Genomic DNA, 55367 nt, shown 5'->3' with positions numbered 1-55367 from the left:
TAGCCGAGGCCGGGCGACGGAGATGGGCCAGCTCTTCGGCGACCTGTTGGCGCCTCGCTACCTCGTCTGGCTGATCCAAGGCTTCGAACTCACCCTGGCTCTCTCGGTGGCCGTGTGTCTCGCCGGCACCGGGGTGGGTCTCGCGGCGTGCTGCCTGCGGGAAGCGGGCGGCGCCGCGGCCGGGCGGGCAGTGGCCGGCTTCGTCGGGATCGTCCGGAACACGCCGCTGCTGGTGCAGCTCTTCGTCTGGTACTTCGTGGGCGCAGCCCTGTTGCCGAGCGGCGCGACAACCTGGCTGAACACGCCGCACGCCCTCGATCTGGGATTCGGCGCCGTGCATTGGCCGGCCTACGAGACCCTGGCCGGGTTCTTCGGCCTCACCGTCTATGCGGGCGCCTACATCGCCGAGGAGGGCCGGGCAGGCGTCAACGGTGTCCGCCCCGGCCAGCGGGAGGCGGCCATCGCCCTTGGCCTGACGCCGGTCCAGACCTTCCGCCACATCGTCCTGCCACAGGCCCTGCGCGTCGCCTGGCTGCCGATCGTCGGCCAGTACCTCAACACGATCAAGAACACCGCCCTCACCATGACGATCGGCCTCGCGGAGCTGTCCTACGCGTCCCGGCAGGTGGAGACCGAGACGTTCAAGACCTTCCAGGCCTTCGGCATCGCGACGCTGCTCTATGTGGGCGCGGTCGCCCTGGTCGAGGCGGCGGGGCAGGCGGTGGCCCGCCGCGCCGCGGCTCCGGGACCGCGCCGATGAACCCTGCGATCATCACCGACAATCTCGGCTACCTGCTGCTCGGCGCCTGGCCCAGGGGCCCGGTCGGCGGGCTGGCGCTGACGCTGATCCTCTCCGGCCTGTCCGGCCTCGCCTCGGCCCTGCTGGGTCTCGTCCTGGGCATCGCCCTGGCGATGAGCGCGGGGCCGTCCCGCGTCGCTCTGACCATCGGGCTCGGCGTCTTACGCGCCGTGCCGATCGTGATGCTGATCTTCTGGAGCTACTTCCTGCTGCCGATCCTGTTCGGCGTGTCGATTCCGGAGATCGGCACCGTGGCGGCGACCCTGGCGCTCGTCGGCGGGGCCTATCTCTCGTACGGGGTGGCGGCCGGGATCGAGAGCATCGGCCACGGCCAGTGGGAGGCCGGCCTCGCCCTCGGCTTCGGCCGCTGGCCGGTGCTGCGCTTCATCATCCTGCCACAGGCGCTCAGGGCCATGGCGCCGTCCTTCGTCAATCAATGGACCACGCTCATCAAGGACACCTCGCTCGCCTACGTGATCGGCGTGCCCGAGCTGTCCTTCGTGGCCACCCAGGTGAACAACCGCACCATGGTCTACCCGGCCGAGATCTTCCTGTTCGTCGGCGCCCTCTACGCGGGCCTGTGCGTCGCCCTCGACAGGCTCGCCGCGCGGCTCGTGCGGCGCCGCTCGCGACCGACGGCACATCTCGGCTGAGGCCATCCTGACCGGAGCAGGCCCCTGGGTCGCCCGTCATGCCGGATCGAACGATGGCCGCGACCTCGGATTCGGCCGGCGATGAAACGGTCTCCCGCCGAAACCGTCGCGCGATGCGTCCCACTCCGCCTTGGGGGGGAGAGGCAGCCCAGAGGGGCCGAAGCCATCCGGCGGAGATGAGAGGAGGCCCGTTGACGGCCGGTGCGGCCGCCGTGAGGACCCCGCCCCGGACGCGGGCAAGCCGGCAAATCCTGCCGGGTTGCCGGAGGGGACGTACCGGATCGGGGCAGGGGGGCGCCGGCAGGGTCTACGGAGAATTAAAGCGATCCGTCGAATTGTCGCGATCAACGGGCGGCCCGTGTGCCGCCGCGGGTCTGCGTCAAGGGTTTTGCGTATGGGTTGCGTCGCGGTCAGCAACGTCGTTCCGTTCCGGCGGGCCATTCCCGCCCAGGCACCGGGCGAGTGGGAGGCACGCAGCCGCCGGCGCAGCGAGCAGCGGTCCCTGCTCGATGCCGTCTACGCCACCGGCAGCATGGTCGTCGCCGCCGAGGATCGCGGGACGAAACTGACGGCCTCCCGGCTTCAGGTCTACGGATTCCTGGCGATCGAGGAGGTCGGCGAGGACGGTCTCATGCGGCGGCTCCGCCCCTCCGAAGCGATCCGCGCCCGCTCGGAGCGGCCCTGGCGCCTGTCGAAGCCTGCGAGCGGCGCGTCGGTGACAATCCCGAGCCTCGACGGCTTCCTGTTCGAATCAGGCGGCCAGCCCGCCTGAGTCCCGCCCGAGCGCTCAGCGACCGGTGCGCCGAGAGGCGCGCCGGTCGTCGCGTTTTGAGAGGCACGCCGGCCCGCACGACAGATCCGCAGCGAGTCGTGCGCGCGAGGCCGAAACGGGGCGCGACGTCGATCGCCATGCGACGCGGCCTCCTGACGGGCGCCGGCTGGAACCAGGCCGTGCATCGGGTCAATCCAGCCATGCGCCGCCGACGATTTCGCGCCGCTCCGCTTGCCATCCGGGGCGGCCCGTAGTATCCGCCCGGCCTTCGCGACATTCCGATGGGTGCTCGCACCCTGTGAACGCGGTGACCGCGCCGGTGTCCTTGCGACACCGCCAGCGCGGTCGAACACATGAGCCGGGGACATCAGGTCCCCATCAGGCGTCGTCCGCCGGGCAATACCGTCCGTGTGCGGAAACCCGCCTGAAACAAGGAGTCACGCACGTGATCCAGATGCAGACGAATCTGGACGTCGCCGACAACTCGGGTGCACGCCGTGTGATGTGCATCAAGGTTCTCGGCGGGTCGAAGCGCAAGTATGCCGGCGTGGGCGACGTGATCGTCGTCTCCGTCAAGGAGGCGATCCCGCGCGGTCGCGTCAAGAAGGGCGACGTCATGAAGGCGGTCGTCGTCCGCACCGCCAAGGACGTGAAGCGTGCCGACGGTTCGGTCATCCGCTTCGACAAGAACGCCGCGGTCCTGATCAACAATCAGAAGGAGCCGATCGGCACCCGTATCTTCGGACCGGTTCCGCGCGAGCTCCGCGCCCGCAACCACATGAAGATCATCTCCCTGGCTCCGGAGGTGCTGTAATGGCTGCCAAGATCAAGAAGGGCGACAAGGTCGTCGTGCTCACCGGCCGCGATTCGGGCCGGTCGGGCGAGGTGATCCAGGTTCTGCCGAAGGAAGGCCGGGCCTTCGTGCGCGGCATCAACCTGGTCAAGAAGCACCAGAAGCAGACACAGAACCAGGAAGGCGGCATCATCTCCAAGGAGGCCGCCATCCAGCTCTCGAACATCGCGGTCGCGGATGCCAACGGCAAGCCGACCCGCGTGGGTTTCCGCATCCTCGAAGACGGGCGCAAGGTCCGGTTCGCCAAGACCACGGGGGATCAGATCGATGGCTGAGGCCGACAAGAACGCCTACACCCCGCGCCTGCGCAAGCACTACGACGAGGTGGTTCGCCAGAAGCTGATCGAGGAGTTCGGCTACAAGAACCCCATGGAAGTGCCGCAGATCACCAAGATCGTGATCAACATGGGCGTCGGCGAGTCCACCGCGGACTCGAAGAAGGCCTCGGTGGCGGCGGGCGACCTCGCCCTGATCGCCGGCCAGAAGCCGGTCATCACCCGGGCCCGCAAGGCCATCGCGACCTTCAAGGTCCGCGAAGGCATGCCGATCGGCTGCAAGGTGACCCTGCGCAAGCAGCGCATGTACGAGTTCATGGACCGGCTGATCACCATCGCGCTGCCGCGCGTGCGTGACTTCCGCGGCCTGAACCCGCGCTCGTTCGACGGCCGCGGCAACTACGCCCTCGGTCTCAAGGAGCACCTCGTGTTCCCGGAGATCTCCTACGACAAGGCCGAGCAGACCTGGGGCATGGACATCGTCGTGGCGACCACCGCCAAGACCGATGCCGAGGCCAAGGCCCTGCTCGCCGCCTTCAAGTTCCCGTTCCGGCAGTGAAGCTCTCGGGCTTCAGACGCGGACACCGGAGATAGACCACATGTCGAAGAAAAGCTCAGTCGAGAAGAATGAGGCTCGCAAGGCGCTGGTGAAGCGCTTCGCGGCCAAGCGGAAGGCGCTCCTCGAGATCGCCAACAACGAAGCCCTCGAGATGGAGGAGCGCTTCGAGGCGCGCCTCAAGCTCGCGGAACTGCCGCGCAACTCGTCGGCCACCCGCATCCGCAATCGCTGCGGCATGACCGGCCGCCCGCGCGCCTATTACCGCAAGATGGGCATCTCGCGCGTTGCGCTGCGCGAGCTTGGCAACCGGGGCCTGATCCCCGGCCTGGTCAAGTCGAGCTGGTAAGGAGGTCCCCATGGTCAACGATCCCGTGGGCGACATGCTCACCCGCATCCGCAACGGCCAGCTGCGCCGTCGCAACGTCGTCCAGACGCCCGGCTCGCGCCTGCGCGCCAGCGTCCTCGACGTCCTGAAGGCCGAGGGCTACATCCGCGATTACGCGGCGACGGACCTCGGCAACGGCCGCACCGAGTTCGCCATCGAGCTCAAGTACTACGACGGGCGCCCGGTGATCCGCGAGATCAAGCGCGTCTCGAAGCCCGGCCGCCGGGTCTACTCGTCCGTCGGCGAGCTGCCGCACGTGGCCGACGGCCTCGGCGTCACCATCGTCTCCACCCCGCAGGGCGTCATGGCCGATCACGAGGCGCGCGAGCGCAACGTCGGCGGTGAAGTGCTCTGCACCGTGTTCTGATCGGGACATAAGGAGGTTATCCCATGTCTCGCGTAGGCAAGAAGCCGGTCCCCGTGCCGGCGGGCGTTACCGCCACGGTCACCGGTCAGACGGTGAAGATGAAGGGTTCGAAGGGCGAACTGTCCTACGACGTCCCGTCGCTCGTCGCCGTGGCGATGAAGGACGGCGCCATCGAGGTGCAGCCCGTCAACCAGTCCAAGCCGGCGCGCTCCCTGTGGGGCACGTCGCGGGCGCAGATCGCCAACATCGCCGAGGGCGTGTCGAAGGGCTTCGAGAAGAAGCTCGAGATCACCGGCGTCGGCTATCGCGCCGCGATGGCCGGCAAGGCCCTCAAGCTGTCGCTCGGCTACAGCCACGACATCGAATACGCGATCCCCACGGGGATCACGATCGCTACCCCGAAGCCCACCGAGATCACGATCTCCGGGATCAACCGCCAGCAGGTCGGTCAGGTCGCCGCCGAGATCCGCGATTACCGCGGACCCGAGCCCTACAAGGGCAAGGGCGTGAAGTACGCGGGCGAGTTCATCTTCCGCAAGGAAGGCAAGAAGAAGTAAGGAGGGCATCATGTCTCGCAAGCTCGAAGCCCTCGATCGCCGCAAGGCGCGCGTCCGCCGCGCGCTGCGGGCCGCCGCCAACGGCCGCCCGCGGCTCTCGGTGTTCCGCTCGTCGAAGCAGATCTACGTCCAGGTCATCGACGACGTCGCCGGCAAGACGCTGGCCGCGGCCTCGTCGATCGACAAGGCCCTCAAGGGCGAACTCAAGACCGGCGCCGACGTCGCCGCCGCCAAGGCGGTTGGCAAGCTGGTCGCCGAGCGCGCCAAGGCCGCGGGCGTCACGAAGGTGATCTTCGACCGCTCCGGCTACATCTACCATGGCCGTGTCGCGGCCGTGGCCGAGGCCGCCCGCGAGGGTGGCCTGGAGTTCTGATCTTAGGGACCTCGCCGGCGGCGCATCCGCCGCCGGCGGCCCCGATCGGGATCGTTGAACGACGGCGGGCCGGACGTGCCGTGCATGTCCGGCATTCGAAGCAATCGAGCGAGCAGGCCCGCCGCCTGCGCCAGTGAGATGAACGGGTAAAGCAATGGCACGTGAACGGGAAGGCGGGGGCCGCGGCCGCCGCGATGATCGCGAGGAGCGCGACAGCGAGTTCGTGGACAAGCTCGTCCACATCAACCGCGTCGCCAAGGTGGTGAAGGGCGGCCGTCGCTTCGGCTTCGCGGCCCTCGTCGTCGTCGGCGACCAGAAGGGCCGCGTCGGCTTCGGCCACGGCAAGGCCCGTGAGGTGCCGGAGGCCATCCGCAAGGCGACCGAGGCCGCCAAGCGCGGCCTGATCCGCGTCTCGCTCCGCGAGGGCCGGACCCTGCACCACGACGTCAACGGCCGCCACGGCGCCGGCAAGGTGATCCTCCGCGCGGCTCCGCAGGGTACCGGCATCATCGCCGGCGGCCCGATGCGCGCCGTGTTCGAGACCCTCGGCATGCAGGACGTCGTCGCCAAGTCGCTGGGGTCCTCGAACCCCTACAACCTCGTGCGCGCCACCTTCGAGGCGCTCAAGAACGAGGACAGCCCGCGCTCCGTGGCGGCCCGCCGCGGCATCAAGGTGTCGACCCTCCAGTCGCGCCGCCGCGATGCCGATCCGGCCGACCAGTCCGAAGCCGCGGTCGCGTAAGGGGAGGGTCCGATGGCACAGAAGACTCTCCGCATCGAGCAGATCGGTTCGCCGATCCGCCGCGAGGCCAGCCAGCGCGCGACGCTGATCGGCCTGAAGCTCAACAAGCTCCACCGCGTGTCCGAGCTGGAGGATACCCCCTCCGTGCGCGGCATGATCCGCAAGGTTGCGCACCTCGTGCGCGTCCACGGCGACGTGGCGTGAGGAGGTCCCGATGAAGCTCAACCAGATCAGCGACAATCCCGGCGCCACCAAGGACCGGATGCGCGTCGGCCGGGGCATCGGCTCCGGCAAGGGCAAGACCGCGGGCCGCGGCGTGAAGGGTCAGAAGGCCCGGACCGGCGTGTCCATCAAGGGCTTCGAGGGCGGTCAGATGCCGCTGCATCGGCGCCTGCCGAAGCGCGGCTTCAACAACCTCTACGCCCAGGACCTGAACGAGGTGAACCTCGGCCGGATCCAGGAGGCTGTCGACGCGGGCAAGCTCGACAAGGCCGCCACCGTGACGGTGGAGAGCCTGGTCGCCGCCGGCCTCATCGCCCGTCCCCGCGACGGCGTGAAGCTGCTCGGCGTCGGCGAGCTCACCGCGAAGCTCAGCTTCGAGGTCACCCGCGCCTCCAAGTCCGCCGTCGAGGCGGTCGAGAAGGCCGGCGGCTCGGTCACCGTCGTCTACGCCCAGGGTGCTTCCACCCGCGGCGGCAGCGAGGCGGCGACGGCCTGACGGGAGCGACGCCGGGACCCGTTGCACGGTTTCCGCGCACCCTTTAAGCCGAACCTTCGAGCGGCGGCCCTGCGACCACGCGGGCCGCCGTTTTTCGTTTCATCCGGGCTCCACCGCCCGGCGACATGTCCAGGACGCGACGCTTATGGCCTCAGCCGCCGAGCAGCTTGCCGCCAACCTCAATTTCGGTGCGATCGCCAAGGCCGATGAGCTGAAGAAGCGCATCTGGTTCACGCTCGGCGCCCTCGTGGTGTTCCGGCTGGGCACGTACATCCCGATCCCCGGCATCGACCCGGAGCAGTTCGCCCGGAACTTCCAGCAGCAATCGGGCGGCGTGCTGGGCCTGTTCAACATGTTCTCGGGCGGCGCGGTCGAGCGCATGGCGATCTTCGCCCTGAACATCATGCCCTACATCTCGGCCTCGATCATCGTGCAGCTCCTGACCTCGGTGATCCCGAGCCTGGAGGCGCTGAAGAAGGAGGGTGAGTCCGGCCGCAAGGTCATCAACCAGTACACCCGCTACCTGACGGTGGTGCTGGCTTTGGTGCAGTCCTGGGGCATCGCCATCGGCCTGCAGGGCTCCTCGGCCGCGATCGATCCGGGGCCGTTCTTCCTGGCCTCGACGGTGATCACGCTCACCGGCGGCACCCTGTTCCTGATGTGGCTCGGCGAGCAGATCACCTCGCGCGGCATCGGCAACGGCTCGTCGCTGATCATCTTCGCGGGCATCGTCGCCCACCTGCCGGTGGCGATCGCGGGCGCACTGGAACTCGGACGCACCGGTGCCCTGTCCCCGGCGATCATCCTGGGCGTCGGCGTCGCCGCCGTGGCGCTCGTCTACTTCATCGTGTTCATGGAGCGCGCCCAGCGCCGCCTCCTGATCAACTACCCGAAGCGCCAGGTCGGCAACCGCATGTACGAGGGCCAGACCTCGTTCCTGCCGCTCAAGCTCAACACCTCGGGCGTGATCCCGCCGATCTTCGCCTCGTCGCTTCTGCTCCTGCCGGCGACCGCCGCGAGCTTCTCGGCCAATGGCGGCGCCACCGGCTGGCTCGGCACGGTGACGGCCTATCTCGGCCACGGCACCCCGCTGTTCATGGTGCTCTACGCGGCGCTGATCATCTTCTTCACGTTCTTCTACACCGCGGTGGTCTTCAACCCGCAGGAGACGGCCGACAACCTGAAGAAGCATGGCGGCTTCATCCCGGGCATCCGGCCGGGCGAGCGCACCGCGGCGTTCATCGACAAGGTGCTGACCCGCATCACGGTGATCGGCGCCCTGTACCTGACGCTGGTGTGCCTGTGCCCGGAGATCCTGTCGTCCTACGCGGCGGCGAGCCTCGGTTTCGGCGGCACGTCGCTGCTGATCGTGGTCTCGGTCACGATGGACACCGTGGCGCAGATCCACGGGCACCTGATGGCCCATCAGTACGAGGGCCTCGTGAAGAAGGCCAAGCTGCGTGGCGCCTCAACCACGCAACGCCGGCGCTGAGCCTGCTACAGAGGCGGGCCGTCACCAAGGACACGCCCGCCTCTGGCCCAAAGGTCTGGATGCCTGTCGGGCCCTGACCGGCTAGAAGACCCCGAACCCGGCGATGCCAGGGAGGCTTCGCCACCACGGCTTGTGCCCACAGAGAGAGTGGGCCGAACGAGGACAACGCCATGCGTATCATTCTGCTCGGGCCGCCCGGTGCGGGGAAGGGGACGCAATCCGAGCGGATCGTACAGCGCTTCGGCATCCCGCAGCTTTCCACCGGCGACATGCTTCGGGCGGCCGTAGCCGCCGGGACGCCGATCGGCCTCGAGGCCAAGGCCGTGATGGAATCCGGCGGTCTCGTCTCGGATCGGATCGTGGTCGGCATCGTCGCCGAGCGGATCGAGGAGGCGGATGCCCGCCGCGGCTTCATCCTGGACGGCTTCCCGCGCACGGTGGCGCAGGCCGAGGCCCTCGGCACGATGCTGGCCGGCAAGGGGATGGGCCTCTCCGCGGTGGTCGAGCTGAAGGTCGACGAGAACGCCCTGGTCGGCCGCATCGAGAAGCGGGCCGCCGAGACCTTGGCCCGCGGCCAGGCGGTGCGGAAGGACGACACCCCGGAGGTGTTCAAGCAGCGTCTCGAGGCCTATCGCGCCCAGACGGCCCCGCTGTCGGCCTATTACGCCAAGCAGGGCATGCTGGAGACCATCGACGGCATGCAGCCGATCGACAAGGTCACGGCCGACCTGATGGCGGTGCTGGAGCCGCACGAGGAGCGCGTCGCCTCCTGAGTCGATCGCCGCGCGCCGACCGCTCGGTGGCGCGCGGACGTGAACCCGAGGCGTGGTCAGTGGGTTGAGAGGCGCATCCCGGATCGGAATCGCCATGACCCTCCGCCTCTTCGCCACCGCGACGCTCCTCCTCGCGGTCGCACTCCCCCCTCTGCCGGCCTTCGCGCAGAGCCCCGCCCAATCCTTCGTGTACGGGCAGAAGCGCTTCCGCCATGCCTGCCGGCCGCCGCTCAAGTATGTGGCGGGGACCTGCGCCCGCCGCTGCCCCGCGGGCTATCAGGATATGGGCGGCTATTGCCGGCTGCGGAACCAGGGCTTCCGCTGAGACGCGGCTGCCGACTCGCAGCGCCCCGGACGATGCATCAGATCCGCCCTTCGCGACGCAGGCTTCCGAAGAAGTTGGCGATATCCATCTGAAGCGAGCGGTGGCCGAACAGGCGGAACGGGTAGCCTTCGTCGGTGCCGATGCGCAGCTCGATCATCGCCGTCATCGGGTTGTAGCGGAAGACCATGCGGCGCCCGGCGAAGGTCGCCCAGAGCAGGGGCGGCCCGTCATCCGCGCTCTGGAGCGCCACGGAGCCGGGCTCCGCTTCGGCGAGGATGCCGCCGATGACCGCGAGCGTCACCGGCAGGACCTCGTCCAGGGTTTCCTCGGCGGCCCGCAACACCGAATCGGCGAAGGCCCGGAGCGTTGCGCCGTCGCTGGTCAGAACCGCCATCTTGGCTCCTCGATCATCTCGACCCGGGTCCCGCACGCGGCGCATGACGGGACGCGGCCATGCCTGACGGTCGTTGACATCGGGCCGCCCGCGCGCTAGCAGGCCCTCCTTCGTCCAACCGAACGATGGTCCGAGGTGCCCTGTCCAGGGCCGCCCGCGGGCCGCGTCGTCGTTTCACGTGCGCATGGGCCGGCCTCCACCGGACGCGCGCGACACCTGCCCGGATCCCCGGGCCTGACATGGAGAGTGATCGTGGCCCGTATCGCAGGCGTCAACATCCCGACCAACAAGCGCGTCGTCATCGCGCTTCAGTACATCCACGGCATCGGCGCAAAGAAGGCCGAGGAGATCACCCAGAAGGTGAACATCCCCGCCGAACGTCGGGTCAACCAGCTGACCGACGCCGAGGTTCTCTCGATCCGCGAGACGATCGACCGCGACTACCTGGTCGAAGGCGATCTGCGCCGCGAAGTGTCGATGAACATCAAGCGCCTGATGGATCTCGGCGCCTATCGCGGCCTGCGTCACCGCAAGCAGCTGCCGGTCCGCGGCCAGCGCACCCACACCAACGCCCGCACCCGCAAGGGCAAGGCGAAGCCGATCGCCGGCAAGAAGAAGTAATCTTTTGGGATCGGGAGGTCGGGCTTCGCTCGGCCTCCATTCCGTCCCGCTGGGCGTCCCATGAGGCGCCCGGCCCTGGCTCGCCAGCCCTGCACGGGCCAAGCGGCCAAGTCCCAAGAAGAATCCCGAGCGCCTGGTGTTACGGGCGTGCCTGAAGGAAGAGTGAGAACAGATGGCTAAGGAACCGCAACGCGTCCGCCGCCGCGAGCGCAAGAACATCGTGTCGGGCGTCGCCCATGTGAACGCCTCGTTCAACAACACGATGATCACCATCACGGACGCGCAGGGCAACACGATCTCGTGGTCGTCCGCCGGCGCCATGGGCTTCAAGGGCTCGCGGAAGTCGACCCCGTACGCCGCCCAGGTTGCCGCCGAGGATGCCGGCCGCAAGGCCGCCGAGCACGGCATGCGCACCCTCGAGGTCGAGGTGTCGGGTCCCGGTTCGGGCCGCGAGTCGGCGCTGCGCGCCCTCCAGGCCGCGGGCTTCACGGTGACGTCGATCCGCGACGTCACCTCGATCCCGCACAACGGCTGCCGGCCGCGCAAGCGTCGTCGCGTCTGATCCGCGCCGGAGAAGCCTTTTGACGGAGAAGCTCATGACGGGATCGAAGCCGCTTCCGGGCGTGCTGCGTTGGAACCTCGGCGACCTCACGGTCACCGCGCTCAACGACGGCTGGTTTCAGGCCAGCCTCGATCTCGTCACGGGGATCTCCCAGGAGGAGGCCGGGCGGCTACAGGTGGCGGGCTTCCGCACCGAGCAGCCCAAGATCACGCTGAACGCCTTCCTGATCACCGGCGCCGGCCGCAAGCCGGTGCTGATCGATACGGGCTATGGCGATCTGGCTCCGGCCGAGACCCTTGGCCGGGCCGGCGCGGCGCTGGCGCTCACGGGCGTCAAGCCGGAGGAGATCGAAACCATTCTCGTCACCCACCTGCATCCCGACCATGTGGGCGGGCTCGTGAAGGACGGTGCGGCCCGATACCCGAACGCCGAGATCGTGGTTCACGCCGACGAGGCGGCCCATTGGCTGCCGGACGAGGCCCTGTCGCGGGCGCCGGATGCGGCCAAGCCGTATTTCGAGGGCGCCCGGAAGGCCGTGGCGCCCTATGCCAAGCGGATGCGGGAGCATCGGGGTGGCGAGGTTCTGCCCGGCATCACCGCGCTCCATCTGCCCGGCCATACGCCGGGCCATTGCGGTTTCCGCATCGTCTCCGGTGGACAGTCGCTGCTGATGTGGACGGATGTGGTGCACCTGCCGGCGATCCAGTTCAAGAACCCGCAGGCGGGTGTGGGCTTCGACGTCGACGGAGATCAGGCGCGGGAGACGCGCAAGAAGATCATGGACGCGGTGGCGAGCGAGCGGACCTTCATCGCCGGCTCGCATCTCGAATTCCCGGCGCTCGGCTACGTGGATCGGGACGGGGCGGGATACAGCTTCGTTCCGGCACTCTGGGTCGGCGGCGAGTAACGGCAAACACGGATTCAGGGACCGTTCGGGGCGCCAAGGGGCGGCGCCGAACGGCCGAAGCGCGGGAACGGGCGTCGCGGATCCCGGGCATGGACGAGAGGTAGGATCGTGGTCATTCAGAAGAATTGGCAGGAACTGATCAAGCCGAACAAGCTGCAGGTCACGACCGGCGACGACCCCAAGCGGGTCGCGACCGTCGTCGCCGAGCCGCTCGAGCGCGGCTTCGGCACAACGCTGGGCAACGCCCTGCGCCGGGTGCTCCTGTCGTCGCTCCAGGGCGCGGCCGTGACCTCGGTGCAGATCGACGGTGTGCTGCACGAGTTCTCGTCGATCCCCGGCGTGCGCGAGGACGTCACCGACATCGTCCTCAACATCAAGACCATCGCCATCCGCTCGCAGACGGACGCGCCCAAGCGCATGACCCTGCGCAAGACCGGCCCGGGCCTCGTCACGGCCGGCGACATCGGCACGGTCGGCGACATCCAGATCCTGAACCCCGACCTCGTGATCTGCACGCTGGACGACGGCGCCGAGATCCGGATGGAGTTCACGGTGGCCACCGGCAAGGGCTACGTCCCGGCCGAGCGCAACCGCCCCGAGGACGCCCCGATCGGCCTCATCCCGGTCGATTCGCTGTTCTCGCCGGTCACCAAGGTCAGCTACCGCGTCGAGACGACCCGCGAGGGCCAGGATCTCGACAAGGACAAGCTCACCATGACGGTGGAGACCAACGGCGCGGTCTCGCCGGAGGATGCGCTGGCCTATGCCGCCCGCATCATCCAGGACCAGCTGCAGGTCTTCGTGAACTTCGAGGATCCGCGCAAGGAAGAGGCCGCGCCGCTCGCGCCGCAGCTGCCCTTCAACCCGGCGCTGCTCAAGAAGGTCGACGAGCTGGAGCTGTCGGTCCGTTCGGCGAACTGCCTGAAGAACGACAACATCGTCTATATCGGCGACCTCATCCAGAAGTCCGAGGGCGAGATGCTGCGGACCCCGAACTTCGGCCGCAAGTCGCTCAACGAGATCAAGGAAGTGCTCGCCGGCATGGGCCTGCACCTCGGCATGGACATCCCCGGCTGGCCGCCGGAGAACATCGAGGACCTCGCCAAGCGCTTCGAGGAGCACTACTGAGAGGCGAAGCCGCCTCGGGCTGAACGGGGCGGCGCTGTACGGCGCCGTCGGTTTGGCCGGTCCAGACCCGGGACTTCGCCGAGCCGACGCGAGGTCCCGGAAGAATCCCGCCGCAGGGTCATGCGGAATCAACCGCCCCGATTTCGGGGCACCCGGCCGTACCGTGGCACGGCGGCCGAGACGAAAAGGAAGCCAGCACCATGCGTCACGGTTATCGCGGCCGCCGTTTCAACCGCACCGCCGAGCATCGCAAGGCGATGTTCGCCAACATGTCGGTCGCTCTGCTCAAGCACGAGCAGATCATCACGACCCTGCCGAAGGCCAAGGATCTGCGCCCGGTGGTGGAGAAGCTGATCACGCTCGGCCGCATCGACAGCGTTCACACCCGGCGTCTCGCCATGGCGCAGCTGCGCGATGCCGACATGGTCAAGAAGCTCTTCACCGTGCTCGGCCCGCGCTACAAGGGCCGTCCGGGCGGCTATTGCCGCATCATGAAGGCCGGCTTCCGCCAGGGTGACAACGCCCCGATGGCCGTGATCGAGTTCGTCGATCGCGACGTCGAGGCCCGCGGCAAGGATTCCGGTCCGAGCCAGGTCGCCGAGGCCGCCTGATACCTCGAAGGGCGTTCCGACGCTCCCGATGTCTGAGAAGCCGTCCCGGCTCATCCGGGGCGGCTTCTTGCGTTTCGCGTCCGCGTCCTTGCGAGCGGAGCGAAGCAATCCAAGGCAGCGCGCGGTCTCAGGCTGTCGCGTGTCCCTGGGTCGCTTCGCTCCGCTCGCGATGACGATGCGCAAGTCATAAAAAAACCCGCCGGCTCGCGCCGACGGGTCTGTAGCAGGGTCCACGTCTCGGATGGTCGCGGGAGCTCGCCCTGGCGGCCCGTATCGGACGGACCGGGAACTCGACCGCGCCGCGTTCCGAAAACCCCTATCCCTGCCGGAACTCGTCCGGTGGACCGTCCTGGTCCAGATCGTTGTCACGCCTGCGGCGCGGGAAGATGCCGTGATTGCTCATGGTCCACCTCCTCTTCGTAACCCGGAGCCATCGGGCTCCACGGAGAGAGAATGAGCCGGCAACCGGTTGGTTGCAAGCCCCCCTCAGACGGAGGTCCCGACCGCACCCTCCAGCAGCGTGGCGACTCGGGCCGCGAGATCGGCCGAGCGGAACGGCTTGGCGAGCACCGGCAGGTCATCGGGGATCTGCATCGCATCGGCGTGGCCCGTGAGGATCAGGACCGGCATGTGCGGATCCCGGTCGCGGATCTCGGCGGCCAGCTCGATGCCGCTCATGCCGGGCATGGCCAGATCGGCCACGACGATGTCGTAGCGGTCCCCCTGGAGAAGCCGGAGCGCAGCCTCGCCATCGCCGGCCTCCGTGGTGCTGTGGCCGAATCCGGTCAGGAAGGAGGCCGTCACGTGCCGCACCTGCGGGTCGTCGTCGACGATGAGGACGCGGGCGCGCCGGCCGGCGACCGGGGCGGCACCGGACGCCTCGGCGGCCTGCTCGGGGGCTTGGTCGGCGAAGGGCAGAGCCAGCTCGACACGGGTACCGCGCCCGACCACGCTGTCGATCACCAGCCGGCCCTTGGATTGCTGTGCGAGGCCGAACACCATGGCGAGCCCGAGCCCCGTCCCCTGGCCGACCGCCTTGGTTGTGAAGAACGGCTCGCAGACCCGGCGCAGGATCTCCTCCGGTATGCCGGTGCCCTCGTCGGTGACGCTGATGCCCAGATAGGTGCCGTCGGCGATCTCGGGATCGCCGCCGATGCTGAGTTGCCGGGTCGCCACCGTGATGGCGCCCCCGTCCGGCATGGCGTCCCGGGCGTTGATGCAGAGGTTGAGCACGGCGAGTTCGAGCTGGTCCGGATCGACCTGGACCGCCGCAAGACCCTCCTCGAGGTCGGTCCGGACCGTGACGAGGCCGCCGAGGCTGCGCCCGAACAGGTCGCTCATCCCGGTGATCAGGGTGTTCACGTCGACGGCCCGTGCCTGGAGGTCGTGGGCACGGCTGAAGCTGAGGAGGCGCTTCGTCAGGGACGCGCCGCGTTCGGCGGCTCCGCGGGCGTTCTCGATCAGCCGCTGGACCCGCGGTTGGTCGGCAACCTTCGGGGCGGCGAGTTCGAGGCTGCCGAGGATCGCGGTCAGGAGATTGTTGAAATCGTGCGCGATGCCCCCCGCGAGGGTGCCCAGCGCCTGCATCTTGTCCGACTGCCGCAGCCGGGCCTCCAGGGTCCGCTGCTCGGTCACGTCGCGCTCGATCATCGCGAGGTGGCTGATCGCGCCGCCGGCGTCGCGGATCGGCACGCGCGTCACGTGGCTCCACTGCTCGGCCCCCGTCGGGCCATCGCTGATGAGGCTCTCGGCCACCACCCCGGAGCGGATCGCCGCCTCGTCCGCCGCCGTCACCGGGGCCGCCTTCGGGCCGAGGAGCTCGCCCTCGCGCCGCCCGAGGCAGGCGGCGATGTCGTGGCCGAGGAGGGCGGCCTTGCGGGCGTTCAGCCGCACGAACCGGCCCTGGGCGTCCTTGAAGCTGATCGCGTCCTGGGCGTGGTCGAGGAGGCCGCGCAGGAGCGCCCGCTCGGTGGCGAGGTCCCGGCCGAGGCTATGGCGCTCGAAGGCCTGCCGGACGGTGGAGCGCAGCAGGCCGGCATCCCAGGGCTTGGTGACGTAACCGACGATGCCGCCGCGGTTGAGGGCAGCGATCACCGCGGTGATGTCGGCGTAGCCGGTCAGCAGGATCGCCTGCGCGTCGTGAAAGGTCCGGGCCTCGGCGAGGAGCGCGTCGCCGGTCAGGCCGGGCATGCGCTGGTCGGAGAGCACGACGGCGATGTCGGGCTCGGCGCGCAGGATCTCTAGCGCCTCCGCGGGGCGCGAGGTCGTCAGCACCCGGTAGGACTCCTCGAACAGGTCCTCCAGGGCGATCAGGATATCCGGCTCGTCGTCGACGGCCAGGATCGTCCCTACACCTGCCGTACCGTCACTCATGCACTGGCGCCTGCCGCGGGATCCCGATCACGAAGCAGGCTCCCCCACCCGGGGCCGTCTCCACGGTGAGCGAGCCGCTATGCGCTTGAACGACGCTGTATGCAATCGCAAGACCCAGACCGGTACCGGACCCCACCGGTTTCGTCGTGAAGAACGGCTCGAAGATCTTCTCCCGCAACGTATCCGGGATTCCGGGACCGGTATCGCTGATACGGATCTCGTCGAACTCTGGGCTCGACTGGGTCGTGATCCGGATCGTGCCGCCCTCCGGCATCGCGTCGGCGGCGTTGCCCAGGATGTTCATCACCACCTGATTGAGCAGCGCCGGGGTGCAGTGGATCTCGGCGCGCCCCGCGAAGCTGCGCTCCACGGCGATCCGGTCGCCGAGCTTGTGCTGGATCAGGGCCAGCACCGTCTCGATCGCCTCCGGGACGTTGACCAGGGCACGTTCGCCCTCGTCGAGGCGCGAGAACTTCCGCAGGTTCAGCACGAGATCCTGGATCCGGGTCAGCCCCATCCGCATCGAGCCGACCCGTTGCCGGGCCTTGTCGACGGCGCGGGCGGCCGCGTCCGGCGCGGCATCCGGCAATTCGCCGAGCAGGCGTTCGACCGTGCCCTGATGGGCCAGGATGAAGGCCAGCGGGTTGTTGATCTCGTGGGCGATGCCGGCCACCAGTTCGCCCAGCGAAGCCATCTTGGCGGCCTGGACGAGCTTGGACTGCGCCTCGGTGAGTTGGCGATTGGCGTCGGCGAGGTCGCGGTTGGCGCGCTCCAGGGCGTCGGCGAGGCCGGCCCGCGCCTCGGCCGCCTCGGCCTCGGCGCGGGCGCGCTCCACCGCCCGCTCGCGCTCGCCGAACTGGCCGGCGATGCGCCGGTCATCCTCCTCCAGCAGGCGCCGCCGCACGAAGCCGCGCACCCGCAGCGCCAGGACCTCGGCATCGGTCTTCGAGACCACGTCGTCGGCCCCGGCCGCGTAGGCTTCGACGAGGAAAGTCTTGGCCGGATCGCTGCCGGCGATCCCGACGAGGTGGAAGCCCGCACCCGCCGCCTGGCCGGAGCGCCGCTCGCTGATCACCTGGCACAGGGCGAGGCCGTCATAGGCGTGGCCCAGGAGATCGACCGTCACGCAGTCGAAGGCCTCGGCGCCGGCCGCCGCGTCCAGGGCGGCCAGCGCCGCGTCCGGCCCGTCGGCGCTGACCACGTGATGGCCGTCCTGGCCCATCAGGCCGGCGAGGAAGGTCCGGTACGTCGCGCTCCCGTCGATCACCAGGATCCGCCCGCGTCGGAACGCGGCCGCACCCGGGCCCTCGCCCTCGCTTGCGGGGCGACGCTCGCGCAGCAGGGCGCGGATCCGCAGGATCATCAGGTCGCGATCGGCGGATTTCGGCAGGTAGGCGTCGGCGCCGCTCTCGAGGCCCTGACGCTCGCCCCCGCTGCCGCCGGTCAGCATCAGGACGGGGAGGGCCCGGGTGCGCAGGGACAGGCGCATCTGCCGGATCAGCTCGTCGCCGTTCATGCCCGGCAGGTGATAGTCGGCCACCACGAGATCGGGCTGGCTGCGGTTGAGGTGGTCGAGGGCGGTCTCGGCGGAGGCGCAGCGCTCCACGGCGAATCCGTGCGCCTCCAGGAGCAGACGCAGCTCCAGGGCCTGCGTCTCCGAATCCTCGACGAGCAGGATCCGGGCCGGCACCTCAACCGTGCCGGCCTCGATCACGGCCGAGCCCCCCCGTCCACGAGGCGCAGGACGTGGTCGGCGATTCGGTCGAGGGGGAGAACGGCCCGGGCGGCCCCGAGCCGTACAGCCGCCGCCGGCATGCCGTAGACGACCGCGGTGCTCTCATGCTCGGCGACGGTCTGGGCGCCGGCCTTCTGCATGTCGGCGAGACCGATGGCTCCGTCCTCGCCCATGCCGGTGAGCAGCACGCCGATGCCGGAGGCTCCGGATTGCCGGGCCATGGACCGGAACAGCACGGTCGCGGCGGGGCGCTGGCCCGAGACCGGCGCGGAATCGATCACCCGCAGGATCCGGCCGGAGCCGATCTCCAGGTGGCGGTCGCCCGGGGCCACGTAGACGCGGCCGGCTTCGGCCCGCTCCCCGTCCCGGGCCAGCGCCACCGGCAGGGTCACGACGCTGTCGAGCCAGCTGGCGAACCCGTCCATGAAGGCCGCCCCCATGTGCTGGACCACCAGCACCGGCAGCGGGAAATCCTGGGGCAGGGCGCCGATCACCCGCGCCAGCGCCGGGGGGCCGCCCGTCGAGGCGGCGATGCCCAGGAGGCTCGGGGCCTGCCCGGTCAGCTCGGCCGGCGGCGCGTGGGGCGCGGCGACGGCACGGCCCGCCCATTCGGTGCCGATCGGGCGGCGGCGGATGACCGGAACCTGGGCCATGATCCGCAGCTGCGTGCAGATCTCGCCGGCCACGCCCTCATAGCCGGCATGGGTCGTGGCCACCGGCTTCTCGACCACCGACAGGGCCCCGGCCCGCAGCGCGTTCATGGAGATGCGCAGCGAGGAATCCTCGACCGAATCCGCCACGACGACGATCGGTGTCGGGTGCTCGGCCATGATCCGGCGGGTCGTCTCGAGGCCGTCGATGCCCGGAAGGCGGATATCCATCGAGATCACGTCCGGCCGCACGGTCCGGAGCTTGTCGAGGGCCTCCTCGCCGGACGCGACCGCGGCCACGAGTTCGAGGCGGGGATCGCGGGAGACGATGTGGCGCAGCAGCTCGCGCACCACGAGGCTGTCCTCCACGAGCATCACACGGACGGGGGTCATAGGAGCTGCCCGATCGTATCCAGCAACTGGCGCTGGTCGAACTTCTGCTTGGTGAGGTAGGCGTCGGCGCCGAGATCCAGGCCCCGGGCGACGTCGGCGGCATCCCCGCGGGAGGTCATCAGGATCGTCGGAAGCCGGGCGAAGCGCTCGTCGGCCCGGAGGGCCTTGAGCAGGCCGAACCCGTCGAGCCGTGGCATCTCCACGTCGGCGAGGACCAGGTCCACGGGCTCGATCTCGGCGCGCAGCCGTTCGAGGGCATCCTGCCCGTCGACGCAAACGACCACACGGTAGCCGGCGGCTTCCAAGATGCCCTTCTCCAAGGTCCGGGTGGTGATCGAATCGTCGACGACCAGAATCGTCGCGCGGGCGGAAGCGCGCGGCGACACGGGAGTCGTCGAACGTTGAGCCGGCCCCATCGTTCCGAGCGACCCGCCCGACGCCCCGGCCAGGGCGCGAACCGCGATCCCCTCGGGATCAAGGACCAGGACCGGCACGTCCCCGTGCAGGACCGCCGTGCCGGCGATCAGGCCCGGATCGGCCCCGAAGGCGGGCGCGGGCAGGACCAGGAACGGACGGACGTCGTGCAGACGATCGACCGAAAGGGCCAGACGGCCGCCGCGGGTCCGCAGCACCACGGCGGTCAGCATGCCGGGATCGGCGGGATCGGCCGACTGTCCGAGGATCGCGGCGAGGTCCGTGACCGGGTGGCTCGTCGCCGCATCCCCCTCACCGAGCCGCAGGATCGTCCGTCCCATCGCGACCGGGAGTTCGCCGCGCTTGAGGCGCAGGAGGTGCTCCACGGCGCCCCCCGGCAGCGCGTAGCTGCGCCCGGCCGCCTCGACCAGCAGCAGGCTGCGCCGGGCCGCCGAGAGCGGCAGGCTGAAGATCAGGGCGGTGCCGGCCGGATCGCGCGGCTCCAGGCGGACGCTGCCCATGAGCTGGCGGGCGGCGTCCGCGGCGACCGAGAGGCCGTAGCCGCGCCCCGACAGGGTATCGACCGCCTCGGCGGTGGAGAAGCCGGGCTCGAAGACGAGGCGCAGCAGGGTCTCCGGGTCGGCGGCGGCCGCGGGGCCGAGGAGGCCGCGGGCCCGGGCCGCCGCCTCGATCCGGGCGAGGTCCGGCCCGGGCCCATCGTCGAAGACGGTGACCTGCAGGCGGGAGCCCTGCACTGCGACCGCGAGCCCGAGGCCCAGGGCCTCCGGCTTGCCGGCCGCGCGCCGCACCTCCGGCGCCTCCCAGCCGTGGCTGAGGGCGTTGCGGAGGGCGTGGAGCAGCGGATCCTTCAGGGCCTGCAGCGTGCCGCGCTCCACCGGCAGGTCGAGGCCCCGCAGGTCGATATCGACCTCGCGGCCCTGCTCCCGGGCCGTCTCGCGCAGCGACCGGGCCAGCGGCGCCAGCACGGTTTCGGCCGGCACCAGGGCGAGGCGCTCGGCGGCGGCCCGGACGCGGGTCGCCGCCCCCTCGACCGCGCTGGTCGCGGAAGCTTGGCGCCGCGACAGATCCGCGGCCTCCCGGGCGAAGGCGTCGGCGCGGGCCGCGAAGGCGCGCCATTCGGGCCGCTCCGCGCCGGCCCCGGCGGCGAGGGTCTCCGCGCCGAGGCGCAGGTCGCGGGCGAGGCGGGCGAGGCGGGCGAGGCCGTCGGCTGCGGGCGCTTGGCCCGCCAGGGTGCTGGCCAGATCGTGGCTCGCCCGGGCCAGCGCCTCGACGGCGTCCGCCGGCACCCGCAGGATGGCGGCGGAGGCTTCGGCCGGCTCGGGGGCCGGCTTCGGCGCAGGCGCGGCCGGTGACGGGGTCGGTGACGGGGCCGATGGCGGGGCCGCCGGCATGTCGGGCGGGCTCGGGGCCGGAGCCGACGCCGGGCCGGGCGGCGGCGTTTCCCCGGGCAGATCGAGGAGGCGCCCGAGCGCCGCCAGGGCATCGGGCGGCATCTCCGGGCCGGCCCCGTCCGTGAGGCCGGCGACGTAGGACTCGATCCGGTCGAGGACGAGGTGGACGGCGTTGGCCGCCTCGCGGTCGAGGGCTGTGGCGCCGGTGCGCACGCCCTCGAACAGGGTCTCGAGGCGGTGGGCGACCGCCTCGACCGCGGGGAGGTCGACGGCGCGCGCCGCCCCCTTCAGGCTGTGGGCCCGGCGGAAGACGTCGTTCCAATCCGGCGTGGCGCTGCCGAGCGCCCCGCGGATCGCCGTGACGTGCTCCCGATGCTCCACATCGAAGGCGGCGAGCAGGAGCTTGCGGATGTCCTCGGCCAAGGGGCGCGCCGCCTCAGTTCCGGTAGCGTTCGGCGAGGGCCATGAGGGCCTGGGCGAGTTCGGTGAGGTTGGCGGAGGCGGCCTCGACCTGCCGGGTGCCGGCCGCGGTCTGCTGGCTGGCCTGGCGGATGTTCTGGAGCGCACCCATCACCTGCTCGATGCCGAGCTGCTGCTGGTTGGTCGAGGCGACGATCTGCTGGAAGGTCTGGACGTTCTCCTCCACCCGGGCGGTGATCTCCTCGATGGTCCGCTGCGTCGTGTCCGAGCGCGTCTTGCCGGCGGCGGCGCGCTTGACCGCCTCCTCGGTGAGCATCACCGAGGTGTTGATGCCCCGCTGGATCTCGCCCAGGATCCCCCGCACCTGGCCGGTGGCCGCCTTGGCCTGATCGGCCAGGAGCTTCATCTCGGAAGCGACCACCGCGAAGCTGCGCCCGCTCTCGCCGGCCGCCGCCGCCTCGATGGCGGCGTTGAGCGCCAGCAGGTGCGTGCGCTCCGAGATGTCGTTGACCGTCTCGATGATGTCGCCGATCGTCTGGGTCTTCTCCGACAGGCTGACGATGTTGCCGGCCACCGCCTCCGCCTGCTCGCGGATCGCCTCCATGGCCTTGGCGGTGTCGGACACGGCGCGCAGGCCCTGGCGGGAGGTCTGCGCGGTCGCCTGGGCGGTGGCGATCACCTCGGTGGCCCGCTTGCTGATCTGCGCGCCCGAATGGGTGATCTCGTCGACCGTGGCCGCCGTCTCCTGCACCGCCGCGAATTGCTGCTCCACCGAGGCCGCCTGCTCCTGCGCCGAGGCGCGGATCTCCGCCGCCGCCGCGTTCAGGTCCGCCGTCGCCGCCCGGTTGGTCCGCGCCAGATCCGACAGACCCGCAACCATCGTGTTGAGACGCGCGGAGAGCTGACCGATCTCGTCGCGGCCGCCCGCCGTCAGCTGGCCGGACAGGTCGCCCTCGCCGACGCGGGCGACGAAGGCCATGACCGACTCCAGGGGGCGCACCACCGCACGGCTGATCAGCCACGTGATCAGAAGCGCCAGCAGCACCGAGGCGCCCAGGGTCAGGTAGATCGAGAGGCGCGAGCGCTCGTAGACCGCCTGCGCGGCGCGCTGGCCCAGGGCCATGCTGCCGTCGAGTTGCGACCGGAGGTTCTTGATCCCGTCGAGGAAGGGCGCCTGCAGGCGGCTGATCTCCGCGTTGCGGGCCTCGACCGCCGCGACATCCTGCTGGGCGATGGCGGCGAACTGCGCTTCGCCCTGGGCCTTGACCTCGCGGAAGAAGCCCTGGACCGTGTTCGCCGCGGCGGCGATGCGGTCCCAGGCCGCGATGCGCTCGGCGGAAATGCCCTGCGCCCGGTACTCGCCGGCGAGCTGGATCGTCGTGGCGAGCCGGTTCTCCACCTGGGCCGCGGTCTGGCGCCAGGCCGTGAGGGTCTCGCCGGTCTGGGCCGGGCGGCCCTGAGCCTGCATCAGCATCCCGATCACGGCGGTGCGGCGCAGGAGACCGAGATCGCGCGCCTCGTTCCCGAGATCGTCGAGCTGGCGCAGGACCGTCATGTCCCGCCGGACGATCGCGTCGGTCGTGTCGCGCACCGCTCCGATCTGCTCAAGGGCGTAGAGCCCGAGCGCCACCACCACGGCGGTGATGGCGAAGAAGCCGAGAAGGATGCGTTTTCCGATCGAGAGCGACACGGGCGGGGAGGGCTCCGGTTGGGGCAGGCGGCCCGTTTCAGGGCAGGGCGCGGCGCAGGAGACGGGGGAGGTCGATGACGACGAAGTCGGGGCGGCCGTCGCCGACTGCTCCGGAGGCGGAGCCCGGCGCATAGACCGAAGCGGCCTCGTTGCCCAAGCCGTCGGGATCGACGGCGGCCTCGCCGGAGGCGGCGACCCGGGCGATGCCGAGCACGCGGTCCACCGCGAGGGCGAGGGGCTGCGGATGGGGCCCGCGCAGCACGATCAGATGACCCTCCGACCCCGCATCCGATGCCGCGTCGGGCCGGCCGAGAGCCCGGGCGAGGCTGAGGACCCCGACGATCCGCCCGGACAGGGCGATGAGGCCGTCCAGCGCCGGCACCGCGCCGGGCATCGGCGTACAGGGGCGTGACGGGAGGACCTGCGCGACGGCTGCCAGGGGCAGGCCATAACGCTCGCTGCCGCAGGCGCAGACGAGCTGGTCGATGTCCAGGCCGGCGGCCGCCGCGACCGCGCCGCGGCGGGCGAGGGCGACCGCGCGCTCGGCGCGCAGATCCCGCTCCGGCCGGGTCCGCGGCCGGGCCTCCTGCGCACTCGGGCGTGCCCCCATCAGGACCTCCTGCTGTCGGTGACGCCGAGCGCGGCGCGGGCCGCGGCCGCACTGGCCGCGATCTCGCCGGCGGAAGCGCCGTCGCCCTCGGGCAGCGCCGTGTCCGGGCCGAGGGCTTGACTCAAGGCGACGGCATTGTCGAGGGCGCGAACGGCCTCGTGCGGGCGCTGCAGCGCGATCAGCAGCAGGCCGAGGTGATAGTGCGCCATCACGAAGCCCCGGTCGAGGTAGAGCGCGGCCCGAAGCGCCCGCTCGGCCTCGGCGTCGCGCCCGAGGGTATGGGCCAGCAGCCCCTCGTAGAAGCGCAGGGCCGTGTCGGTGGGATCTCGATCCAGCGCGGTCCGCAGGGCCCGCCAGGCCGCGCCGGTCTCCCCGGCATCGGCGAGCGTGCGGATGCGGTCGAGCCCTCCCGCCTCCTCCTCGGCCGACCAAGCGTCCGGGGGGGCCGTCTCGGCGGAGATCGTATCGGCGGAGATCGTCCCGGCTGCGGCATCGGCAGCCGGGTTCGGGGCGGGATCGGCAGCGGCGTCGACGGCCGCGTCGCCGGCGGCGGCGGACGGGGTCGGAATCCGGCTGGGCTTCTGGCCGCACGGCTCCGCCCCCTGTGGCGCCGGACGGGGCGGATCCGCCGCCGGCACGGCGGCCAGGGCGAGCGGCGGCGCCTCGGGGCGAGGGCGGTAGGCCACGGTGCCGGGCAGGCTGACGGCGTCGAGGAAGCTCGCGAAGGCGGGACTCGGCTCGGCGTGGCCGAGCAGCAGCCACCCGTCCGGCCGCAGCCTGCGGCCCAGACCGCGCACCACGGCGGCCACCGTCCGGGCCTCGAAGTAGATCAGCACGTTCCGGCAGAGGATCAGGTCGAACGGCTCGCCCTGCGACGGGACGGGGGCGGCAAGGGTGAGCAGGTTGCCCCGCTCGAACCGGACCGGTCCGCGGAATTCCGGCCGCAGGGCGTAGCCGCCCTCGCGCCGGATGCCCGGAGCGGCCGGCAGACGGGTGAAGTAGCGCAGCCGGTCCTCCGGCGGCATCGTCCGCAGGGCCCATCGGCCGTACTCGGCGGCGCGGGCGGTGGCCAGCGCCTCGGTGCTGATGTCGGTTCCGAGGATCGAGACCCGCCAGTCGGGCAGGGCATCGCCGAGCAGTTCGTGCACCAGGATCGCCAGGGAATAGGGCTCGGCCCCCGTGGAGCAGCCCGCACTCCAGATGCGCAGGACGCGTTCGGAGGCCCGGGCGGCGATCAGCGCCGGCAGGATCGTCTCGCGCAGCGCCTGGAACTGCTCGGCGTAGCGGAAGAAGAACGTCTCGCCGACGGTGATCTCGGCCTCGAGCCGGGCCCATTCCGCCTCTCCCGACGCGCCGTCAGACAGGAGACCCGCGTAAGCGGCGCAGTCGGCCACGGCCGCGGCGCGGAAGCGGCGGTGCAGCCGCTCGATCAGCAACTCGTCCTTGTCGATGTAGTAATGATGGCCGGTGCGCGCGATGATCCGCGCCTTGAGGGGCGCGTAGGCGGGATCGGCACCCAGATCGGGACGGGGACTACCCGGACGGGCCATCGCGCGGTCAGACGGAGTGCGGCAGCGCGGCGAGACGTTCGGCGGCGGCCCGCGTCAGGGCGTCGACGCGGATGCGTTCCTGCGCGGTCAGGAGACGCTCCGGCGCCAGCGCGTGGACGAGGCGCTCGCCGAGGACCAGCTCGGCGGCGACGCAGCCGTTGAGGGTATCGGCCTCCTCGGCCTGCCGGATCGCGGAGTCCGGGACGGTCATGAGATCCGCCACGCGATCGACGAGATAGGCGACGGCCTCGCCCTGCATCAGCGCGAGGTGGGCGTAGAGGCCGGGCGCCGCGACCGCCGGGCGCAGGCCCAGCAGGGTCGCCAGATCGATCACCGGAACCGGCGCGCCGCCGAGATTGAGGAAGCCGAGGAGCAAGCCTCCGGCCGCGGGGGGCGTGTGGAGATCCGGGAGCGGCAGGATCTCGGCGACCGCGCTGCGGGGCAGGGCGCAGGCCGTGCCGGCGACATCCAGCAGGAGATAGGCCGAACCGCTGCTGGCCACCGCCACCCGCTCCCCTCGTGCTCGGTCGCGGCCGGGCCGGGACGGGACGCGACATAGGCCGAGTTAACGCTCCCGGCAATTGTGCGCTGCAAGGGCGGGGACTGCGGAACCAAGTCTCGTCTGGGCCGCTTATTTTCCGACGCAGCGGCAACGCGCCTGACGAGGTGCGACGCTTTGCCTGCGCCGGTCTACGCCAGGGATTGATGATGAGGAAACTTCTGTTGGCCGCCGCGTCGCTGACGCTCCTCGCGGGCTCCGCCTACGCCCAGGGTAACTCGCCCTACAACGCCTCTGGCGCGCAGGCCGGTGGCCCGCGCGGCGGCATGGAGCGCGCCGGCGAGGCCGCCGCGATGGAGCAGGGTGCCGCTCCGGCCCAGCGTCCGATGATGCGCAAGCGCATGAAGCACAAGAAGATGATGAAGCATCACCGCCGGATGCGCCACAACATGTGATCGAAGGGCCCCAGGGCGTGCCGGAGACGGCACCGCCCGGGTGGCTTGGCCTGTCGCATGCGCGGCAGGCCTTTTTTGTGCCCGCTCGCCGGCGGGCCGGGCGTCCGCGCCCCCCTTGAATCATAGTTCGGACCGCCGGCGGTTGCGGGCCGGCCGCAGGCGGTCCAAGCTTGCGCGGCGGCCTTCGACAACGAAAAATGTTCGCAAACGAACATCGGCCGAACACCGATACAGCGGTGCGGCGGCCGGAGGCAACGCGAGGGAGTATCGATGTCACGACCGCTCGACCGGAGATCCGACGACAGGGTCGAGGCGACCGGCGTCGAGGGGCGACGCAGCGCCATCGTCACGGCCGTGCGGCAGCGCGGCTTCGTCACCATCGAGGCCCTGGCGACGCAGTTCGGCGTCACCGTCCAGACGATCCGCCGCGACCTCAACGAATTGAGCGCCGAGGGCCGCCTGGAGCGCTACCGCGGCGGCGGCGGCCTGCCGTCGAGCGTCGAGAACATCGACTACGCCGACCGCCGCGTCACCCTGCTGCCGGAGAAGAGCCGGATCGGCCGCCTCGCGGCGAGCCGCATCCCGTCGCATTGCTCGGTCTTCATCAACATCGGCACGACCCCGGAGGCCGTCGCCCGGGAGCTGACCCGGCACGACGATCTCAGCATCATCACCAACAACCTCAACGTCGCGATCTCCTTGGCCGAGGCCACCGAGTTCCGCATCGTCGTGGCCGGCGGGACCGTGCGCAACCGCGACGGCGCCGTGCTGGGCCAGCTCACCTGCGACACGCTCAGCCAGTTCCGCGTCGACGTGGCGGTGATCGGCATCAGCGGCATCGACGCCGACGGGGCGCTCCTCGACTACGATTACGAGGAAGTCCGGGCGACGCAGACCATCCTGGCCCATGCCCGCAAGACCTTCCTAGTGGCCGACCACACCAAGTTCGGTCGTCGGCCGATGGTCCAGGTCGGGCGTCTGGAGCAGGTGGACACCTTCTTCACGGACCGGATGCCGCCGGCCGAGGTGGTCGCGCTCATGGAGCGCCAGGGTGTCACCCTCGCGGTGGCCGACAGCGCGGACGAACCGTAACGAACATCCATTTTTTCGCTTGCGAAAACACACGGCCGTGTCAATATTATGCCAACCCGCCATCAGGGCGGCCTTGGAGGAACCATGGCGGCAGCAACGCGCCAGCGCGAGCCGTCCGACGCCTACGATCTCCTGATCGTCGGCGGCGGCATCAACGGCACCGGCATCGCCCGGGACGCAGCCGGCCGGGGCCTGTCGGTCCTGCTGGCCGAGCGCGGGGATCTCGCGGGATTCACGTCGTCCTCCTCGACGAAGCTGATCCATGGCGGCCTGCGCTACCTCGAATATTACGAGTTCCGCCTCGTCCGGGAGGCGCTCGCGGAGCGCGAACGGCTGCTACGGCTCGCGCCGCACGTGATCTGGCCGCTGCGCTTCGTGCTGCCCCACGACGAGGGCCTGCGCCCGGCCTGGATGCTGCGGCTCGGCCTGTTCCTCTACGATCATCTGGCGCGGCTGCGGACGCTGCCGGGCTCCCACGGCGTCGACCTGCGCAGCTCCGATTACGGCGCGCCGCTGCAGAAGCGCCTCAAGCGCGGCTTCGTCTATTCCGACTGCTGGGTCGAGGACAGCCGCCTGGTCGTGCTCAACGCCATGGATGCCCGCGAGCGCGGCGCCACGGTGCTGACCCGCACCGGCGTCGTCTCGGCCCGGCGCGAGGGCGACGGCTGGGTCGCGACGCTGCGCGACGAGCGCGGCGGGACCGAGCGCACCGTCCGGGCCAGGGCGGTGGTGAATGCCGCCGGCCCCTGGGTCAGCGAGACGCTCGGCGGCACGCTGGGCATCAACAGCCGCGCGGCGGTCCGCCTGATCAAGGGCAGCCACATCGTGGTCAAGCGCCTGTTCGCGGGCGATCAGGCCTACATCCTGCAGCAGCCCGACAAGCGCATCATCTTCGCGATTCCCTACGAACGGGACTTCACGCTGATCGGCACCACCGACGTCCCCTACGAGGGCGAGCCCGGCGCGGTCTCGATCTCGCCGGAAGAGACCGACTACCTGTGCGGCTGCATCAACCGCTCCTTCGACACCAAGATCACCCCGGCCGATGTGGTCTGGAGCTATTCGGGCGTGCGCCCGCTCTACGACGACGCGGCCGAGAACGCCTCGGCGGTGACCCGCGACTACGTCCTCGACGTCGAGGACCAGGGCGGACGGGCGGCGGTACTCTCGGTCTTCGGCGGCAAGATCACCACCTACCGGCGGCTCGCCGAGCACGCGCTGGAGAAGCTGAAGCCGTACTTCCCGGCGCTCAGGAAGGCCTGGACCGGCGACGCGGTCCTGCCCGGGGGCGCCATGAAGGATGCCGATTTCGACCAGTTCCTCGCCAAGCTGAGGGCCGAGAAGCCGTTCCTGCCCGACGAGACCGCCCGGCGCCTCGCCCGCGCCTACGGCACCCGGGCCCGGGACATCGTCGGGACCGCGCAATCCATGGCCGATCTCGGCGAGGTCTTCGACGGCGGGCTCACGGCGGCCGAGGTCGATTACCTGCGCACCGAGGAATGGGCCGTGACCGCCGAGGACATCCTCTGGCGGCGCTCCAAGCTCGGCCTGCGCACCAGCGCGGACAGCGCGGCGCGCCTGACCGCCTACCTCGACCGCAAGGCCGAGGCGGCCTGATCTTTTCGGCCTCGATCCGGCGCCAGACCGGTCGGGCATCACAGGGGAGGGAACGATGAGCCGTTACGTCGGGGCCATCGACCAGGGCACCACGAGCAGCCGCTTCATCGTGTTCGACCGCGAGGGCAGCGTGATCGCGCTGGCCCAGGCCGAGCATGCGCAGATCTACCCGGCGCCGGGCCACGTCGAGCATGACGCCGGCGAGATCTGGACCAAGACGCAGGCGGTGATGCGCGAGGCGCTGGAGAAAGGCGGGCTCCAGCCCTCCGATCTGGCGGCCGTGGGCATCACCAACCAGCGCGAGACCACGCTGATCTGGGACCGGACGACCGGCAAGCCCCTGCACAATGCCCTGGTCTGGCAGGACACCCGCAACGACCGGCTGGTGGGCGAGTTTGCCCGCGACGGCGGCCGCGACCGGTTCCGGGACCTCACCGGCCTGCCGCTGGCGAGCTATTTCTCCGGACTCAAACTCCGCTGGCTCCTCGACCACGTCGCGGGGGCCCGGGAGAAGGCCGAAGCCGGCGACGTGCTGTTCGGCAACATCGACACCTGGCTCGTCTGGAACCTGACCGGCGGGACGGCGGGCGGCCTTCACGTCACCGACGTGACCAATGCCAGCCGCACGCAGCTCATGTCGCTCAAGACCCTCGACTGGGACGACGGCATGCTTGAGACCTTCGGCATCCCGCGGGCGATGCTGCCGAAGATCGTCTCGTCGAGCGAGGTCTACGGGGAGACCAAGGCGCCCTTCGCCGGCGTGCCGATCGCCGGCATCCTGGGCGACCAGCAGGCGGCGCTGTTCGGCCAGACCTGCTTCGCGCCGGGCGAGGCCAAGAACACCTACGGCACCGGCTGCTTCGCGCTGATGAACACCGGCACCGAGCCGGTCCCGTCGAAGGCCGGCCTCGTCACCACGCTGGCCTACCGCCTCGACGGGCAGAAGCCGGCCTACGCCCTCGAAGGCTCGATCGCCATCACGGGTGCCCTGGTGCAGTGGCTGCGCGACAACCTGCACATGATCAAGGATTCCGCCGAGGTCGAGACGCTCGCCACGACGGTCGAGGACAATGGCGGCGTCTACTTCGTGCCGGCCTTCTCGGGGCTCTACGCCCCGCACTGGAACGAGGGCGCCCGCGGCCTGATCATCGGGCTCACCCGCTACGTCAACCGGGGCCACATCGCCCGCTCGGTGCTGGAGGCGACCGCCTTCCAGACCCGCGAGGTGCTGCAGGCCATGGCCAAGGATTCCGGCATCCCGGTGAAGGAGCTGCGGGCCGATGGCGGCATGGTCGCCAACAACACGCTCATGCAGTTCCAGTCCGACCTGCTCGACGTGCCGGTCGTGCGCCCGAAGGTGGCCGAGACCACCGCGCTCGGCGCCGCCTACGCGGCGGGCCTCGCGGTCGGCTACTGGAAGGGGCTCGACGATCTCAAGCGCAACTGGGGCGTCGACAAGCGCTGGACGCCGAAGATGGATGCCGGCCAGCGCGAGAAGATCGCCGCGGCCTGGGGCCGGGCGGTGCAGCGCTCCTTCGACTGGAAGACCGACGAGGATTGACGAACGGCTCTCGGGCCCGTGCGCGGGCTCGGGGTCCGTCGTGATCCGATCCCGCCCACCGCGACCTCATCCTGAGGTGGGGCGCAGCCGCCTCGAAGGAGGCCTCCACAGATCGCGCGGCCGGCTGGAGGCTCTTTCCAGGCGGCCGCTCCGCGCCCGCATCTCAGGATGCGGGTGAAGACCGGAAACGGTCGGACATTCGGTGACCGCCTTCGGCGGCCACACGCTCGCACAAGCTTTTAACTCTTACAAAAAAGCAGCGAACGGGGGAGACAAGACTATGACATCACCATTCCTGGGCGAATTCCTGGGTACGATGACCTTGATCGTGCTCGGCGACGGCGTGGTCGCGGGCGCCCTGCTCAAGCATTCCAAGGGCGAGAATGCCGGCTGGATCGCCATCACGGCGGGCTGGGCCTTCGCGGTCCTCGCCGGGGTCTTCGTGGCCAACGCCACCGGCAGCGCCGACGCCCACATCAACCCCGCGGTCACGGTGGCGGGCGCCGTCAGTTCAGGCGATTTCAGCAAGCTTGCCACCTACATTCCCGCCCAGATGCTCGGCGCCTTCGTGGGCGCCGTGATCGTCTGGCTCCACTATCTGCCGCATTGGGGCGCGACCCAGGATACCGGCCTCAAGCTCGCCTGCTTCTGCACCGGTCCGGCGATCCGCGACGCCAAGGCCAACTGGCTCTCCGAGATCATCGCGACCTTCTTCCTGATCCTGACGATCTCCGCCCTCGTGACCACCACGCTGGGTTCCGCGGGGGCGATCCCGCGGGGCGTCGCGCCCTACATGGTCGGCATGCTGGTCTGGGGCATCGGCCTGTCGCTCGGCGGCACCACCGGCTACGCCATCAACCCGGCCCGCGACCTCGGGCCGCGCATCGCCCACGCGGTCCTGCCCATCGCCGGCAAGGGCTCCTCCGACTGGGGCTACGCGCTGATTCCCGTGGCCGGCCCCGTGGTCGGGGCCGTGCTGGCCGGGCTGTTCGTACGCCTGCTCGGGATCTGACGGAAATCCCGCACCCTCAACCGCCGCGGGGCGGCCCGGCGTCGCGGCGGTTTGCGGCGCGACGCCTTGGGCCTTAAGTCAGGGCGATCCCGACCGCGCCCACGGGCGCCTCCCCGCGGTGTGGCAGCCCCCGACCCATGGCCGTCGTCCTCGACATCCTGAAGAACGATCCGCGCACCGCGCGCCTGCGCCATCCCGAGAAGGCGCACCGGCCTGACCAGCCCGTCCAGGCCAAGAAGCCGGACTGGATCCGCGTGAAGGCGCCCGGCTCCAAGGCCTGGACCGAGACGCAGAAGATCGTGCGCGAGCACGGCCTCGTCACGGTCTGCGAGGAGGCCGGCTGCCCCAATATCGGCGAGTGCTGGGAGAAGCGGCACGCCACCTTCATGATCATGGGCGACACCTGCACGCGGGCCTGCGCCTTCTGCAACGTCCGCACCGGCCTGCCCGACGCCCTCGACGCCGCGGAGCCCGAGAAGATCGCCGATTCGGTGGCGAAGCTCGGCCTGCACCACGTGGTGATCACCTCGGTGGACCGGGACGACCTGAAGGACGGCGGCGCCGAGCACTTCGCCCGCACCATCGCGGCGATCCGCCGGGCGAGCCCCGGCACGACCGTCGAGATCCTGACCCCCGACTTCCTGCGCAAGGACGGGGCTCTGGAGGTCGTCGTCGCCGCCAAGCCCGACGTGTTCAACCACAACCTCGAGACGGTCCCGGCCAAGTATCTGACGGTGCGGCCCGGCGCCCGCTACTTCCACTCGGTGCGCCTGCTCCAGCGGGTGAAGGAGCTCGACCCGACGATCTTCACCAAGTCCGGCATCATGGTCGGGCTCGGCGAGGAGCGGAACGAGGTGCTCCAGCTGATGGACGACCTGCGCTCGGCCGACGTCGACTTCCTGACCATCGGCCAGTATCTGCAGCCGTCGAAGAAGCACCACGAGGTCGTGCGCTTCGTGCCGCCCGACGAATTCAAGGCCTACGAGACCACCGCTTACGCCAAGGGCTTCCTGCTGGTCTCGGCCACACCGCTCACCCGCTCGTCGCACCACGCCGGCGAGGACTTTTCGCGCCTTCAGGCGGCCCGCCTCGCGAAACTGTCGCCCGCGCTCTCGGCCTGAGGAAATCCCAACACCATGCCGTCCTTCCGGGTCACCCGCGCGGTGAAGCACACGCCGCAGCAGATGTACGACCTCGTCGCCGACGTGGAGCGCTATCCCGAGTTCCTGCCGCTCTGCGAATCCCTGCGGATCATCCGCCGCCAGGACATGCCCGACGGCGGCCAAGTGCTGATCGCCGAGATGGGCGTGGGCTACAAGGCGATCCGCGAGCGCTTCACCACCCGGGTCACCCTCGATCCCGCGAACCTCAAGATCGTGGCCGAGTATATCGACGGTCCGTTCCGGCATCTGGAAAACCGCTGGCTCTTCAAGGATGCGCCGAACGGGGGGTGCAACGTCGACTTCTTCATCACCTACGAGTTCAAGAGCCGCACCCTGGGGCTCCTCATGGGCACGATGTTCGACCGGGCCTTCCGCAAGTTCACCGACGCCTTCGAGGGGCGCGCCAACCGGATGTACGGCGCCGGAGCATAGGCCGCACCGTCACCGCGCGCCGCGAAGCCCGCAGGGCCGGCCCTGGATGGCTCCGCCGCGTTCGGGGAAGGGGCGTCAGGCGCGCAGCGGCGCACGCACGTGCTCGGGCCGCACGCCCATGCCGATCATCCGCGCCGGCAGGACCTGCAGTCGCGGCAGGGCATCGAGGAGGCGCAGCGCCAGGGGCGCCCGGAACGGCGCATCGGCCGCGAGGGACGCGGCGATCACCCGGGACTGGATCATCCGCTGGAGCGCCTGGGTCGCCCGGACCGGGAACATCCGCCGGGCCTGGACCCGGGCGAGATCGGCCTCCGAGAGCCGGCCGGCCCGCAGGGGCTCGACCAGGAGGTTGGCCGCCGCCACCGCATCCTGGATCGCCAGGTTGATCCCGACGCCGCCCACGGGCGACATCGCGTGCGCGGCATCGCCGATACAGAGCAGCCCGGGTCGGTACCAGCGGTCGAGCCGGTCGACGGTGACGGTCAGGAGCTTGACGTCGTCCCAATCGGCGATGGCCGCGGTGCGGTCGGCCAGGAACGGCGCGATCGCCGCCACCGCCGCCCGGAAGGCCGGCAGGCCCTTCGCGCGGAGCTCCGCGTCGCCGCCCTTCGGGACCACGTAGGCGCATTGCCATAGGTCGCCCCGGTCGAGGGTGATCAGGATCCGCCCCGGACCGAACCGTCCGGCCGCCGCCTCCGGGTCGCCATCCCGGCGCGGCAGGCGGAACCACAGCACGTCGATCGGCGCCCCGAAGGCCCGGGGGGTAAAGCCCGCGCGCGCGCGCATCCGCGAGTGACGGCCATCCGCACAGAGCACGAGATCGGACCGGATCTCCACCGGCCTATCCGGCCCCTCGGCCCGCACGCCCGCGATCCGACCATCCGCCTCGATGAGATCGCGGGCCTCGGTCCGGCGGAGCAGCCGGAACCCCGAATACTGGGCCGCCGCGCCGGCCAGAAAATCCAAAAAGTCCCATTGCGGCATGAAGGACAGGAAGCGGTTCCGGGTCGGCAGCCGGCTGAAATCGGCGACCCGGTAGCTGCGTCCGTCGACGACGCCCGAAAAGGTCTCGACACGCCGCTGGGGGAGGGCGCGGAAGCGCTCCGTGAAGCCCAGCTCGTCCATCAGGTCGAGGGTCGAGGGGTGGATCGTGTCGCCGCGGAAGTCGCGCAGGAAATCCGCGTGCTTCTCCAGGACGGTCACGTCGATCCCGGCGCGGGCGAAGAGCAGTCCGGCCATCATCCCGGCCGGGCCGCCGCCGACGATGCAGAGGCGCGTCGTCACCCTGTCCATGGACGTCCCTCCCGGGTTGCGGTCAGCCGCGAATGGCCTTCTCCAGAAGGCCGAGGGCGTCGGCGACCGCGGCGCAGCGGATGCCCGCGCGTCCGAGATCGCCGTAGCGACGCTCTAGAAGGCGGATGCCGCCCTCCCGCTGGGCGAGGCCGAAATGCACGAGTCCGACCGGTTTCTCGGCGCTGCCGCCGCCGGGTCCGGCAATGCCGGTGATCGCCACCGCGACGGAGGCCCGCGATGCGGCGAGTGCGCCCGCGGCCATCGCTCCCGCCACCGGCGCGCTCACGGCACCGTGCTGGCGGATCAGATCCATCGGCACACCGATGGATTCGGCCTTGGCCTCGTTCGAGTAGGTGACGAACCCGCGCTCCACGACGGCCGAGGAACCCGGTACCGCGGTCAGCAGGCCCGCCACGAGACCGCCCGTGCAGGATTCGGCCGTGGCGATGGTGCGCCGGGCCGCCGCGAAGGCCGCCACCAGCGCCTCGGCCCGCGCGAGAAGCTCTGCGTCTTCGATCATCGCGAACGGGCTCCCGTCGGGCGGCCGCGCCCTATCTCGTGTTGTGACCCAAGGCCGAGCCCGGCTCAAGGACCGGCGGCCGCCATCGGAGACACCCATCCATGATCTTCCCCGCGACCACGGCCGTCTTTGCCGGGCTGCTCGCCCTCGTGTACCTCGGCCTCTCGGGCTGGGTGATGGCGAGCCGCGTCTCCGGCAACGTGCTGTTCGGGGACGGGGGCGACGAGACGATGCTCAAGCGCGTCCGCTCGCACGCCAATTTCGCGGAATACGTGCCCCTGGCGCTCATCGTCATCGGCCTGCTGGAGGCGGGCGGCGGCGGCCACACTCTGGTCCAGGCCCTGCTGATCGCCCTGCTGGTCGGCCGGATCCTGCACCCGATCGGGATGTTCGCGCCCCCAAACTCCCCGCGCCAGTTCGCCTGCCGGGGCGGCGGCATCCTGCTGACGATGGCGGCTTTGGCCATCGCGGCGATCGCGCTGCTGCTGCGGTTGGCCTAGGGCCGGCGGTCGCGCGGCTCGGCAGCCTCGGGGGCCGCTTTCGAAACGGCGCAGTCGGGATCCGGCACGACTTGCTTTCCCGCGCGCCGGCCTTCCACTGCCTCGATGCGCATCAATCGGACCGAGCTCGCCGATCTCGGAACCTTCCTCGCCATCGCGCGCCATCGCAACTTTCGGCGTGCGGGCCTGGAGCTTGGCGTCAGCGCCTCCGCGTTGAGCCACGCGCTCAAATCGATGGAGGCGCGCCTCGGGGTGCGGCTGGTCAACCGCACCAGCCGCAGCGTCACCCTTACCGCGGCAGGGGAAGATCTGCTCGCGTCCCTGGATGCGCCTTTCGCAGCGATCGGCTGCGCACTCGACCTGCTCAATCAGCACCGCGAGCCGGCCAAAGCCACAGGCCGGATCCGCCTCAATGTGCTCGAACATGCGAGCACGCTGCTGCTCGCCCCTGTGCTGCCCCTCTTCCACGAACGCCATCCGCGGGTCGAGATCGACGTCCGGGTGTCCAACGACCTGCTCGACGTGGTGGACGCCGGAGCCGATGCGGGCGTTCGGTATGGCGGAACGGTTCCCCAGGACATGGTGGCACAGCGCCTGTCGGCCGATCTGCGCTGGGTCGTGGTCGGTCGGCCGTCCTACCTTGAGCGCCACGGGACGCCCGATCATCCCCGCGACCTCGCGGCTCACCGATGCCTGCGCATCCGCCTCGGCGACGACAGCCTCTACCGATGGGAGTTCGAGAGGGAGGGCGAGACGATCGCGCTCGACGTTCCAGGGGCGGTCACGCTCGACAACACGCAATTCGCCCTGACCCTTGCGGCGGCGGGCGGCGGGCTTGCCTATCTTCCGGAACCCTGCGTCGGACCGTCAGTCGCCCGCGGCGAGCTACGCATCGTGCTGGCAGACTGGGTCGTCGCGGGGGCCGGCTTCCACCTCTACTATCCCGGACGTCGCCAGTTGCCGACGGGATTGCGGCTCCTCGTCGACCTGATCCGCGAGGTGAGACCGCTTGGCCTGTAAGGCCAATGCCATTCGGCGATGAACTCCGCTCATCGCCTCATTGAAGGGGACACGGCTGACCCGAACGCTGCGCGATGTCTACGTCAGGCCCCTCATCGAGGTCAGCGAGGACATCAGGACATGCGCCGTTTCCCAGGAAAGGTCGCTTTCGTCACGGGCGCCGCCAGCGGCATCGGCCGGGCTACCGCCATCGCCTTCGCGAGGGAGGGGGCTCAGGTCGCGATCACGGACCGCACCGAGGCGCCGCTGGAGGAGCTGCGGGCCGAGATCGAAGCGGACGGCGGCGCGGTGCTGGCGATCCGCTGCGACGTGTCGGTCCCGGCGGACGTGGAAGCAGCGGTGGCCAGCACCGTCGCGCAGTTCGGCCGCCTCGACTGCGCCTTCAACAATGCAGGCGTCGAGAACAAGGCCGCTCCGGTCCACGAGATCGCTCTGGATGAGTGGGACCGGATCCTCGACGTCAACCTGCGCGGCACATTCCTGTGCATGAAGCAGGAGATCGCTCAGATGCTGCGCCAGGGCAGCGGCGTGGTGGTGAACACCGCGTCCGGTGCGGCCATCAGGGGCGTGGCGGGAGGGGCGAGCTATGCCGCCTCCAAGCACGCGCTCATCGGCCTCACCAAGTCCGCCGCCCTCGACTATGCGAAGTCGAACATCCGGGTGAACGCCGTCCTGCCGGGGAACATCGAGACGTCGATGATGGACCGCTTCACCGGCGGCGACATCCAGAAAGCCATCGCTCTTGAGCCGGTCGGGCGACTGGGCAAGCCCGAGGAGATCGCGGACGCCGTCCTATGGATGTGTTCGGACCTCGGTTCGTTCGTGACCGGCGCGTCGATCTCGGTCGATGGAGGCTGGTCGCTCTAGGCGACGTCCGGAACGCAGGAGAATCGGACCGATGGACATCAAGCGCAGCGGAAGCCAGCCGTCGGGTCAGGGACCGTCCGCGTGGTTCACCGGCACGGTCCGGATCGACCCACTTCACAGCGCCCCCGATCCGGCCCGGGTCGCCATGGCGAGCGTGACCTTCGAGCCGGGTGCGCGCACGGCGTGGCACACACACCCGCTCGGCCAGACGCTGATCGTCACGTTCGGGCGCGGGTGGGTCCAACGTGAAGGCGGCCCCATCGAGGAGATCGCACCGGGCGACGTCGTCTGGTTCGAGCCGAACGAGCGACACTGGCACGGAGCGACCGCGTCCACGGCGATGACACATATCGCCATCCAGGAGCGCCTGGACGGCGAGGCGGTGACGTGGATGGAACAGGTCACGGACGGGGCGTACGACGGTCCCTGAGCCCGTGATGCGAAGTCCGCCTTTGACGTTCGGCCGCCGACGGCAGACCGTCGCAACGCCACCCATGGCAGCGCCTCCGAGGGTCGCGCCGCCGATCCACACCCGAGGCTTCGGGCTAGATGGGCCGCCGGCGCGCCGACGACGTCAGCCCTGCCGCATCGCGGTCTCGGCCTGCGCATCGAGGGCGGGACCGTCCTCCTCGGGGAGCCGCACGGTCGCGGCGGCCTGGGCGGCGAGGCCTTCGGCCCGGCCGACGAAGCCGAGCTTCTCGGTGGTCGTCGCCTTGATGGAGACCGCCGAGAGCGGCACGCCCGCGATGGCGGCGATGCGCGCGCGGATCTCTTCGCGGTGCTTCCCGATGCGCGGCGCCTCGGCCAGCACGGTGATGTCGAGGTGGTCGATGCGGCCGCCGCGGGCACGGACCAGCCCGCAGGCATGGGCCAGGAACTGGTCCGAGGACGCCCCGCGCCAGCGCTCGTCGGAGGGCGGGAAATGGGTGCCGATGTCGCCGTCCGCGATGGCGCCGAGCAGCGCATCGGTCAGGGCGTGCAGCGCCACGTCGCCGTCGGAATGGGCGAGGACGCCCCGATCCGCGGGGATCTTCACGCCGCCCAGCCAGACATGGTCGCCGGTGGTGAAGGCGTGCACGTCGAAGCCGGTGCCGAGGCGGGTCACATAGGTGGTCATGGCGCGGGCTCCCGGCGCTGGCAATTCGGTGGTCTCGGTCGCGAAGGCGCGGTCCGCCTCGATCAGGTCGGCGGGCTGGGTGATCTTGCGGTTGGCGACGTCGCCCGCAAAGACCACCACCGGCAGGCCGGCCCATTCGGCGAGCGCGCCGTCGTCGGTGAAGCCGTCGAGGCCCTGCGCGGCGGCGTCCCGGTGGGCGGCGAGCAGCGGACCGAAGGTGAAGGCCTGGGGCGTCTGCACCGCGCGGAGGTGCTCCCGGGGCGGCGTCTCGTGCACCCGGCCGATGCCGGGCGCGATATCGACGACGCGCTTGACCGTGTCGGTCACCGGGACGCCGGGTACGGCCGCGCCGTGATCCCGCCCCGCCGCGATCGCCCGGGCGATGAGCGCGGCGTCCACATAGGGGCGCGCCGCGTCGTGGACCAGAACGATCTCGGGCGCCGACCCGACCGCCAGGGCTTCGAGCCCGGCGCGCACGGAGAGCTGGCGGGTCGCCCCGCCCGCTACCGGCGCCGTGATCTTCGCGCGGATTGCGGGTGGAAGTTCGTCCAGGCAGCTCCGGAAGAAGTCCGCCGCGTCGGCGGCGATCACCGGCTGGATGCGCGCGATCCCGTCATCCGCAGCGAGGGCCGCCAGGGTGCGGGTGAGGACCGCCTGTCCGCCGACCCGGCGGTACTGCTTGGGCGTGTCGCCGCCGATGCGGATACCGCGGCCCGCGGCCACCACCACCGCGGCGACGCCGGCTCCCGCGCTGGCGGGTCCGATGGCTGGCGTGCCGGTGGCGGACATGGGCGACGAACTCGTGAGGGCCTGAGGAGCGGAGGGGCGGCCGGCGCGCGGGCCAGCGCTGCCGCCGGAAGCCTGCCGCAGAGGGTGCCCGTCGTTTAAGCGGGGGAGGGCCCGAAATCAACGCGCGGTCCCGCTTGCCAGCGGGCCGGACTTGCCTCATTGTTGTGCAGAATGACGACTGACCATTATTTGAGCGCGCTGCGCCGCGAAGGTGCGAAGGCAGGAGCGGCAGACGCCGCCCCGCTCTGCCTGCTTGCCCCGCTTTCGGGCGTCACCGACCTGCACATGCGCCGCATCGCCCGCCGCTGCGGCGCCGACGCGGTCATCTCCGAGATGGTGGCGGCGCGGGAATTCACCCGCGGCTCCGGCGAGGCCACCCTGCGCGCGGAAGGCTCCGGCGTCGACCTGCACGTGGTCCAGCTCGCGGGCTGCGAGGCCGCCCCGATGGCGGAGGCGGCCCGTCTGGCGGAGGCCGGGGGCGCCCACGTGATCGACGTGAACATGGGCTGCCCGGCCAAGATCGTCACGGGGATCGCGTCAGGCTCGGCGCTGATGCGCGACCTCGACCACGCCGAGCGCCTGCTCGCGGCCGTGCGGGGCGCGGTGTCGGTCCCGGTGACCGTGAAGATGCGCCTCGGCTGGGACGACGCGAACCGCAACGCCGCCGATCTCGCCGCCCGCGCCGAGCGGCTGGGCCTCAACGCCGTGACCGTCCACGGACGGACCCGGCAGCAATTCTACAAGGGCCGCGCCGACTGGGCGGCGATCCGCTCGGTGGTCGCGGCGGTGTCGATCCCGGTGATCGCCAACGGCGACGTGACCGACCTCGCCAGCGCCCGGGCCTGCCTCGCGGCGTCCGGGGCGGCGGGGGTGATGATCGGCCGGGCGGCGACCGGCCGGCCCTGGCTGGTCGGGCACATCGCGTCGGCCCTGGCCGGACGGCCGATGCCGGAACCGGCGCGGGCCGATCAGGCCTCCCTGGCCGCCGAGCACTATGCGGGGCTCCTGTCGCTCTACGGCCGGGACATGGGCGTGCGGCACGCGCGCAAGCACCTCGCCGCCTATGCCGAGACCGGAGGGGCGCTGGACCCGGCCGAGCGCGCGGCGCTGCTCACCACCACCGATCCGGCGACGGCCCTGGCCCTGCTGGCCCGGGCCTTCGCAGGCTCGGCGGATCCTGTCCAGGAGGCCGCGTGAGCGACGATTCCCTCCCGCAGGCGAACGGCAGCCGGCGCGACACCGCCGCCGAGGCCGTGCTCAACGCCCTGCCGCTGCCGGTCCTGACCATCGGCGGCGACGAGCAGATCCTCCACTGCAACCACGCCGCGGAGGCCTTCTTCGATTACTCGGCGCGGCTGATGCAGCGCCGGCGGCTGCGCGACATCATCCCCTTCGCCTCGCCGATCATCGCCCTGGTGGCCGAGGTCCGGCGCCGGCGCGCCAGCGTCAGCGAGTACCGGGTCGAGCTGACCCAGCCCCGCCTCGGCCTGGAGCGCAGCGTCGACGTATTCGCAACGCCGCTCGGCGACGACGGCGACGCCGTGGTGATGATGCTCCAGGAGCGGACCATCGCCGACAAGATGAACCGCCAGCTCACCCATCGCGGGGCGGCGCGCTCGATGGTGGCGCTGGGCGCGATGCTGGCCCACGAGATCAAGAACCCGCTCGCCGGCATCCGCGGCGCGGCGCAGCTCCTGGAGAGCACCGGCGCCGAGGAGGACCGGCTGCTCACCCGCCTGATCTGCGACGAATCCGACCGGATCGTCCGCATCGTCGAGCGCATGGAGCTGTTCGGCGACGAGCGCCCCTCGGATCGCGGTGCCGTCAACGTTCACGGGGTGCTCGATCAGGTGAAGCGCTCGGCGCAGTCGGGCTTCGCGCGGCATATCCGCTTCATCGAGACCTACGACCCGTCGCTGCCGCCGGTTCTCGGCAACCGCGACCAGCTGATCCAGGTGATCCTGAACCTCGTGAAGAACGCCGCGGAGGCGATCGGCCCGGACGCGGTCGAGGGCGAGATCACCCTGTCGACCGCCTTCCGCACCGGCCTGCGCCTGCAGGTGCCGGGCTCCCGCGAGCGGGTCAGCCTGCCGATCGAGGTGGCCGTGCGCGACAACGGCCCGGGCATCTCGGCCGACCTGCTGCCGGACCTGTTCGATCCGTTCGTCACCACCAAGGCACAAGGCTCCGGCCTCGGTCTTGCATTGGTGGCCAAGATCGTCGGCGATCACGGTGGGATCGTCGAATGCGATCCTGCCCCGCGCCGCACGGCGTTCCGCATCCTTCTGCCGATGTCGAGTGCCCGGGACGGGCGCGAATCGGCGGTCGATCCGTGATGTCGATCCCCGAATCCGGCCCCCCGTCGGAGGTCTGAGTAGAGAGTCATGCCGAACGGCCACATCATCGTCGCCGACGACGACGCCGCAATCCGCACCGTGCTCAACCAAGCGCTGTCACGGGCGGGCTACGAGGTTCGCTCGACGGGCAATTGCGCCACCCTCTGGCGCTGGGTCGCGCAGGGGGAGGGCGACCTCGTCATCACCGACGTGGTGATGCCCGACGAGAACGTGTTCGACCTGCTGCCGCGCATCAAGCGCGTGCGGCCGGAGCTGCCGATCATCGTCATGAGCGCGCAGAACACCTTCATGACGGCGATCCGCGCCTCGGAGCGGGGTGCCTACGAGTACCTGCCCAAGCCCTTCGACCTGAAGGAGCTGATCGCCATCGTCGGCCGGGCGCTCTCGCGTCCCCGCGGCGCGGCGCCGGCCGGGGCGCCCCCCGAGAACGAGGACATCCCGCTGGTCGGGCGCTCGCCCGCCATGCAGGAGATCTACCGGGCGCTGGCCCGGCTGATGCCGACCGACCTCACCGTGATGATCACCGGCGAGTCCGGCACCGGCAAGGAGCTGGTCGCCCGGGCGCTCCACGATTACGGCCGCCGCCGCACCGGCCCGTTCGTGCCGGTCAACATGGCGGCGATCCCGCGCGACCTGATCGAATCCGAGCTGTTCGGCCACGAGAAGGGCGCCTTCACGGGGGCCCTGCAGCGCTCCGCCGGCCGGTTCGAGCAGGCCGAGGGCGGGACGCTGTTCCTCGACGAGATCGGCGACATGCCCATGGAGGCGCAGACCCGGCTGCTGCGCGTCCTCCAGCAGGGCGAATACACGACCGTGGGCGGGCGCGTCCCGATCCGCACCAATGTCCGGATCATCGCGGCCACCAACAAGGACCTGCGGGTCTCGATCCAGCAGGGCATCTTCCGCGAGGACCTGTTCTTCCGGCTCAACGTCGTGCCCCTGCGGCTGCCGGCCCTGCGCGAGCGCTCCGAGGACGTGCCGGACCTCGTCCGCCACTTCTTCGTGCTGGTCGAGCGCGAGGGCCTGACCCGGAAGACCCTCGACGGGGACGCCATGGAGCGTCTCAAGCGCTACCGCTGGCCGGGCAACGTCCGCGAGTTGGAGAACCTCGTCCGCCGGCTCGCCGCCCTCTACCCGCAGGAGACGATCACCGGCCCGGTGATCGAGGCCGAGCTCGACACCCTTCCGCTGGCGACGCCCGCGGCCCCGGCCGCCAACGGCGCAGCCCGCAAGGCCAACGGGGAATCCGAGAGCCTGTCCAGCGCGGTGGAGCGCCACCTCTCGGATTATTTCTCCGGCTATCGGGACACCCTGCCACCCCCCGGGCTGTATCACCGGATCCTGCGGGAGATCGAAGGCCCGCTGATCGGCGCGGCGCTCGCCGCCACCCGCGGCAACCAGATCCGCGCGGCGGAACTGCTCGGCGTCAACCGCAACACCCTGCGCAAGAAGGTCCGCGACCTCGACCTGCAGGTGTTCCGCACGGCGCGTTAGCGGCGGCCGGCCGGACGGCTGCTTCGCGGCCGCCGCCGCGCTCCGGCGCCTCGGGATGCGATCCGGGGCGGGACAGGCGTGACGGTGCTCAGCGGCCCGGCAGGATCGGGTCGCCGCGCATCAGCGCGTGGAGCCGCTCGGTGTCGAACCCGTTCGGGATGCTGGGCACGGCCGGCTTCGGCGCGGGCGCGGCCTTGACCGGAGCCGGGATCGACCCCGTCGCCGACGGCTCGGCCTGGGCGGCGCGGACCACGGGCGCCGGCGCCAGATGGGCGAGCCGATCGGCGCTGACGAGGGCGACGGTCGCCGTCGAGACGAGGACGAGGACGGCGCCGAGGAGGGAACGCAGGATACGCACGCAACGACCCGGGACGCGACTTGAGACGGCAACAGATTTACGGCGCGGCCGTTAACGAAGCCCCACCCTCAAGTCTTCGGGAGGCGATATTGACCAACGTCCAGGCCACCGCGAGCGACAGCCCGTTCATCCAGGGCCGCAACGCGCGCCTCTACGGAAAACCCGTGAGCGAATGCCCCTATCCGGAAGGCTCCCAGGAGCGTGCCGCCTGGATGGAGGCCTACGAGGAGGCCGCCGTCTCCGATTCGCCCGAGACCCCGTGAGCGCGGCAAACACGGCGTCTCGGGGCTGCGGAACGCCGCGTCCGGCTTGACCTCGCCGGATGCGGCGCGCTTCGTGCGGTGCACCGCAACGCGATCACCGAGCCTCGATGTCCCTGAAGCCTTCGCCCGACGCCCAGCAGACCTTCGCGCCCGCGACGCGCCTCGTGCATGCGGGCCGCGATCCGGGCGAGCAGCACGGCTTCGTGAACACGCCGATCTATCGGGGCTCGACGGTCCTCTATCCGACCTACGACGCGATCAAGAACCGGCGCGGGCGCTACAATTACGGCACCTCGGCGACGCCCACCATGGATGCGCTGACGACCGCCTGGACGGAGCTCGCCGGCGCCGCCGGCACCGTCGTGACGCCCTCGGGCCTCGCGGCGCTCACCGTCGCGCTGATGGCCGCGGTCTCGGCGGGCGACCATCTCCTCGTCACCGATTCCGCCTACCGGCCGACCCGCCAGTTCTGCGACGGCGTGCTGGCGCGCTACGGCGTCGAGGTCACCTATTACGACCCGATCATCGGGGCCGGCATCGCGGACCTGATGCGCCCGAACACCCGGGCCGTGCTGGTCGAGGCCCCCGGCTCGCAGAGCTTCGAGATGCAGGACGTGCCCGCGATCGCCGAGGTCGCGCACGCCCGCGACGCCTGCGTGATCATGGACAACACCTGGGCGACGCCGCTGCTGTTCCCGCCGCATGAGCGCGGGGTCGACATCGCCGTGGAGGCCGGAACCAAGTACCTGAGCGGCGGCTCGGACCTGCTGATCGGCCTGACCTCCGCCAACGCGCGCTACTACCCGGCCGTGCGCCGCACCTTCGACCATTTCGCCATGTGCGCCGGCGCCGAGGACATCTTCCTGGCGCTGCGCGGCCTGCGCACCATGAACCTGCGCCTGCGCGAGCACGGCCGCGCCGGGCTGGAGATGGCCCGATGGTTCCAGGCGCGGCCCGAGGTGCTGCGGGTGCTCCATCCCGGCCTGCCCGAGGATCCCGGCCACGCGATCTGGACGCGCGACTTCGCGGGCGCCTCGGGCCTGTTCGGCGTGATCCTCAAGCCGGTGCCCGAGGTGGCTTTAGCCGCCATGCTGGACGGGCTGCAGCTGTTCGGGATGGGCTTCTCGTGGGGCGGCTTCGAGAGCCTCGTGATCCCGTTCGACTGTGCCGGCTACAGGACCGCCACGAAGTGGGCGCCCGGCGGACCGGCCCTGCGCTTCCATATCGGCCTCGAGGACACCGCCGACCTCAAGGCCGACCTCGATGCCGGCTTCGCGCGCCTGCGGGCCGCCACGTAGGCGGATCGGGGCGCCGACGGCGGGGGGCGACCGGCGACGACGCGGCTGCATTTGACCTTCCCGCCCGATCCTGATTGACCGGCCCGGCATGACCACGAGCCTCTCCGCCGACGGCGCTCCGCGCCTCGCCCCAGTCGACCGGATCGGCCGCGGACTCGACGCGCTGAGCCTCACCCATGGCCGGGCCGTCGCCGCCCTGCTGGCGCTGTGCCTGATCCTGTTCCTGCCGGGCCAGATCTCCCTGCAGCCGATGGATCGGGACGAGCCGCGCTTCGCCCAGGCCTCGAAGCAGATGCTGGAGAGCGGCGACCTCGTGGATATCCGCTTCCAGGGCGAAGCGCGGCACAAGAAGCCAGTGGGGATCTACTGGGCCCAGGCCGCCGCCGTGGCGGCCGGCGAGGCGCTGGGCGTGCCCGGGGCCCGCACCCAGATCGCCCTGTACCGCATCCCCTCGCTGATCGGCGCCATCGCCTCGGTGCTGCTCGCCTACTGGGCGGCGCTGGCCTTCCTGCCCCGCCGGCCCGCACTGCTGGCGGCCGCCCTCTACGGCGCCTGCCTGATGCTCTCGGCCGAGGCGCACCTCGCCAAGACCGACGCCCTGCTCGCCGCCTGCGCCACCGCGAGCCTTGCCGCGCTCGCCCGCGCGTGGCTGGCGCCGCGGGACGGCAGGCCGACCTCCGGACCAACCTTTGCGGCATTCTGGCTCGGGATGGCGGTCGGGATCCTGGTGAAGGGGCCGATGGTGCCGCTCTTCGTCGCGCTGCCGGCGCTCGGCCTGTCGCTTCGGGCGCGATCCGCCCGCTGGCTGCTGCCCCTCCGGCCCTGGCCGGGCCTCGCCCTCACGCTCCTGCTGGTGGCACCCTGGTTCGCGGCGATCACCTGGAAGAGCGGCGGCGCCTTCTACGCCGAGGCCGTCGGGCACGACATGCTCGGCAAGGTCGGCGGGGCGGCGGAGCGGCACTGGGGGCCACCCGGAGCCTACGCGCTCGTGTTCTTCGCCACCTTCTGGCCCGGGGCGGCCTTCGCGGCCATGAGCCTGCCCTTCGCGTGGCGGGCGCGGCGGGAGCCCGCCGTGGCCTTCCTCATCGCCGCGGTGCTGCCGGCATGGCTGATCTTCGAGGCGGTGCCCACCAAGCTGCCCCACTACGTGCTGCCGCTGATGCCCTGGCTCGCGATCCTCACCGTGCTGGCGTTGTCCCGCGGAGCGCTGGATCCGCGCCTGCGGGGCGCGCGCCTGACGGCCCTGCTGGTGCCGGCGATCCCGGTCGCGCTCAGCCTCGGCCTCTGCCTCGCGGGCTGGCGCCTCGACGCCCACACGATCCCGTGGCCGGCTCTGCCCCTGCTCGCCGCCGCCTGCGCGGTCGCGATCCTGGCCTGGCTCGCCTTCGCGCAGGGATCCGCCGAGCGCGCCCTCGCGCTCGGGGTCCTGGCCTCGGCCCTGCTCGGTCCGGCGGTGCTCGGCGTGGCGCAGCGTTCGCTGCCCGCTTTGAAGGTCTCGCCGCGGCTCGCGGCCCTGCGCGACCGGGTGCCTTGCCCGAACCCGCAGGTGGCGAGCCTGGGCTACCGCGAGCCGAGCCTCGTGTTCCTGATCGGCACCGGCCTCGCCCTGCCGCCCGACGGCGCCGCGGCGCGATCCTTCCTGGAAGGCGGCGGCTGCCGCCTGCTCTTCGTGGAATCCCGGGACCGCGACGACTTCAACGCGGCCTGGCCGGTGGGGCGCGGCGCACCCGCCCCCCTGGCGGAGGTCGAGGGTTTCAACCTCAATACCGGCCGCCGGGTCTTCGTGACGGCCTACGCGGTGGCCCCGTGAACGCGAATCCCCATCTCAGCGTCGTCGTGCCGGTCAAGAACGAGGCCGGCAACATCGCGCCCCTGGTGGCCGAGATCGAGGCCGCCTGCGCGGGGCTGGCCTTCGAGCTGATCTACGTGGATGACGGCTCCACCGACGGCACCCCGGCGGCCCTCGCGGCGGCCCGGGCCGGGCGCCCCTGGCTGCGGGCGCTGCGCCACGCCCGGAGCGGCGGCCAGTCGGCGGCGGTGCGCAGCGGCGTTCTCGCGGCCCGCGGCGCGATCGTCGCGACCCTCGATGGCGACGGCCAGAACGATCCGGCCTTCATCCCCGCCCTGCTGGAAGCCCTGGAGGCGGCGGGGCCCGACACCGGCCTCGCCCAGGGTCAGCGGCGCGGCCGCAAGGATGGCCCGTTCAAGATGCTCCAGTCCCGGATCGCCAACGGCGTCCGCGGGCGGATCCTCAACGACGCCACCCGCGATACCGGCTGCGGCCTGAAGGTGTTCCGGCGCGCCGTGTATCTCAGGCTGCCGTATTTCGACGCCCTCCACCGGTTCATGCCGGCCCTGGTGGCCCGGGAGGGCTTTTCGGTGGTCCACCGCGACGTGGTCGACCGGCCGCGGATGACGGGGGTGTCCAATTACGGCCTGTTCGACCGCCTCTGGGTCGGGCTCCTCGATCTCGCCGGGGTCTGGTGGCTGATCCGGCGCAAGCGCGCCGATCCGCGGCCCGAGGAGATCGTCGACCCGGCCGGCCAACCCGCAGACCAGGACGTCGGATGCTGATCCAGCTCGCCCACGATCTGCCGGCCTATTTCTACGACGTGTTCGTCACCCGGCTCGACTTCTGGCTGGTCTTCGGCATCGTCGCACAGGTGGTGTTCGGCTCGCGCTTCATCCTGCAATGGATCGCCAGCGAGCGGGCCGGGCGGAGCGTGATGCCGCTGTCGTTCTGGTTCCTGTCGATCCTCGGCGGGCTGATGACCCTGGTCTACGGGTTCGTGCGCCGCGAGCCGGTGATCATCATCGGCCAGGGGCTCTCCACCGGGATCTACCTGCGCAACCTCGCGCTGATCTTCCGCGAGCGGCGGCGGAGGCGCGGCAGCCCATGAGCCGCGCGCCGCTGCCCGCCTATTACGACGACCTGGACGCGACGTTCGCGGCGCTGTGGGGCCATCTGGCGGACGGCGCCGCGCACGGCCGCAGCGGGTTCCACCTGCCGGTGGTGGCGACGCTCGGCGCGGCGGGCGGCCCGCGGCTGCGCACGGTGGTGCTGCGCGCCGCCGACCGGGATGCCGGAACCCTCCGGTTCCACTGCGACCGCCGCTCCGACAAGGCCGCCGAGATCCTGGCGAACCCGGCCTGCGCGCTCACGGCCTACGACGAGGCGACGAAGATCCAGATCCGCATCGAGGGGCGCGCCGCGCTGCACGTCGACGACGCGGTGGCCGAGGCGGCCTGGGCCGGGTCCCGGGCGATGAGCCGGGTCTGTTACGGGAGCGAACCCGGCCCGGGCACGGCCCTGCCGGCGGGGGACGCCTACGCCCTGCCGGACGAGGCCGCGGCCGGGGCGCTGGGACGGCCGCATTTCGCCGCCGTGCTGGTCCGGGTGGAGCGCCTGGATTTCCTCTACCTCGACCGCCGCGGTCACCGGCGGGCCGCCTGGCACCGGTGCGGGTCGGCATGGCAGGGCGGCTGGCTGGCCCCCTGAAAGAGTGCCGCCGCGCGGGGAAGATGTCGCGCGCGCGACGGCCCGCCGGGGCGCACTCGTCCGAACACGCGGAACGTGCCGCGATTCGACGCGCCGACGGTTGAACGCGAAATCAATCCACACGTCCCGGATGAAAGATTGCGCGACAATCCCATTCGATGTCCGATCCGTCCCAAGCCCCGCGTTCGCAATCGACTTCGCCATCCGCTAACACATAAGCAGCGGCAGCGCGGAGTTTTTCCCAGTGCGTCGCCACTTCAAGTTCCCCATTGCCGTCAAGATCGCCTTCGCGTTCGCCTTCATCGCGGTGAATGCGGTCGGCTTTCTATGGTACATCTCCAAACGGATGACCGTGGCCGATGCGGCCTACAGCGCCTATCTCGGCAACGACGCCACGGCGGCCACGATGGCGGCACGCCTCGGACGCGTGGTCTATCAGATGAGCTACGTGGCCTTCCGCACCCTCGGCGAGGCCGATCCGGACGCGTCGGACCGCATCGGCGCCGCGTTCGAGCCCCTTCCGGCCGAAGCCGCACGCCTCCTCGACGGCGTGCGCCGGAACGCCCCGACATTTGACGCTCGGACCGACCGGATCGCGACGCTCCTGGGCACCTACATCGCACTCACCGGCGAGATGTGCGCCATGGCCAAGAAGGGCATGAGCGCCCAGGCCCTGACGCTGGCGCACACGCAGGTGGATCCGCTCCAGAAGACGCTGTTTGCCGCCCTCGACGCCTTCGTGGACGATCTGAGCACGTCGATCCGCACGGGTTCCGCGGCCCTCAGCGCGGACACCCGCACGACCTTGTCCTGGGCGATCAGCCTGTCGGCGGGCGGCATCGCCGCCAGCATCCTGATCGGTGTTCTGGTGGTGCATGTCGGCGTCGCCCGCCCCCTCGGCCGGTTGACGGCCGCTCTGAAAGCCATGTCGGCCGGGCGGCTCGACGCGGAGGTCCCGGAAGCGCGGCGCGGCGACGAGATCGGTGCCATCGGCAGCGCCGTCGCGGGCATCAAGGCCCTCGTCGCGCGGAAGGCCGTCGCGCAGGCAGAGACCGCGCGGCGGCAGGCCGAGGACGCCGCCGCCGACCGCAGCCGGACCCTCCTGCGGCTCGCCGAGGGCTTCGAGCTGACGGTGGGACGCATCATCGGCTTGGTGTCGGAGTCGATCGCCGCCCTCCAGACCACCGCCCGGACCATGACCGTCACGGCGACGCGGACCGTCGGCGAATCCACGGCGGTCGCGGGTGCCGCCGAGACGGCCGCGCGCGACGTCGGCACGGTGGCGGCCGCCGCCGAGGAACTCGAAACCACCGTGGCGGAGATCGGCCGGCAGATCGGCGGCTCGGCCATCCTCGCTCGGAGCGCCGTCGTCGAAGCGGATCGGACCGCGACCCTCGTGCAGGATCTCAGCGCCGCCGCCGCCAAGGTCGGCGCGGTGGTGGAGCTGATCGGGGCCATCGCGCGTCAGACCAACCTGCTGGCGCTCAACGCCACCATCGAGGCGGCCCGCGCCGGAGCGGCGGGGCGGGGCTTCGCGATCGTGGCGAGCGAGGTGAAGGACCTCGCCGCGCAGGCGGCCCAGGCGACGGGCGACGTCTCGGGACAGATCAGCCGCATCCAGGGCGTGACCGATCAGGCGGTCGCGGTGATCGCCGCGATCACCGCACGGATCCGCGAGATCGACGGGGTCGCCGCCAGCGTCGCGGCCTCGGTGGCGCAGCAGGAGACGGCCACCCGGGCGATCGCCCGCAACGTCGTGCAGGCCTCCACCGGGGCCCGCGCGGTGACCACCACCATGGCGGCCGTTGCCGCGGCTGCCGGAGAGACCGGGACGGCCGCCGATCGGGTGCAGGCCTGCGCCGCCGCGCTGGCCCGCCAATCCGAGGACCTCGGCGGTGAGGTTCGGCGCTTCCTCGCCACGATCCGCGCGGCGTGAAGCCCCGACCGCGACCTCCGGATGGCTGCCCTGCGCGGCACCCCCTGACAGGGACTGGCCCGGCACGCTAAAGCCCGCCGACCCGGCCGCCCATCCGGGTCGACCGGGAGGACGCCGTGGGCCTCGTCTACGCGCTCGCCGCCTATCTGAGCTGGGGCCTCCTGGTTCCGGTGCATTTCCGGATGCTCGGGGCCTACACCCCGTATCATATCCTGGCGGAGCGCATCGTCTGGTCGAGCCTGTTCGCCGGCGCGTTGGCGCTGGTCCTCGCGGCGCGCCACCGCCTGAACCTGCCGTTCCCGCTGCGCAAGCGGCACGCGCTCCTGCTGCTCTCGGCGGCCATGATCGGCGTGAACTGGCTGCTCTACCTCTACGCGGTCAGCAGCGGGCACCTGCTCGACGCGAGCCTCGGCTACTACATCAATCCCCTGGTCAGCGTGGCGTTCGGGCGGGTGGTGCTGGGCGAACGGCTGCGGCCGGCGCAGGCGCTGGCCATCGGCATCGCCGCGACGGGCGTCGCCGTCGCGGTGGTCTGGGCCGGGGAGCTGCCCCTCATGTCGCTGTCGCTGGCGGTGAGCTTCGCGCTCTACGGGCTCGCCCGGAAGATCGTCGCCGTCGACGCGCTGGTCGGATTCCTGGCCGAGACCCTCCTGCTCCTGCCGGCCGCCATCGTCTGGCTCGTCCTCTCGCCCGAGCCGTTCCTGCCGTCCGCGCCGGGCGACCGCGCGCTCCTGATGCTCACGGGCCTGACCACCGCGCTGCCGCTGATCTGGTTCGCCGCCGCGGCGGTGCGCCTGCGGCTCACCACCCTCGGCCTGCTGCAATACGTGGCGCCCACCTGCCTGCTTCTCCTCAGCGTCCTCGTCTACGGCGAGCACGTCGAGCCGCACCGGGCGCTCATGCTGGCGCTGATCTGGGTGGCGCTCGCGCTCTACACGGTGGACGCCCTGCGGTTTCGCCGCCTGCCGGCCGCGGCGTCGCCGCGGTCGGATCCGGACGCGATGCGTGTATAAGGAATACTGGTATAGGCCGCCGCTGGGGCGGATGACGGGACAGCGTCGGGTCGATGAGCGAGACTGAGAGCGGCCCAGGATCCGTCACGGATGCCGATTACCGCAACCTCGCCGAGACGCTGCCGCAGCTCGCCTGGATCGCCGAGGCTGACGGCACGATCATCTGGTACAACCAGCGCTGGTACGATTTCACCGGCACGTCCCTCGAGGACATGCGGGGATGGGGCTGGCGCACGGTCCATCACCCGGATCACGTCGAGGCGGTGACCGAGCGCTACCGGGCCGCGATCACCCTGGGCCGGTCCTGGGAGGACACGTTCCCCCTGCGCGGGCGGGACGGGACCTATCGCTGGTTCCTGTCGAAGGCGCTGCCGCACCGGGACGAATCCGGGCGGATCCTGCGCTGGTACGGGACCAACACCGACATCACCGGCCGCCGCGCCATCGAGGAGCGCCTGCGCCATTCCGAGCAGCGGTTCCGGGCGCTGGTCGACGCCTCGGCGGCGGTGATCTGGAACACCAACGCGGCGGGCGAGCTGATGCCGCCGCAGGTCCGCTGGAGCATCTATACCGGCCAGACCGAGGAGGCCTACCAGGGCTGGGGCTGGCTGGATGCCGTCCATCCCGAGGACCGGGGTCACGCGGCCGATGCCTGGGCCGCCTCCGTGGAGGCGCGGGCGCTCTACGAGGTCGAGTACCGGCTGCGCCGCCACGACGGGGCCTGGCGCACCATGGAGGTGCGCGGCGTGCCGGTCCTCGCCGAGGACGGTTCCCTCCGGGAATGGGTCGGCACCTGCGTCGACGTCACCGACCGGAAGGAGGCCGAGGAGGCGGTGGAGCGCGCCCGCCAGGCCGCCGAGGCGGCCAACCGGGCGAAAAGCCAGTTCATCGCCAACATGAGCCACGAGCTGCGCACGCCGCTCTCGGCGGTGATCGGCTATTCCGAGATGCTCGGCGAGGAGCTGGAGGATATCGGCCAGGCCGCCCTCCTGCCCGACCTGCGCAAGATCGAGGCGGCCGCGCGCCACCTGCTGTCGCTGATCAACGACGTCCTCGACATCTCGAAGATCGAGGCCGGCCGCATGACCGCCTCGGCCGAGACCTTCGCGGTGGCGGACCTGCTCCGCGATGTCGGCGATTCCACCGGTTCGCTGATGGAGAAGAAGGGCAACCGCTTCGTCCTCGATGCCGGCGAAGGGGCGGGCGCCGATCTCGGGTCCATGCACCAGGATCAGACCAAGATCCGCCAGTGCCTCGTGAACCTGCTCGGCAACGCCGCCAAGTTCACCGAGAAGGGGACGATCACCCTGACGGTGCGGCGGCACCGGGAAGAGGGGGCGGACTGGCTGTCCTTCGCGGTCGCCGATACCGGGATCGGCATGACCGAGACCCAGATCGGGCGGCTGTTCGAGCGCTTCGTCCAGGCCGACGACTCGACCACCCGCCAGTTCGGCGGCACGGGTCTCGGGCTCGCCATCACCCGCGCCTTCTGCGAGGCGATGGGCGGCGACATCGGCGTCACCAGCGTTCCGGGGGCGGGGGCGACCTTCACGGTCCGCCTGCCCGCGATCCTGAGCCCCGAAGATGCGCCGACGGCCGAGGCCGAGGCTCTCACGCCGGTGGAGCCGCACGAGGAGCACGAGACGGTGCTGCTGGTCGACGACGATCCGGCCGCCCGGGAGCTGCTCCAGCGCTTCCTGGAGCGCGAGGGCTTCCACGTCCGCAGCGCCAATGACGGCCGCGCCGGCCTGACGCTCGCCCGGGCGCTCCGGCCGCGGGCGATCCTGCTCGACGTCGAGATGCCCCGCATGGACGGCTGGGCGGTGCTTCACGCCGTGCGCAACGATCCCGAACTGGCCGGGACCCCGGTGATCATGACCTCGGTGGTGGCCGAGCAGGGGCTCGGCCAGGCGCTCGGCGCCACCGACTATTTCGTCAAGCCGATCGACTGGGACCGGCTCAAGGGCCTGATGGAGCGCTACCGGCCCGAGGCGCCGAACGAGGCACGGGTCCTCGTGGTGGATGACGATGCGGATGCCCGGGAGCGCCTGCGCCGCTCCCTCGGCCGGGAGGGCTGGACCGTCGACGAGGCGGAGAACGGCCGGATCGCCCTGGAACGCTTCAGCCAGGCCCGGCCGAGCCTGATCCTGCTCGACCTGATGATGCCCGAGATGGACGGGTTCGGCTTCCTGCGGGCGCTCCGCTCGCGGCCCGATGGCGACGTGCCCGTGGTGGTGCTGACCGCCAAGGAGATCACCACCGCCGAGAAGGAGAGCCTGAACCGGCAGGCCGACCGGGTGATCGCCAAGGGCTCCATGAGCCTCGCGGAGATCGGCCGGCAACTGCGCGTCCTCTACGCGCGTTCGGCGAACGAGCCGGTTCCGGGACAGCTTCAGGGCCTGCTCGCGCAGCTCGCGGAGCAGGAGGGCGGAGAGAGACCATGAGCGATTCCGGGATCGATGCGGACAAGGCGGTGGCCATCCGCCTGCGGGCACGGCTGGCGGTGGTGGAGCGGGCGGCGTGGTTCGGCCTCGTCCACGCCATGAAGACGCGGCCGGCCGAGACCGAAGCCTATTTCGCCTCCGAGCGGGCGCGCTGCACGGAGGGGTTCGGCAGCGGGGCCTGGGCCAAGGATCTCACCGACGCCGAGCGCCGGATGCTGGCCGCGGAGGTGGATGCCGGGCTGGCGCAGTTGCTGGAGGAGGCCCGCGCCGAGGTGTGAGACGCCGCCGCCCCCTCGCGGGCGCGGCGAAGTCCTCCGGTTGCGCGACACCGGGAGGCCGCATTCGGTCGTGGTTCGCTTGGCCGCGCGCGAGGACGGCGCGGGCAGCATCGACCGGGATGCCGCGACACTGCCCGTGCGGGACGACCCGCAGGCGGAAGCAGGATCACGCCTGCGCCGGTCAGGCCCTGAGCACGGTGGGGACGGCGAAGATCTTTTGTAGATCCGGGCCAATCACACGCCATCGCGCAACGGCGCGATTGGCGTCCCGGCAAGGATCCGGCCCGCGCATCAACGTCGCCGTTCCAGCCGCATGCGCGGCGATCACATCCATCCGACGAATGCCCGCCATTCAATACAATAAATAGGCATAAATACTATAATTTCGGCCAACAAATGCCTTATAGCGACAGGCAGAAGAGCCGGGCCGTCGCGACACTCCGTGGTCCGGCAAAACCTGCCGGATCCGGCGCGGCATTCGCTATGTCACAGGCTGCGCGATTGGCCTTCTCACGAAAATTGAGACCGATCATTTCTTCGAGAACAAGTCGAGACCTCGCGAAGCGCGAAAACAATCTTCCAGCCTAATACCGACGGCATGGGCGGCTGGCTGTAGTCCTCAGTATTCCGGAACAACGAATCGTCCGCGTTCACGCCCGGAGCTTCGACGTCGTGGAGGCTCGGAGCTCCGGCGGTCGAAACCGGCAGATTTTGACGCCGTTCGGCAGGACATCCGAGCTTGCCCGACACCTTCAATTTTTGGTTGTTACACCCGGCCGTCTATGGGGGCACGCCCAGAGAATTCTTCACGATGATGATTTAGTTTGCGCACATCTTTGTGGTGCATGATGATCCTATGGATCTCTTCGTCGCAGCCCTTCTGGACAGTCAGGCGGCCGGTTTCGCCCTGGCCGCGATGGTCATCTGCTTTTTCAGTGCGTGGCTGCTCGTCCACTTCATCCGGCAAGCGGAGAGCGCTTCGGCGCGCGTCAGGAGGCGCTGGCAACTCGGAACGGCCGTGGTTGCCGGGACCGGCGTTTGGACCACCCACTTCGTCGCGATGCTCGGGTACCGGACCGACCTCCTTCTGAATTACGAGGCGGCGACGACCCTGGGCTCAGCGGCCGTGGCCATTGTCGCGGTCGGCGGGCCGCTGGCCCTGTCGACGCAATGCGCGCGGACATGGACGCGCGCGGCAGCCGGCGCGGCGGCGGGCTTGGGGATCGGCGGCATGCACCTCATCGGCATGGCCGCGTTGAAGGGCTGCAGCCAAACGCAATCGCCCGACCTCGACATCCTGGCCAGCCTCATCGGCGGCATCTGTATGGCGTTGGCTCGGACCGTGGCGCGACATGCCCGTCCACCGCTCGTCACCCT

The 55367-nt window shown here is 70.9% G+C and carries 60 protein-coding genes (2 of these 60 cut by a window edge); 47 read left to right on the top strand and 13 right to left on the bottom strand.

The window, feature by feature from the left end:
• From GGQ91_RS15770 to GGQ91_RS15690, 17 genes are all read left to right on the top strand, one after another.
• Positions 1-3, top strand: the 3' portion of a protein-coding gene (locus GGQ91_RS15770; RefSeq protein ID WP_343066800.1) for an ABC transporter substrate-binding protein. It extends 801 nt beyond the left edge of the window; only the last 3 of its 804 coding nucleotides appear in the window; the start codon falls outside the window, past its left edge; the stop codon is at positions 1-3.
• Between the two features lie 19 nt (positions 4-22).
• Positions 23-760 (top strand): amino acid ABC transporter permease, encoded by a 738-nt coding sequence (locus GGQ91_RS15765; protein ID WP_182592336.1) that lies wholly within the window; start codon positions 23-25, stop codon positions 758-760.
• Positions 757-1452, top strand: a complete 696-nt coding sequence (locus tag GGQ91_RS15760) for an amino acid ABC transporter permease (protein ID WP_182592335.1) — start codon at positions 757-759, stop codon at positions 1450-1452. Before GGQ91_RS15765 ends, GGQ91_RS15760 begins: the two co-directional genes overlap by 4 nt.
• A 394-nt stretch (positions 1453-1846) precedes the next feature.
• Entirely contained in the window at positions 1847-2224 is a 378-nt protein-coding gene (locus GGQ91_RS15755; protein ID WP_043348264.1) for a hypothetical protein, read from the top strand.
• 445 nt (positions 2225-2669) lie between these two features.
• The gene (gene rplN, locus GGQ91_RS15750; protein ID WP_010686182.1) at positions 2670-3038 is read left to right on the top strand and encodes a 50S ribosomal protein L14; all 369 of its coding nucleotides are present in this window, start codon (positions 2670-2672) and stop codon (positions 3036-3038) included.
• Positions 3038-3352 (top strand): 50S ribosomal protein L24, encoded by a 315-nt coding sequence (gene rplX / locus GGQ91_RS15745; protein ID WP_012319178.1) that lies wholly within the window; start codon positions 3038-3040, stop codon positions 3350-3352. Before rplN ends, rplX begins: the two co-directional genes overlap by 1 nt.
• Positions 3345-3911: a 50S ribosomal protein L5 gene (gene rplE, locus GGQ91_RS15740; protein WP_043348261.1), complete on the top strand. Its 567-nt coding sequence runs from the start codon at positions 3345-3347 to the stop codon at positions 3909-3911. Before rplX ends, rplE begins: the two co-directional genes overlap by 8 nt.
• A gap of 40 nt (positions 3912-3951) precedes the next feature.
• Positions 3952-4257 (top strand): 30S ribosomal protein S14, encoded by a 306-nt coding sequence (rpsN, locus tag GGQ91_RS15735; RefSeq protein WP_043387382.1) that lies wholly within the window; start codon positions 3952-3954, stop codon positions 4255-4257.
• 10 nt (positions 4258-4267) lie between these two features.
• Positions 4268-4663 (top strand): 30S ribosomal protein S8, encoded by a 396-nt coding sequence (rpsH, locus tag GGQ91_RS15730; RefSeq protein ID WP_012319176.1) that lies wholly within the window; start codon positions 4268-4270, stop codon positions 4661-4663.
• Positions 4664-4686: 23 nt separating this feature from the next.
• A complete protein-coding gene (gene rplF / locus GGQ91_RS15725) occupies positions 4687-5220 on the top strand; it encodes a 50S ribosomal protein L6 (protein ID WP_043387380.1) in 534 nt (177 codons plus the stop codon).
• 10 nt (positions 5221-5230) lie between these two features.
• The gene (gene rplR, locus GGQ91_RS15720) at positions 5231-5593 is read left to right on the top strand and encodes a 50S ribosomal protein L18 (RefSeq protein ID WP_010686176.1); all 363 of its coding nucleotides are present in this window, start codon (positions 5231-5233) and stop codon (positions 5591-5593) included.
• A 154-nt stretch (positions 5594-5747) separates the two neighbouring features.
• Complete coding sequence (rpsE, locus tag GGQ91_RS15715; protein WP_043355033.1) at positions 5748-6335, top strand: 30S ribosomal protein S5; 588 nt, start codon at positions 5748-5750, stop codon at positions 6333-6335.
• Positions 6336-6347: 12 nt separating this feature from the next.
• Entirely contained in the window at positions 6348-6539 is a 192-nt protein-coding gene (gene rpmD, locus GGQ91_RS15710; protein ID WP_043355035.1) for a 50S ribosomal protein L30, read from the top strand.
• 10 nt (positions 6540-6549) lie between these two features.
• Positions 6550-7053, top strand: coding sequence for a 50S ribosomal protein L15 (rplO, locus tag GGQ91_RS15705; protein ID WP_043355037.1), 504 nt, complete (start codon positions 6550-6552; stop codon positions 7051-7053).
• A 145-nt stretch (positions 7054-7198) separates the two neighbouring features.
• Positions 7199-8545, top strand: coding sequence for a preprotein translocase subunit SecY (gene secY, locus GGQ91_RS15700; RefSeq protein WP_043387379.1), 1347 nt, complete (start codon positions 7199-7201; stop codon positions 8543-8545).
• Between the two features lie 170 nt (positions 8546-8715).
• Complete coding sequence (locus GGQ91_RS15695) at positions 8716-9318, top strand: adenylate kinase (RefSeq protein WP_043355040.1); 603 nt, start codon at positions 8716-8718, stop codon at positions 9316-9318.
• 94 nt (positions 9319-9412) lie between these two features.
• Positions 9413-9643, top strand: coding sequence for a hypothetical protein (locus GGQ91_RS15690; RefSeq protein WP_043757447.1), 231 nt, complete (start codon positions 9413-9415; stop codon positions 9641-9643).
• Between the two features lie 37 nt (positions 9644-9680).
• Here the strand turns inward: GGQ91_RS15690 and GGQ91_RS15685 are convergent, their stop codons facing one another.
• Positions 9681-10037, bottom strand: coding sequence for a hypothetical protein (locus GGQ91_RS15685; RefSeq protein WP_043757444.1), 357 nt, complete (start codon positions 10035-10037; stop codon positions 9681-9683).
• Between the two features lie 252 nt (positions 10038-10289).
• On the opposite strand from GGQ91_RS15685, the gene rpsM reads away from it, so the two are divergent.
• The 5 genes from rpsM (at position 10290) to rplQ (ending at position 13866) form a co-directional block, all read left to right on the top strand.
• Complete coding sequence (gene rpsM / locus GGQ91_RS15680; protein WP_010686168.1) at positions 10290-10658, top strand: 30S ribosomal protein S13; 369 nt, start codon at positions 10290-10292, stop codon at positions 10656-10658.
• A 172-nt stretch (positions 10659-10830) separates the two neighbouring features.
• The gene (rpsK, locus tag GGQ91_RS15675) at positions 10831-11220 is read left to right on the top strand and encodes a 30S ribosomal protein S11 (RefSeq protein WP_010686167.1); all 390 of its coding nucleotides are present in this window, start codon (positions 10831-10833) and stop codon (positions 11218-11220) included.
• A gap of 34 nt (positions 11221-11254) precedes the next feature.
• On the top strand, positions 11255-12127 hold the full coding sequence (locus GGQ91_RS15670) for an MBL fold metallo-hydrolase (protein WP_182592334.1): 873 nt from the start codon (positions 11255-11257) through the stop codon (positions 12125-12127).
• A 108-nt stretch (positions 12128-12235) separates the two neighbouring features.
• On the top strand, positions 12236-13255 hold the full coding sequence (locus tag GGQ91_RS15665) for a DNA-directed RNA polymerase subunit alpha (RefSeq protein ID WP_010686165.1): 1020 nt from the start codon (positions 12236-12238) through the stop codon (positions 13253-13255).
• Positions 13256-13455: 200 nt separating this feature from the next.
• Positions 13456-13866, top strand: a complete 411-nt coding sequence (gene rplQ / locus GGQ91_RS15660; RefSeq protein WP_043355049.1) for a 50S ribosomal protein L17 — start codon at positions 13456-13458, stop codon at positions 13864-13866.
• Positions 13867-14352: 486 nt separating this feature from the next.
• Here rplQ and GGQ91_RS15655 read toward each other — a convergent pair whose 3' ends face one another.
• Genes GGQ91_RS15655 through GGQ91_RS15620 form a run of 8 tightly spaced genes read right to left on the bottom strand, consistent with a single transcriptional unit; the run spans position 14353 to position 25615 of the window.
• A complete protein-coding gene (locus tag GGQ91_RS15655) occupies positions 14353-16239 on the bottom strand; it encodes a response regulator (protein ID WP_182592333.1) in 1887 nt (628 codons plus the stop codon).
• Positions 16232-17953, bottom strand: coding sequence for a response regulator (locus tag GGQ91_RS15650; protein WP_043387375.1), 1722 nt, complete (start codon positions 17951-17953; stop codon positions 16232-16234). The genes GGQ91_RS15655 and GGQ91_RS15650 overlap by 8 nt, the downstream gene beginning before the upstream one ends.
• Complete coding sequence (cheB, locus tag GGQ91_RS15645; RefSeq protein ID WP_043387373.1) at positions 17950-19017, bottom strand: chemotaxis-specific protein-glutamate methyltransferase CheB; 1068 nt, start codon at positions 19015-19017, stop codon at positions 17950-17952. Before cheB ends, GGQ91_RS15650 begins: the two co-directional genes overlap by 4 nt.
• Complete coding sequence (locus GGQ91_RS15640) at positions 19014-21266, bottom strand: hybrid sensor histidine kinase/response regulator (protein WP_182592332.1); 2253 nt, start codon at positions 21264-21266, stop codon at positions 19014-19016. The genes cheB and GGQ91_RS15640 overlap by 4 nt, the downstream gene beginning before the upstream one ends.
• Before the next feature lie 13 nt (positions 21267-21279).
• Positions 21280-22953 (bottom strand): methyl-accepting chemotaxis protein, encoded by a 1674-nt coding sequence (locus GGQ91_RS15635; protein WP_043757437.1) that lies wholly within the window; start codon positions 22951-22953, stop codon positions 21280-21282.
• A gap of 37 nt (positions 22954-22990) precedes the next feature.
• Entirely contained in the window at positions 22991-23563 is a 573-nt protein-coding gene (locus GGQ91_RS15630) for a chemotaxis protein CheW (protein WP_043352543.1), read from the bottom strand.
• Entirely contained in the window at positions 23563-25113 is a 1551-nt protein-coding gene (locus GGQ91_RS15625; protein WP_053609780.1) for a CheR family methyltransferase, read from the bottom strand. Before GGQ91_RS15625 ends, GGQ91_RS15630 begins: the two co-directional genes overlap by 1 nt.
• 7 nt (positions 25114-25120) lie before the next feature.
• Positions 25121-25615: a chemotaxis protein CheW gene (locus GGQ91_RS15620; protein WP_182592331.1), complete on the bottom strand. Its 495-nt coding sequence runs from the start codon at positions 25613-25615 to the stop codon at positions 25121-25123.
• A gap of 206 nt (positions 25616-25821) precedes the next feature.
• Here GGQ91_RS15620 and GGQ91_RS15615 point away from each other — a divergent pair, with 206 nt between their 5' ends.
• The 7 genes from GGQ91_RS15615 to GGQ91_RS15585 all read left to right on the top strand — a co-directional run bounded on the left by GGQ91_RS15615 (position 25822) and on the right by GGQ91_RS15585 (position 32944).
• Positions 25822-26067: a hypothetical protein gene (locus GGQ91_RS15615; protein ID WP_051044842.1), complete on the top strand. Its 246-nt coding sequence runs from the start codon at positions 25822-25824 to the stop codon at positions 26065-26067.
• A gap of 270 nt (positions 26068-26337) precedes the next feature.
• Positions 26338-27159, top strand: a complete 822-nt coding sequence (locus tag GGQ91_RS15610) for a DeoR/GlpR family DNA-binding transcription regulator (protein ID WP_043352536.1) — start codon at positions 26338-26340, stop codon at positions 27157-27159.
• 84 nt (positions 27160-27243) lie between these two features.
• Complete coding sequence (gene glpD, locus GGQ91_RS15605; RefSeq protein WP_182592330.1) at positions 27244-28776, top strand: glycerol-3-phosphate dehydrogenase; 1533 nt, start codon at positions 27244-27246, stop codon at positions 28774-28776.
• Positions 28777-28831: 55 nt separating this feature from the next.
• Positions 28832-30337, top strand: a complete 1506-nt coding sequence (gene glpK / locus GGQ91_RS15600) for a glycerol kinase GlpK (protein WP_182592329.1) — start codon at positions 28832-28834, stop codon at positions 30335-30337.
• A 280-nt stretch (positions 30338-30617) separates the two neighbouring features.
• Positions 30618-31349: an MIP/aquaporin family protein gene (locus tag GGQ91_RS15595; RefSeq protein WP_043352530.1), complete on the top strand. Its 732-nt coding sequence runs from the start codon at positions 30618-30620 to the stop codon at positions 31347-31349.
• Positions 31350-31486: 137 nt separating this feature from the next.
• Positions 31487-32470 carry a lipoyl synthase gene (gene lipA, locus GGQ91_RS15590; RefSeq protein ID WP_043352529.1) on the top strand — a complete coding sequence of 328 codons (984 nt, stop codon included), beginning with the start codon at positions 31487-31489 and terminating at the stop codon, positions 32468-32470.
• Between the two features lie 15 nt (positions 32471-32485).
• Complete coding sequence (locus tag GGQ91_RS15585) at positions 32486-32944, top strand: type II toxin-antitoxin system RatA family toxin (protein WP_043352527.1); 459 nt, start codon at positions 32486-32488, stop codon at positions 32942-32944.
• 75 nt (positions 32945-33019) lie between these two features.
• On the opposite strand, the gene GGQ91_RS15580 is transcribed toward GGQ91_RS15585, so the two are convergent.
• Entirely contained in the window at positions 33020-34237 is a 1218-nt protein-coding gene (locus GGQ91_RS15580) for an FAD-dependent oxidoreductase (protein ID WP_043384465.1), read from the bottom strand.
• A gap of 22 nt (positions 34238-34259) precedes the next feature.
• Positions 34260-34757, bottom strand: coding sequence for a CinA family protein (locus GGQ91_RS15575; RefSeq protein WP_182592328.1), 498 nt, complete (start codon positions 34755-34757; stop codon positions 34260-34262).
• Positions 34758-34858: 101 nt separating this feature from the next.
• Between GGQ91_RS15575 and GGQ91_RS15570 the strand changes: the two genes are divergently transcribed.
• The 4 genes from GGQ91_RS15570 to GGQ91_RS15555 all read left to right on the top strand — a co-directional run bounded on the left by GGQ91_RS15570 (position 34859) and on the right by GGQ91_RS15555 (position 37574).
• Positions 34859-35257: an MAPEG family protein gene (locus GGQ91_RS15570; protein ID WP_043352524.1), complete on the top strand. Its 399-nt coding sequence runs from the start codon at positions 34859-34861 to the stop codon at positions 35255-35257.
• Positions 35258-35362: 105 nt separating this feature from the next.
• Entirely contained in the window at positions 35363-36277 is a 915-nt protein-coding gene (locus GGQ91_RS15565) for a LysR family transcriptional regulator (protein ID WP_182592327.1), read from the top strand.
• A 120-nt stretch (positions 36278-36397) separates the two neighbouring features.
• The gene (locus GGQ91_RS15560) at positions 36398-37144 is read left to right on the top strand and encodes an SDR family NAD(P)-dependent oxidoreductase (RefSeq protein WP_182592326.1); all 747 of its coding nucleotides are present in this window, start codon (positions 36398-36400) and stop codon (positions 37142-37144) included.
• Between the two features lie 31 nt (positions 37145-37175).
• The gene (locus GGQ91_RS15555) at positions 37176-37574 is read left to right on the top strand and encodes a (R)-mandelonitrile lyase (RefSeq protein WP_043757415.1); all 399 of its coding nucleotides are present in this window, start codon (positions 37176-37178) and stop codon (positions 37572-37574) included.
• Positions 37575-37718: 144 nt separating this feature from the next.
• Here the strand turns inward: GGQ91_RS15555 and GGQ91_RS15550 are convergent, their stop codons facing one another.
• Positions 37719-39050 (bottom strand): bifunctional 2-C-methyl-D-erythritol 4-phosphate cytidylyltransferase/2-C-methyl-D-erythritol 2,4-cyclodiphosphate synthase, encoded by a 1332-nt coding sequence (locus tag GGQ91_RS15550; protein ID WP_182592325.1) that lies wholly within the window; start codon positions 39048-39050, stop codon positions 37719-37721.
• Between the two features lie 171 nt (positions 39051-39221).
• Here GGQ91_RS15550 and dusB point away from each other — a divergent pair, with 171 nt between their 5' ends.
• The 3 genes from dusB to ntrC are packed head-to-tail and all read left to right on the top strand — an operon-like array spanning position 39222 to position 42901.
• A complete protein-coding gene (gene dusB, locus GGQ91_RS15545) occupies positions 39222-40247 on the top strand; it encodes a tRNA dihydrouridine synthase DusB (RefSeq protein WP_182592324.1) in 1026 nt (341 codons plus the stop codon).
• Positions 40244-41386, top strand: coding sequence for an ATP-binding protein (locus tag GGQ91_RS15540; RefSeq protein ID WP_043349386.1), 1143 nt, complete (start codon positions 40244-40246; stop codon positions 41384-41386). The genes dusB and GGQ91_RS15540 overlap by 4 nt, the downstream gene beginning before the upstream one ends.
• A 48-nt stretch (positions 41387-41434) precedes the next feature.
• Complete coding sequence (gene ntrC, locus GGQ91_RS15535; protein ID WP_043384440.1) at positions 41435-42901, top strand: nitrogen regulation protein NR(I); 1467 nt, start codon at positions 41435-41437, stop codon at positions 42899-42901.
• 88 nt (positions 42902-42989) lie between these two features.
• On the opposite strand, the gene GGQ91_RS15530 is transcribed toward ntrC, so the two are convergent.
• Positions 42990-43259 carry a hypothetical protein gene (locus GGQ91_RS15530; protein WP_043384437.1) on the bottom strand — a complete coding sequence of 90 codons (270 nt, stop codon included), beginning with the start codon at positions 43257-43259 and terminating at the stop codon, positions 42990-42992.
• A gap of 89 nt (positions 43260-43348) precedes the next feature.
• Between GGQ91_RS15530 and GGQ91_RS15525 the strand changes: the two genes are divergently transcribed.
• From GGQ91_RS15525 to GGQ91_RS15475, 11 genes are all read left to right on the top strand, one after another.
• On the top strand, positions 43349-43522 hold the full coding sequence (locus GGQ91_RS15525) for a ribosome modulation factor (protein ID WP_164706383.1): 174 nt from the start codon (positions 43349-43351) through the stop codon (positions 43520-43522).
• 107 nt (positions 43523-43629) lie between these two features.
• Positions 43630-44820: a cystathionine beta-lyase gene (gene metC, locus GGQ91_RS15520; protein WP_043757405.1), complete on the top strand. Its 1191-nt coding sequence runs from the start codon at positions 43630-43632 to the stop codon at positions 44818-44820.
• Between the two features lie 88 nt (positions 44821-44908).
• Positions 44909-46630, top strand: coding sequence for an ArnT family glycosyltransferase (locus GGQ91_RS15515; protein ID WP_182592323.1), 1722 nt, complete (start codon positions 44909-44911; stop codon positions 46628-46630).
• The gene (locus GGQ91_RS15510) at positions 46627-47394 is read left to right on the top strand and encodes a glycosyltransferase (RefSeq protein ID WP_043349373.1); all 768 of its coding nucleotides are present in this window, start codon (positions 46627-46629) and stop codon (positions 47392-47394) included. Before GGQ91_RS15515 ends, GGQ91_RS15510 begins: the two co-directional genes overlap by 4 nt.
• Positions 47388-47720, top strand: coding sequence for a lipid-A-disaccharide synthase N-terminal domain-containing protein (locus tag GGQ91_RS15505; RefSeq protein WP_043349371.1), 333 nt, complete (start codon positions 47388-47390; stop codon positions 47718-47720). The genes GGQ91_RS15510 and GGQ91_RS15505 overlap by 7 nt, the downstream gene beginning before the upstream one ends.
• Positions 47717-48319 carry a pyridoxamine 5'-phosphate oxidase family protein gene (locus GGQ91_RS15500; RefSeq protein WP_043349369.1) on the top strand — a complete coding sequence of 201 codons (603 nt, stop codon included), beginning with the start codon at positions 47717-47719 and terminating at the stop codon, positions 48317-48319. The genes GGQ91_RS15505 and GGQ91_RS15500 overlap by 4 nt, the downstream gene beginning before the upstream one ends.
• A gap of 244 nt (positions 48320-48563) precedes the next feature.
• A complete protein-coding gene (locus tag GGQ91_RS15495) occupies positions 48564-50255 on the top strand; it encodes a methyl-accepting chemotaxis protein (protein WP_343066799.1) in 1692 nt (563 codons plus the stop codon).
• 116 nt (positions 50256-50371) lie between these two features.
• A complete protein-coding gene (gene rarD, locus GGQ91_RS15490; protein WP_043352599.1) occupies positions 50372-51268 on the top strand; it encodes an EamA family transporter RarD in 897 nt (298 codons plus the stop codon).
• Positions 51269-51321: 53 nt separating this feature from the next.
• The gene (locus GGQ91_RS15485) at positions 51322-53712 is read left to right on the top strand and encodes a PAS domain-containing hybrid sensor histidine kinase/response regulator (RefSeq protein WP_043757393.1); all 2391 of its coding nucleotides are present in this window, start codon (positions 51322-51324) and stop codon (positions 53710-53712) included.
• Positions 53709-53990, top strand: a complete 282-nt coding sequence (locus GGQ91_RS15480; protein WP_043384418.1) for a hypothetical protein — start codon at positions 53709-53711, stop codon at positions 53988-53990. Before GGQ91_RS15485 ends, GGQ91_RS15480 begins: the two co-directional genes overlap by 4 nt.
• Before the next feature lie 856 nt (positions 53991-54846).
• On the top strand, positions 54847-55367 hold the start of the coding sequence (locus GGQ91_RS15475) for a bifunctional diguanylate cyclase/phosphodiesterase (RefSeq protein WP_182592322.1). 1840 nt of this gene lie beyond the right edge of the window; 521 of the gene's 2361 nt are visible here — the first part of the coding sequence; the start codon lies at positions 54847-54849; its stop codon lies beyond the right edge, outside the window.

This window comes from Methylobacterium fujisawaense, from assembly GCF_014138435.1.
Lineage (GTDB): Bacteria > Pseudomonadota > Alphaproteobacteria > Rhizobiales > Beijerinckiaceae > Methylobacterium > Methylobacterium fujisawaense.
This window is presented reverse-complemented; position numbering and strand designations above follow the sequence as displayed.

Bases quoted from the DNA above. Each gene is read 5' to 3' on its own strand.
- GGQ91_RS15765 (WP_182592336.1), top strand. From the start codon at position 23: ATGGGCCAGCTCTTCGGCGACCTGTTGGCGCCTCGCTACCTCGTCTGG.
- GGQ91_RS15760 (WP_182592335.1), top strand. From the start codon at position 757: ATGAACCCTGCGATCATCACCGACAATCTCGGCTACCTGCTGCTCGGC.
- GGQ91_RS15755 (WP_043348264.1), top strand. From the start codon at position 1,847: ATGGGTTGCGTCGCGGTCAGCAACGTCGTTCCGTTCCGGCGGGCCATT.
- rplX (WP_012319178.1), top strand. From the start codon at position 3,038: ATGGCTGCCAAGATCAAGAAGGGCGACAAGGTCGTCGTGCTCACCGGC.
- rplE (WP_043348261.1), top strand. From the start codon at position 3,345: ATGGCTGAGGCCGACAAGAACGCCTACACCCCGCGCCTGCGCAAGCAC.
- rpsN (WP_043387382.1), top strand. From the start codon at position 3,952: ATGTCGAAGAAAAGCTCAGTCGAGAAGAATGAGGCTCGCAAGGCGCTG.
- rpsH (WP_012319176.1), top strand. From the start codon at position 4,268: ATGGTCAACGATCCCGTGGGCGACATGCTCACCCGCATCCGCAACGGC.
- rplF (WP_043387380.1), top strand. From the start codon at position 4,687: ATGTCTCGCGTAGGCAAGAAGCCGGTCCCCGTGCCGGCGGGCGTTACC.
- rplR (WP_010686176.1), top strand. From the start codon at position 5,231: ATGTCTCGCAAGCTCGAAGCCCTCGATCGCCGCAAGGCGCGCGTCCGC.
- rpsE (WP_043355033.1), top strand. From the start codon at position 5,748: ATGGCACGTGAACGGGAAGGCGGGGGCCGCGGCCGCCGCGATGATCGC.
- rpmD (WP_043355035.1), top strand. From the start codon at position 6,348: ATGGCACAGAAGACTCTCCGCATCGAGCAGATCGGTTCGCCGATCCGC.
- rplO (WP_043355037.1), top strand. From the start codon at position 6,550: ATGAAGCTCAACCAGATCAGCGACAATCCCGGCGCCACCAAGGACCGG.
- secY (WP_043387379.1), top strand. From the start codon at position 7,199: ATGGCCTCAGCCGCCGAGCAGCTTGCCGCCAACCTCAATTTCGGTGCG.
- GGQ91_RS15695 (WP_043355040.1), top strand. From the start codon at position 8,716: ATGCGTATCATTCTGCTCGGGCCGCCCGGTGCGGGGAAGGGGACGCAA.
- GGQ91_RS15690 (WP_043757447.1), top strand. From the start codon at position 9,413: ATGACCCTCCGCCTCTTCGCCACCGCGACGCTCCTCCTCGCGGTCGCA.
- GGQ91_RS15685 (WP_043757444.1), bottom strand. From the start codon at position 10,037: ATGGCGGTTCTGACCAGCGACGGCGCAACGCTCCGGGCCTTCGCCGAT.
- rpsK (WP_010686167.1), top strand. From the start codon at position 10,831: ATGGCTAAGGAACCGCAACGCGTCCGCCGCCGCGAGCGCAAGAACATC.
- GGQ91_RS15670 (WP_182592334.1), top strand. From the start codon at position 11,255: ATGACGGGATCGAAGCCGCTTCCGGGCGTGCTGCGTTGGAACCTCGGC.
- rplQ (WP_043355049.1), top strand. From the start codon at position 13,456: ATGCGTCACGGTTATCGCGGCCGCCGTTTCAACCGCACCGCCGAGCAT.
- GGQ91_RS15655 (WP_182592333.1), bottom strand. From the start codon at position 16,239: ATGAGTGACGGTACGGCAGGTGTAGGGACGATCCTGGCCGTCGACGAC.
- cheB (WP_043387373.1), bottom strand. From the start codon at position 19,017: ATGACCCCCGTCCGTGTGATGCTCGTGGAGGACAGCCTCGTGGTGCGC.
- GGQ91_RS15630 (WP_043352543.1), bottom strand. From the start codon at position 23,563: ATGGGGGCACGCCCGAGTGCGCAGGAGGCCCGGCCGCGGACCCGGCCG.
- GGQ91_RS15625 (WP_053609780.1), bottom strand. From the start codon at position 25,113: ATGGCCCGTCCGGGTAGTCCCCGTCCCGATCTGGGTGCCGATCCCGCC.
- GGQ91_RS15615 (WP_051044842.1), top strand. From the start codon at position 25,822: ATGAGGAAACTTCTGTTGGCCGCCGCGTCGCTGACGCTCCTCGCGGGC.
- GGQ91_RS15610 (WP_043352536.1), top strand. From the start codon at position 26,338: ATGTCACGACCGCTCGACCGGAGATCCGACGACAGGGTCGAGGCGACC.
- glpD (WP_182592330.1), top strand. From the start codon at position 27,244: ATGGCGGCAGCAACGCGCCAGCGCGAGCCGTCCGACGCCTACGATCTC.
- glpK (WP_182592329.1), top strand. From the start codon at position 28,832: ATGAGCCGTTACGTCGGGGCCATCGACCAGGGCACCACGAGCAGCCGC.
- GGQ91_RS15595 (WP_043352530.1), top strand. From the start codon at position 30,618: ATGACATCACCATTCCTGGGCGAATTCCTGGGTACGATGACCTTGATC.
- lipA (WP_043352529.1), top strand. From the start codon at position 31,487: ATGGCCGTCGTCCTCGACATCCTGAAGAACGATCCGCGCACCGCGCGC.
- GGQ91_RS15585 (WP_043352527.1), top strand. From the start codon at position 32,486: ATGCCGTCCTTCCGGGTCACCCGCGCGGTGAAGCACACGCCGCAGCAG.
- GGQ91_RS15580 (WP_043384465.1), bottom strand. From the start codon at position 34,237: ATGGACAGGGTGACGACGCGCCTCTGCATCGTCGGCGGCGGCCCGGCC.
- GGQ91_RS15575 (WP_182592328.1), bottom strand. From the start codon at position 34,757: ATGATCGAAGACGCAGAGCTTCTCGCGCGGGCCGAGGCGCTGGTGGCG.
- GGQ91_RS15570 (WP_043352524.1), top strand. From the start codon at position 34,859: ATGATCTTCCCCGCGACCACGGCCGTCTTTGCCGGGCTGCTCGCCCTC.
- GGQ91_RS15565 (WP_182592327.1), top strand. From the start codon at position 35,363: ATGCGCATCAATCGGACCGAGCTCGCCGATCTCGGAACCTTCCTCGCC.
- GGQ91_RS15560 (WP_182592326.1), top strand. From the start codon at position 36,398: ATGCGCCGTTTCCCAGGAAAGGTCGCTTTCGTCACGGGCGCCGCCAGC.
- GGQ91_RS15555 (WP_043757415.1), top strand. From the start codon at position 37,176: ATGGACATCAAGCGCAGCGGAAGCCAGCCGTCGGGTCAGGGACCGTCC.
- GGQ91_RS15550 (WP_182592325.1), bottom strand. From the start codon at position 39,050: ATGTCCGCCACCGGCACGCCAGCCATCGGACCCGCCAGCGCGGGAGCC.
- dusB (WP_182592324.1), top strand. From the start codon at position 39,222: ATGACGACTGACCATTATTTGAGCGCGCTGCGCCGCGAAGGTGCGAAG.
- ntrC (WP_043384440.1), top strand. From the start codon at position 41,435: ATGCCGAACGGCCACATCATCGTCGCCGACGACGACGCCGCAATCCGC.
- metC (WP_043757405.1), top strand. From the start codon at position 43,630: ATGTCCCTGAAGCCTTCGCCCGACGCCCAGCAGACCTTCGCGCCCGCG.
- GGQ91_RS15515 (WP_182592323.1), top strand. From the start codon at position 44,909: ATGACCACGAGCCTCTCCGCCGACGGCGCTCCGCGCCTCGCCCCAGTC.
- GGQ91_RS15505 (WP_043349371.1), top strand. From the start codon at position 47,388: ATGCTGATCCAGCTCGCCCACGATCTGCCGGCCTATTTCTACGACGTG.
- GGQ91_RS15500 (WP_043349369.1), top strand. From the start codon at position 47,717: ATGAGCCGCGCGCCGCTGCCCGCCTATTACGACGACCTGGACGCGACG.
- GGQ91_RS15485 (WP_043757393.1), top strand. From the start codon at position 51,322: ATGAGCGAGACTGAGAGCGGCCCAGGATCCGTCACGGATGCCGATTAC.
- GGQ91_RS15480 (WP_043384418.1), top strand. From the start codon at position 53,709: ATGAGCGATTCCGGGATCGATGCGGACAAGGCGGTGGCCATCCGCCTG.